The sequence below is a fragment of the Streptomyces tailanensis genome (genome assembly GCF_008386495.1).
In the GTDB taxonomy this organism is placed as follows: Bacteria; Actinomycetota; Actinomycetes; order Streptomycetales; family Streptomycetaceae; genus Streptomyces; species Streptomyces tailanensis.
Map to the genome: position 1 here is coordinate 1 of NZ_VTHJ01000018.1, position 55744 is coordinate 55744.

The 55744-nt window shown below is 70.1% G+C and carries 58 protein-coding genes and 2 pseudogenes (1 of these 60 cut by a window edge); 32 read left to right on the forward strand and 28 right to left on the reverse strand.

The genetic code is table 11. From position 1 onward, the window contains the following. Positions 1 to 44: 44 nt before the first annotated feature. On the reverse strand, positions 45 to 332 hold the full coding sequence (locus tag F3T56_RS16800; protein ID WP_425473583.1) for a hypothetical protein: 288 nt from the start codon (positions 330 to 332) through the stop codon (positions 45 to 47). Between the two features lie 122 nt (positions 333 to 454). Next, positions 455 to 1108, reverse strand: a complete 654-nt coding sequence (locus tag F3T56_RS16805) for a flavin reductase family protein (RefSeq protein ID WP_149825984.1) — start codon at positions 1106 to 1108, stop codon at positions 455 to 457. A 68-nt stretch (positions 1109 to 1176) separates the two neighbouring features. Between F3T56_RS16805 and F3T56_RS16810 the strand changes: the two genes are divergently transcribed. Then, entirely contained in the window at positions 1177 to 1899 is a 723-nt protein-coding gene (locus F3T56_RS16810; RefSeq protein ID WP_149825985.1) for a helix-turn-helix domain-containing protein, read from the forward strand. A 278-nt stretch (positions 1900 to 2177) separates the two neighbouring features. Here the strand turns inward: F3T56_RS16810 and F3T56_RS50070 are convergent, their stop codons facing one another. Next, entirely contained in the window at positions 2178 to 2309 is a 132-nt protein-coding gene (locus F3T56_RS50070) for a DUF397 domain-containing protein (RefSeq protein ID WP_425473581.1), read from the reverse strand. Continuing rightward, entirely contained in the window at positions 2251 to 3264 is a 1014-nt protein-coding gene (locus F3T56_RS16820) for a helix-turn-helix domain-containing protein (RefSeq protein WP_149826096.1), read from the reverse strand. Before F3T56_RS16820 ends, F3T56_RS50070 begins: the two co-directional genes overlap by 59 nt. 400 nt (positions 3265 to 3664) lie before the next feature. Between F3T56_RS16820 and F3T56_RS16830 the strand changes: the two genes are divergently transcribed. Then, positions 3665 to 4033: a DUF7848 domain-containing protein gene (locus F3T56_RS16830; protein WP_246203651.1), complete on the forward strand. Its 369-nt coding sequence runs from the start codon at positions 3665 to 3667 to the stop codon at positions 4031 to 4033. Here F3T56_RS16830 and F3T56_RS16835 read toward each other — a convergent pair. From F3T56_RS16835 to F3T56_RS16850, 4 genes are all read right to left on the reverse strand, one after another. Continuing rightward, positions 3994 to 4470 carry a GntR family transcriptional regulator gene (locus tag F3T56_RS16835; protein ID WP_149825989.1) on the reverse strand — a complete coding sequence of 159 codons (477 nt, stop codon included), beginning with the start codon at positions 4468 to 4470 and terminating at the stop codon, positions 3994 to 3996. The two genes, F3T56_RS16830 and F3T56_RS16835, sit on opposite strands and share 40 nt — an antisense overlap. Then, a complete protein-coding gene (locus tag F3T56_RS16840; RefSeq protein ID WP_172638988.1) occupies positions 4463 to 5257 on the reverse strand; it encodes a hypothetical protein in 795 nt (264 codons plus the stop codon). The genes F3T56_RS16835 and F3T56_RS16840 overlap by 8 nt, the downstream gene beginning before the upstream one ends. Before the next feature lie 126 nt (positions 5258 to 5383). After that, positions 5384 to 6358, reverse strand: coding sequence for an isopenicillin N synthase family dioxygenase (locus tag F3T56_RS16845; protein ID WP_149825991.1), 975 nt, complete (start codon positions 6356 to 6358; stop codon positions 5384 to 5386). After that, the gene (locus tag F3T56_RS16850; protein ID WP_149825992.1) at positions 6351 to 6818 is read right to left on the reverse strand and encodes a nucleoside deaminase; all 468 of its coding nucleotides are present in this window, start codon (positions 6816 to 6818) and stop codon (positions 6351 to 6353) included. The genes F3T56_RS16845 and F3T56_RS16850 overlap by 8 nt, the downstream gene beginning before the upstream one ends. A 126-nt stretch (positions 6819 to 6944) precedes the next feature. Between F3T56_RS16850 and F3T56_RS16855 the strand changes: the two genes are divergently transcribed. From F3T56_RS16855 to F3T56_RS16865, 3 genes are all read left to right on the forward strand, one after another. Beyond that, positions 6945 to 8858, forward strand: a complete 1914-nt coding sequence (locus F3T56_RS16855) for an ATP-binding protein (RefSeq protein WP_149825993.1) — start codon at positions 6945 to 6947, stop codon at positions 8856 to 8858. After that, a complete protein-coding gene (locus tag F3T56_RS16860) occupies positions 8830 to 9504 on the forward strand; it encodes a response regulator transcription factor (RefSeq protein WP_246203652.1) in 675 nt (224 codons plus the stop codon). Before F3T56_RS16855 ends, F3T56_RS16860 begins: the two co-directional genes overlap by 29 nt. A 242-nt stretch (positions 9505 to 9746) precedes the next feature. Continuing rightward, positions 9747 to 10919 (forward strand): PASTA domain-containing protein, encoded by a 1173-nt coding sequence (locus F3T56_RS16865; RefSeq protein WP_246203653.1) that lies wholly within the window; start codon positions 9747 to 9749, stop codon positions 10917 to 10919. An 85-nt stretch (positions 10920 to 11004) separates the two neighbouring features. Here F3T56_RS16865 and F3T56_RS16870 read toward each other — a convergent pair whose 3' ends face one another. From F3T56_RS16870 to F3T56_RS16920, 11 genes are all read right to left on the reverse strand, one after another. After that, on the reverse strand, positions 11005 to 11412 hold the full coding sequence (locus F3T56_RS16870) for a gas vesicle protein K (protein ID WP_149825995.1): 408 nt from the start codon (positions 11410 to 11412) through the stop codon (positions 11005 to 11007). Continuing rightward, on the reverse strand, positions 11393 to 11650 hold the full coding sequence (locus F3T56_RS16875) for a gas vesicle protein (RefSeq protein WP_149825996.1): 258 nt from the start codon (positions 11648 to 11650) through the stop codon (positions 11393 to 11395). Before F3T56_RS16875 ends, F3T56_RS16870 begins: the two co-directional genes overlap by 20 nt. A gap of 52 nt (positions 11651 to 11702) precedes the next feature. Next, entirely contained in the window at positions 11703 to 12218 is a 516-nt protein-coding gene (locus F3T56_RS16880; RefSeq protein ID WP_149825997.1) for a gas vesicle protein, read from the reverse strand. After that, a complete protein-coding gene (locus F3T56_RS16885) occupies positions 12215 to 13183 on the reverse strand; it encodes an SRPBCC family protein (RefSeq protein WP_149825998.1) in 969 nt (322 codons plus the stop codon). Before F3T56_RS16885 ends, F3T56_RS16880 begins: the two co-directional genes overlap by 4 nt. Beyond that, on the reverse strand, positions 13176 to 13649 hold the full coding sequence (locus F3T56_RS16890) for a hypothetical protein (protein ID WP_246203654.1): 474 nt from the start codon (positions 13647 to 13649) through the stop codon (positions 13176 to 13178). The genes F3T56_RS16885 and F3T56_RS16890 overlap by 8 nt, the downstream gene beginning before the upstream one ends. Positions 13650 to 13692: 43 nt before the next feature. Next, positions 13693 to 13956: a gas vesicle protein GvpG gene (locus F3T56_RS16895; protein ID WP_149825999.1), complete on the reverse strand. Its 264-nt coding sequence runs from the start codon at positions 13954 to 13956 to the stop codon at positions 13693 to 13695. A 117-nt stretch (positions 13957 to 14073) separates the two neighbouring features. After that, positions 14074 to 14799: a GvpL/GvpF family gas vesicle protein gene (locus tag F3T56_RS16900; RefSeq protein WP_149826000.1), complete on the reverse strand. Its 726-nt coding sequence runs from the start codon at positions 14797 to 14799 to the stop codon at positions 14074 to 14076. 3 nt (positions 14800 to 14802) lie between these two features. Then, positions 14803 to 15282: a gas vesicle structural protein GvpA gene (locus F3T56_RS16905; protein ID WP_149826098.1), complete on the reverse strand. Its 480-nt coding sequence runs from the start codon at positions 15280 to 15282 to the stop codon at positions 14803 to 14805. A 20-nt stretch (positions 15283 to 15302) separates the two neighbouring features. After that, positions 15303 to 15644: a gas vesicle protein GvpO gene (gene gvpO, locus F3T56_RS16910; protein ID WP_149826001.1), complete on the reverse strand. Its 342-nt coding sequence runs from the start codon at positions 15642 to 15644 to the stop codon at positions 15303 to 15305. Beyond that, the gene (locus F3T56_RS16915) at positions 15625 to 15900 is read right to left on the reverse strand and encodes a hypothetical protein (RefSeq protein WP_216372968.1); all 276 of its coding nucleotides are present in this window, start codon (positions 15898 to 15900) and stop codon (positions 15625 to 15627) included. The genes gvpO and F3T56_RS16915 overlap by 20 nt, the downstream gene beginning before the upstream one ends. Positions 15901 to 16072: 172 nt before the next feature. Continuing rightward, a complete protein-coding gene (locus F3T56_RS16920; RefSeq protein WP_149826003.1) occupies positions 16073 to 16813 on the reverse strand; it encodes a MerR family transcriptional regulator in 741 nt (246 codons plus the stop codon). Positions 16814 to 16916: 103 nt separating this feature from the next. Here F3T56_RS16920 and F3T56_RS16925 point away from each other — a divergent pair, with 103 nt between their 5' ends. Further along, positions 16917 to 17612: an RNA polymerase sigma factor gene (locus tag F3T56_RS16925; RefSeq protein WP_149826004.1), complete on the forward strand. Its 696-nt coding sequence runs from the start codon at positions 16917 to 16919 to the stop codon at positions 17610 to 17612. Further along, positions 17609 to 18745, forward strand: coding sequence for a CU044_5270 family protein (locus tag F3T56_RS16930; RefSeq protein ID WP_149826005.1), 1137 nt, complete (start codon positions 17609 to 17611; stop codon positions 18743 to 18745). The genes F3T56_RS16925 and F3T56_RS16930 overlap by 4 nt, the downstream gene beginning before the upstream one ends. A gap of 43 nt (positions 18746 to 18788) precedes the next feature. Here F3T56_RS16930 and F3T56_RS16935 read toward each other — a convergent pair whose 3' ends face one another. Then, complete coding sequence (locus tag F3T56_RS16935; protein ID WP_149826006.1) at positions 18789 to 19772, reverse strand: quinone oxidoreductase family protein; 984 nt, start codon at positions 19770 to 19772, stop codon at positions 18789 to 18791. A gap of 119 nt (positions 19773 to 19891) precedes the next feature. On the opposite strand from F3T56_RS16935, the gene F3T56_RS16940 reads away from it, so the two are divergent. Further along, on the forward strand, positions 19892 to 20233 hold the full coding sequence (locus F3T56_RS16940) for an ArsR/SmtB family transcription factor (protein ID WP_149826007.1): 342 nt from the start codon (positions 19892 to 19894) through the stop codon (positions 20231 to 20233). Between the two features lie 10 nt (positions 20234 to 20243). On the opposite strand, the gene F3T56_RS16945 is transcribed toward F3T56_RS16940, so the two are convergent. Further along, positions 20244 to 20654 carry a PLD nuclease N-terminal domain-containing protein gene (locus F3T56_RS16945; RefSeq protein ID WP_149826008.1) on the reverse strand — a complete coding sequence of 137 codons (411 nt, stop codon included), beginning with the start codon at positions 20652 to 20654 and terminating at the stop codon, positions 20244 to 20246. A gap of 137 nt (positions 20655 to 20791) precedes the next feature. Between F3T56_RS16945 and F3T56_RS16950 the strand changes: the two genes are divergently transcribed. From F3T56_RS16950 to F3T56_RS16960, 3 genes are read left to right on the forward strand one after another with little or no spacing between them, the layout of a single operon-like run. After that, positions 20792 to 22249, forward strand: a complete 1458-nt coding sequence (locus tag F3T56_RS16950; protein ID WP_149826009.1) for a menaquinone biosynthesis decarboxylase — start codon at positions 20792 to 20794, stop codon at positions 22247 to 22249. Then, positions 22246 to 23148 (forward strand): menaquinone biosynthesis prenyltransferase MqnP, encoded by a 903-nt coding sequence (gene mqnP / locus F3T56_RS16955; RefSeq protein WP_149826010.1) that lies wholly within the window; start codon positions 22246 to 22248, stop codon positions 23146 to 23148. Before F3T56_RS16950 ends, mqnP begins: the two co-directional genes overlap by 4 nt. 47 nt (positions 23149 to 23195) lie before the next feature. Then, a complete protein-coding gene (locus F3T56_RS16960; RefSeq protein ID WP_149826011.1) occupies positions 23196 to 23768 on the forward strand; it encodes a Uma2 family endonuclease in 573 nt (190 codons plus the stop codon). On the opposite strand, the gene F3T56_RS16965 is transcribed toward F3T56_RS16960, so the two are convergent. Beyond that, entirely contained in the window at positions 23758 to 24408 is a 651-nt protein-coding gene (locus tag F3T56_RS16965) for a rhomboid family intramembrane serine protease (RefSeq protein ID WP_149826012.1), read from the reverse strand. The genes F3T56_RS16960 and F3T56_RS16965 overlap by 11 nt on opposite strands. A 104-nt stretch (positions 24409 to 24512) precedes the next feature. Here F3T56_RS16965 and F3T56_RS16970 point away from each other — a divergent pair, with 104 nt between their 5' ends. The 6 genes from F3T56_RS16970 (at position 24513) to F3T56_RS16995 (ending at position 28717) form a co-directional block, all read left to right on the forward strand. Further along, positions 24513 to 25205, forward strand: coding sequence for a UbiX family flavin prenyltransferase (locus tag F3T56_RS16970; RefSeq protein ID WP_149826013.1), 693 nt, complete (start codon positions 24513 to 24515; stop codon positions 25203 to 25205). A gap of 87 nt (positions 25206 to 25292) precedes the next feature. Continuing rightward, the gene (locus F3T56_RS16975) at positions 25293 to 25748 is read left to right on the forward strand and encodes an Lrp/AsnC family transcriptional regulator (RefSeq protein WP_149826014.1); all 456 of its coding nucleotides are present in this window, start codon (positions 25293 to 25295) and stop codon (positions 25746 to 25748) included. A 70-nt stretch (positions 25749 to 25818) separates the two neighbouring features. Beyond that, positions 25819 to 26982, forward strand: a complete 1164-nt coding sequence (gene mqnE / locus F3T56_RS16980; protein ID WP_149826015.1) for an aminofutalosine synthase MqnE — start codon at positions 25819 to 25821, stop codon at positions 26980 to 26982. Positions 26983 to 27034: 52 nt separating this feature from the next. Further along, the gene (locus F3T56_RS16985) at positions 27035 to 27559 is read left to right on the forward strand and encodes a GNAT family N-acetyltransferase (RefSeq protein ID WP_149826016.1); all 525 of its coding nucleotides are present in this window, start codon (positions 27035 to 27037) and stop codon (positions 27557 to 27559) included. 117 nt (positions 27560 to 27676) lie between these two features. Next, entirely contained in the window at positions 27677 to 28009 is a 333-nt protein-coding gene (locus F3T56_RS16990; RefSeq protein WP_149826017.1) for a DUF4229 domain-containing protein, read from the forward strand. A 39-nt stretch (positions 28010 to 28048) separates the two neighbouring features. After that, positions 28049 to 28717, forward strand: a complete 669-nt coding sequence (locus F3T56_RS16995; protein WP_149826018.1) for a TetR/AcrR family transcriptional regulator — start codon at positions 28049 to 28051, stop codon at positions 28715 to 28717. 241 nt (positions 28718 to 28958) lie between these two features. Here the strand turns inward: F3T56_RS16995 and F3T56_RS17000 are convergent, their stop codons facing one another. Then, entirely contained in the window at positions 28959 to 29894 is a 936-nt protein-coding gene (locus F3T56_RS17000; RefSeq protein ID WP_149826019.1) for a MaoC family dehydratase, read from the reverse strand. Between the two features lie 268 nt (positions 29895 to 30162). On the opposite strand from F3T56_RS17000, the gene F3T56_RS17005 reads away from it, so the two are divergent. The 7 genes from F3T56_RS17005 to F3T56_RS17035 all read left to right on the forward strand — a co-directional run bounded on the left by F3T56_RS17005 (position 30163) and on the right by F3T56_RS17035 (position 41509). Then, a complete protein-coding gene (locus F3T56_RS17005; RefSeq protein ID WP_149826020.1) occupies positions 30163 to 32070 on the forward strand; it encodes an AMP-dependent synthetase/ligase in 1908 nt (635 codons plus the stop codon). Positions 32071 to 32149: 79 nt separating this feature from the next. Then, positions 32150 to 32548, forward strand: coding sequence for a VOC family protein (locus F3T56_RS17010; protein WP_149826021.1), 399 nt, complete (start codon positions 32150 to 32152; stop codon positions 32546 to 32548). A 75-nt stretch (positions 32549 to 32623) separates the two neighbouring features. Next, on the forward strand, positions 32624 to 36256 hold the full coding sequence (locus tag F3T56_RS17015; protein WP_149826022.1) for a HEAT repeat domain-containing protein: 3633 nt from the start codon (positions 32624 to 32626) through the stop codon (positions 36254 to 36256). Between the two features lie 293 nt (positions 36257 to 36549). Next, complete coding sequence (locus F3T56_RS17020; protein WP_149826023.1) at positions 36550 to 38595, forward strand: flavin monoamine oxidase family protein; 2046 nt, start codon at positions 36550 to 36552, stop codon at positions 38593 to 38595. Further along, a complete protein-coding gene (locus tag F3T56_RS17025; protein ID WP_149826024.1) occupies positions 38592 to 40460 on the forward strand; it encodes a thiamine pyrophosphate-binding protein in 1869 nt (622 codons plus the stop codon). Before F3T56_RS17020 ends, F3T56_RS17025 begins: the two co-directional genes overlap by 4 nt. Next, complete coding sequence (locus F3T56_RS17030; protein WP_149826025.1) at positions 40453 to 40839, forward strand: AidA/PixA family protein; 387 nt, start codon at positions 40453 to 40455, stop codon at positions 40837 to 40839. The genes F3T56_RS17025 and F3T56_RS17030 overlap by 8 nt, the downstream gene beginning before the upstream one ends. Before the next feature lie 106 nt (positions 40840 to 40945). Beyond that, complete coding sequence (locus tag F3T56_RS17035; RefSeq protein ID WP_149826026.1) at positions 40946 to 41509, forward strand: cysteine hydrolase family protein; 564 nt, start codon at positions 40946 to 40948, stop codon at positions 41507 to 41509. A gap of 93 nt (positions 41510 to 41602) precedes the next feature. Here F3T56_RS17035 and F3T56_RS49730 read toward each other — a convergent pair. Continuing rightward, positions 41603 to 41737 (reverse strand): annotated as a pseudogene (locus F3T56_RS49730) (DUF397 domain-containing protein); the annotation flags it as partial. After that, positions 41734 to 42282 (reverse strand): annotated as a pseudogene (locus F3T56_RS17045) (Scr1 family TA system antitoxin-like transcriptional regulator). The pseudogenes F3T56_RS17045 and F3T56_RS49730, both read right to left, overlap by 4 nt. A gap of 241 nt (positions 42283 to 42523) precedes the next feature. Here F3T56_RS17045 and F3T56_RS17050 point away from each other — a divergent pair. From F3T56_RS17050 to F3T56_RS17065, 4 genes are all read left to right on the forward strand, one after another. Then, on the forward strand, positions 42524 to 42841 hold the full coding sequence (locus F3T56_RS17050; protein ID WP_425473582.1) for an ATP-binding protein: 318 nt from the start codon (positions 42524 to 42526) through the stop codon (positions 42839 to 42841). A gap of 94 nt (positions 42842 to 42935) precedes the next feature. Further along, complete coding sequence (locus F3T56_RS17055; RefSeq protein ID WP_149826028.1) at positions 42936 to 45341, forward strand: glycosyltransferase; 2406 nt, start codon at positions 42936 to 42938, stop codon at positions 45339 to 45341. Positions 45342 to 45466: 125 nt separating this feature from the next. Then, entirely contained in the window at positions 45467 to 45880 is a 414-nt protein-coding gene (locus tag F3T56_RS17060) for a hypothetical protein (RefSeq protein WP_149826029.1), read from the forward strand. A gap of 133 nt (positions 45881 to 46013) precedes the next feature. Further along, on the forward strand, positions 46014 to 46985 hold the full coding sequence (locus F3T56_RS17065) for a glycosyltransferase family 2 protein (RefSeq protein WP_246203655.1): 972 nt from the start codon (positions 46014 to 46016) through the stop codon (positions 46983 to 46985). Positions 46986 to 47007: 22 nt separating this feature from the next. On the opposite strand, the gene F3T56_RS17070 is transcribed toward F3T56_RS17065, so the two are convergent. Then, positions 47008 to 47598 carry a hypothetical protein gene (locus F3T56_RS17070; protein ID WP_149826030.1) on the reverse strand — a complete coding sequence of 197 codons (591 nt, stop codon included), beginning with the start codon at positions 47596 to 47598 and terminating at the stop codon, positions 47008 to 47010. 72 nt (positions 47599 to 47670) lie between these two features. After that, entirely contained in the window at positions 47671 to 50505 is a 2835-nt protein-coding gene (locus tag F3T56_RS17075; protein WP_281291850.1) for a helix-turn-helix transcriptional regulator, read from the reverse strand. Positions 50506 to 50768: 263 nt separating this feature from the next. On the opposite strand from F3T56_RS17075, the gene F3T56_RS17080 reads away from it, so the two are divergent. Beyond that, positions 50769 to 51581: a hypothetical protein gene (locus F3T56_RS17080; protein WP_149826031.1), complete on the forward strand. Its 813-nt coding sequence runs from the start codon at positions 50769 to 50771 to the stop codon at positions 51579 to 51581. A 128-nt stretch (positions 51582 to 51709) separates the two neighbouring features. On the opposite strand, the gene F3T56_RS17085 is transcribed toward F3T56_RS17080, so the two are convergent. Further along, positions 51710 to 51913: a cold-shock protein gene (locus tag F3T56_RS17085; RefSeq protein WP_003992177.1), complete on the reverse strand. Its 204-nt coding sequence runs from the start codon at positions 51911 to 51913 to the stop codon at positions 51710 to 51712. A 320-nt stretch (positions 51914 to 52233) separates the two neighbouring features. Between F3T56_RS17085 and F3T56_RS17095 the strand changes: the two genes are divergently transcribed. The 3 genes from F3T56_RS17095 to F3T56_RS17105 all read left to right on the forward strand — a co-directional run. Continuing rightward, complete coding sequence (locus F3T56_RS17095; protein ID WP_149826033.1) at positions 52234 to 53079, forward strand: menaquinone biosynthetic enzyme MqnA/MqnD family protein; 846 nt, start codon at positions 52234 to 52236, stop codon at positions 53077 to 53079. Positions 53080 to 53241: 162 nt separating this feature from the next. Continuing rightward, the gene (locus tag F3T56_RS17100; RefSeq protein ID WP_149826034.1) at positions 53242 to 55020 is read left to right on the forward strand and encodes a serine/threonine-protein kinase; all 1779 of its coding nucleotides are present in this window, start codon (positions 53242 to 53244) and stop codon (positions 55018 to 55020) included. Between the two features lie 9 nt (positions 55021 to 55029). Continuing rightward, positions 55030 to 55744, forward strand: partial view of a prepilin peptidase gene (locus F3T56_RS17105; protein ID WP_149826035.1) — the 5' portion only. It continues 38 nt past the right edge of the window; only the first 715 of its 753 coding nucleotides appear in the window; the start codon lies at positions 55030 to 55032; its stop codon lies beyond the right edge, outside the window.

Below are 55744 nucleotides of genomic sequence, written 5' to 3' on the forward strand. Positions count from 1 at the left end.
GCAGCCAGCGCCCTCCTGAAGCGGGAATGACCGATCCCGTGATCTCAACTCAGAACAGGCCCTAGGAGCGTGTCCCAGTAACCGGCAACTGACCGGGTGATCGTGGTTGCCGAGGTGGCCAGGACCGGCGAGAGGTCGAGCGCCTGGTCGACCAGGTCGGCGATGAGCCGGGCCAGGTGGTCCTCGGGCAGCCAGTCGTCCAGCGACGGCGGCAGCGGCAGGACCTGATGCGGGTCGAACGCCCGGAACCGCCTGTCCACCGCCGCCGCACGCGCCTGCGGCCGTTTCGGCTCGACTGGCTCGGCCTCGAACAGACCCTCCCCATCACGCATACCGGGAGCATCCCGCACGAATGATCACGAGCCGCACGCGGGTTGCCGGTTGCGCCCTGGCCCCACTCCAGCCCCCTTGTCCCATATGTTTACGGGCTTCTGTTCACGGACTTCGAGGTCGGTCAGTGGCTTTGCCGGGGTGTCTGGGAGCGGAAGCTGTGGCCGAGTTCGGGGCCCAGTCCGTAGTAGTGGCGGAAGTTGTAGATCAGTGGGCTCCACGTGGCCGGGTCGATGTGCTGGGAGCCGGGGACGACGATACGCGGATCGGCGTGGACCTTGAGCACGTGCGCTTCGACGATGAGGAACGCTCCGGAGGCATCGGGTTGGACCCGGGAGGCGCGGGCCTCCAACTGGATGGGGCATTCGGCGGCCCTGGGCGGCCGGACCAGCTCGGAGGGTTCAGGTCGCAGGCCGGCAGCGGCGAACTTGTCCGGTTCGAAACGAAAGGTGCCGCGCTTGTCCACGGGTATCGGAGTGCGTCCGGTCAGCGGCGCCAGCCGCTCCACCGCCGGCCACTGGGCGGGCGCGGGGAGGTTGACCACGAGATCGGGTCGGCTGCGGAGGTTGTGCGTGGTCTGTCCCCCGGGTCCCAGACCGAGGACGATGACGTGGCCGAGTGCCCAGGCCGAGGACATCGGCGCCAGGTTGAAGGAGCCGTTCTCGTTCTCTGTTGAGATCAGTACGACCGGCGTTCCGAAGTACAGGATGCTCGGCTCGATGGTCACATGGGCGGCCGACGTGTTGTTGGGCGTGGTGCTGGGCGCTGCGGTATCCATGGGAGTCGACCGTAGGGTGAAGACCTTTCGGCCCCCGCCGAAGGATCGCTGGAGGATGATGGACGGCGATGAGAGACCCTGACACGCGCCTGGACGGCCCGGACCTCGCCGCTCTGGCCGGACTTCTGGCGGACGGCACCCGCGCAAGCTTCTGCCTGGCCCTCCTGGACGGTCGGGCATGGACCGCGACCGAGTTGGCGCGCCATGCCGGGGTGGCCGCCTCGACTGCGACCGAGCATCTGAACCTCCTGGTCGGCGGAGGATTGCTCGTCCAGGAGCGTCAGGGTCGTCATCGCTATGTGCGCCTCGCCGATCCCGAGACAGCCCAACTGATCGAGACCCTTGCCTCCATGGCTCCTCGACGCGTCACTCCGTCCTGCTCACTGCCTGCTGTCAACCGGAGCCGGGCGCTGGCCCGTGCCCGCACGTGCTATGACCACCTCGCGGGTGCCCTCGGGGTCGCGATCACCGAGGCGATGACCGACCGAGGGCTGCTGGACTGGGAGCAAGGACTGACGCTCACCGGCAACGGGACCGCCTGGCTGGCCGAACTCGGCATCGTGCTACCACCCGCCACACGGCGTCCGCCCGTCCGCTCGTGCCTGGACTGGACCGAACGCCGCCCTCACCTGGCCGGTACGGTCGGTGCCGCCATGTGCCGTCATGCCTTCGACTCTGGCTGGATCACTCGGATCGGCACCAGCCGCGCCGTCGCCCTCACCGAGATCGGTCGGCGCGCGCTTCGGGACCACCTCGGCCTGTCCGGCGAGACGCACACTCCTATCAGCTGAACATCGATCCACCCGATCAGACGTTGCCGCTACCCGCGCCTCACGGCACCGCACCCGTCTGCGTTACTGACACACGCTCCTGGCTCCTGTGGAAAATCACCGCGTGCGGAAGGGAAGAGGTGGGCCGGCAGAGGATGATTTCCGCGATGCGCGAAGCGTGGACGAACAACCGGTCCGTCCGCGGCGAATTGGGCGCTCAGTCTCACGGACAGCCAGGAAATGCCAGGTCATGAGGGGTGGGGCTGAGACTCGGTACCCAATTGGGGATGCCGACCGGCTCAATGCGAATGTGTCCGCAGGGCGCCGATGAAGCTGCGCCAGGCGGCACGGTTGATGACCAGGACCGGGCCGTCAGGGTTCTTGCTGTCGCGGATGGGGACGACGCCGGGGATAGCGGGGGCGATTTCGATGCAGTCGCCCGCGTTGTCGCCGCTGTAGCTGCTCTTGATCCAGATCGCCACTTCCAGGCAGTTGCCGCCGTCGTTGCCGCTGTAGCTGCTCTTGATCCAGATCGCCGCGCTCAGGTCGTACCTGTCCATGACGCTCGTACCCCTCCATCACGTCGCTGATCAGAGCGGCGGACTCGCGGGCTGACGGGATGTCCGCTCTGAGCACATCATAGGTCTGGCTGTCGCGGGCGTAGACCGCCGGATCGTTGGTGAAGTGGCCGCTGTGCTGCGACTCCGAGTAGACCCACCGCTCGCCGGGCAGGTCGATCAGCGACATGGAGACCTTGGGGCGGACGAGTCCGTAAAGGTCCGCGGGGGCCACCTGGATGCGGATGTTGGGCCGTTGGCCGACGCTGAGCAGATGCGCGCACTGGTCACGCATGACCTCCGGGCTCCCCACCGCGTTGCGCAGGCAGCTCTCGTCCAGGACCGCGACATACAGCGGACCGCCGTCGGACAGGAAACGTGGCTGGCGGCTCATCCTGGCCCGGACGCGTTCGTCCACCTCGTCACCGGCCAAGACCTGGGAGAACAGCGCGTGTGCGTAGGCCGGTGTCTGCAACAGGCCCGGGATGACCTGCTCTTGGTACTCCCGCAGCCCAACGGCCACCGCGTCCATCTCGACCCTGCGCTCGAACCAGTCCGGATGCTGGACCTCCGGATACCAGTCGATCTTCCTCCACATCCGGGTCAACACCCCACCCGTACCCAGCACTTCGTCGCACCGTTTCGCGAACTGTTCGCTCGGGACCCGCGTCCCCGCCTCGATCTTCGCCTCCTGCGACCGGTCGCACGGGATCTGCCTCGCCAGCGCCTCCTGCGTCAGCAGCGCCGCCTCGCGGTAGTGCCGTAGCACCTCCCCGAACAGCGCCGCGTTAGTGGCCCCGCCAACCCCCTCCGCATTCCGCCTCATCACAACGTCCCCCTCGTTCCGCTCCGTGCCAAACACCCAATGCCACACGTTCCGCATTGATTGCGACCGTTCCCCTCGGCAACCCTTGATACACCCAGAGTTACGAGCATGGCTGTGGAGTGCACGTGGAACCAGATGGACAGCTTGTCTATGACCCGCGGACGCGGCGGGTCGGCGAGTACCGGGCCAAGGTCGGGCCGTATGCGATGTTGCGCCCGGTGGGTGGTGGCCGGGAGTGGGAGGCGGATCCGGAGGTGCTGAGACCGGCGACGCAGGCGGAGCGGATCGGGGCGCAGGTGAAGGCGGCAAATCGGCGTGCGAAGAGGAGGGTGTGACATTGCGTCAACATGAGCCCCTGGGGAGGCCACCCGTTCAGGTACCGGGTTGTGAGGGCTGCGCCGAGTTGGCCGTACGACGGGACGAGGCCCGCGCCCGGTACGACCGCAGCGCGGAGACCGACGCGAACGTCCTGCTCCGGCAGCATCAGCGGCGCGACCACGCGACCGGGGCACCCGGACCCGCCCGGACCCGCCGCGTCTTCCGCTACGTGCCGTACGTCATCGCGCAGGACCAGTCGGCCGAGCCGGAGTACGAGGCGCGGTGCGTGTCCGGTGACGAGACGGAGTGCGGCGCGGAGTCGGGTGTACGGCACGACCCCGCGGCCGTGGAGGAGTGGCAGCGCTGGCACACCCAGGAGACTCGGCACTTCCGGTACCGCCGCAGCTTCGGCGACTACTCGGTGCTGGAGCCGCTGGAGGAAGTCCCGGGCTGAAACAGTGGTTCATCAGGGGCGGGGCGTGTCACAGGGTCGGGCTCCGGGCCCAGCGCCTCCCGTACGGCGTCCAGGATGGCCTCCGGGGCGGCGCCCAGGGCCCGGGCGGCCGAGGTGAAGTCACGGGCGAGGGTGGTGAGTTGGGTCGGGTCGAGGTTGCCGGGGCGGAACGGGGGCGTCGCGACCCGGGTGCCCGCGCCGCGGCGGGTGCGGATCAGCTCGGCGGCCTCCAGTTCGCGGTAGGCGCGGGCGACGGTGCCCGGCGCCAGGACGAGGTCGGCGGCGAGCTGGCGTACGGTCGGCAGCCGGTCGCCCTCGACCAGCCGGCCGGAGACGATCAGCGCGGCGAGCTGCGCGCGGATCTGCTCGTACGGCGGTACCTGGCTGGTGGTGTCGACGCGTACGGCGGGGTCGGTGGGGTCTGCGGGGTCACTCATCGTCGAAGGCCTCGTCCTCGGCTGCTTCGTCGTCGACCGCCCGGGGTGCCACCACGGTGACCAGGGACCAGACGACGGTGAACACGTTCAGCAGGGCCAGGGGATAGAACACCCAGAAGGTGAGGGCGCCCAGCACGCCGGCGCAGCCCGTCTCCGTCAGTGCGACGGAGACCATCAGTACGGCGTACAGCTGCTGGCTCGACACCAGCAGGCCCCAGGCCCCGGTGACCGCCCACGCGCGGTCGCGGCGTTGCTGCTCCTCGCCCGGGCCGTGGGCGATGCGGCGCAGGGCCCAGGCACAGGTGGGGGTGGCTATGGCGAGCGCGCCGAACGTCGGGAGGCTGTAGTACAGGCCGGGCCAGGGGCCGAGGGTCTCGCGCATCCCGTTGCAGGTGGTGGCGACGACCTTCCCCGTGACGAATACGCGGTCGGGGTCGACGGAGGCCGTGGCGGCCGTGATCACCAGCAGGATGACGAGAGAGACCCCCTGAAGGGCGATCAGGGGACCCATGCGCGGTGGCACATGGTCTCTGACCAGGCGTGGGGCGAGACTCGCGGTGCGTACCGCCTCCTGGGGACGCAGGGTCAGGGCGTCGGCGAGCAGGACACCGGCCACCGCGCACAGGCCGAAGGCCGTGATGGCGAACACGACGCGCTGCTCGAACTCGACGTCCCCCAGCGTGGACAGCGCCTGTGCGGCCACGATGCCGATGGCCAGACCGGACCAGCGGGCGTAGTGGTCGGCGTGGTCGAGGAGCCGGTACTGGGGTGGGGCGGTGTCGAGCATGAGGAGGTCCCCCGGATCATCTTGTATCAAGCGGTGAGTACAAGATGCCGGGGCGTGGGATCTTGTGTCAAACACTCGATACAAGGCGACACGGGGGTGAGGGATTCCGGCGTGAGGGGGTTCCGGCTAGTCGACGGTGATCGAGTCCAGCTGAGCCCGCAGGTACACATGCGAGTCCACCGGCGGGTACGCGACCCTGCCGACCGGTGCCGGTACGGACTCCACGATCGTCCCTGGGGTGCACTCGCCGAAGTAGACCAGCGACATCAGCTCCTCGGACGGCTCGTCGGCCGGGGGCGGGAGCACCCGGTGGCGGCCCGAGCGCCAGCGGTCGCCGGTCCAACGGGCCATCAGGTCACCGATATTGACGGTGAAGGCCTCGGGGTCGTAGGGGGCGTTCTCCCAGCCGCCCTCGTCCGTGTACACCTGGAGTCCGCCCTTGCCGGCCTGGCGATCGAGGATCGTGACCGTGCCGAAGTCGGTGTGCGGGCCGATACGGAACTGGCCCGGCACCGGGTCGCCGATGACGTCCGTACCCGGATACCAGTTGATGTTGAAGCCGTAGGTGGGATGGCTCATGTGGCGGGAGAAGAAGTCCGGTTCCAGGCCGAGGGCTTCGCCGAGGAGGGAGAGGAGCCGGTTCTCCAACTCGCCCATCCGCGCCAGGTACTCCTCGCACAGCGGCCGGAGCTCCGGGATCTCGGTTGGCCAAACGTTTGGTTGGTACCACTCCGCGTTCACGGCAGGGTCGTCGAACGGCTCGTGCGTCGCGAAGGTCAGCGACTCCTTGAGGTCGGGCGGAGTCTCCGTACCCTCCGAGTAGCCGTTCGCCTCGGCACCCGGGCCGAGCCAGCCGCGTCCGCCGACCTTCACCTCGTACGCCTGCTTGGCCGGCACGGGGAGCGTGAAGAAGGCGCGAGCGGCCTCGCGGATACGGGTGCGGAGGGCCGGGTCGACGCCGTGACCGGTGACCAGGAGGAACCCGGCGGTCTGGAGGGCCTCGTCGACGGTACGAGCGATGGCCCGCCTGGCCTTGGGGGCGCCGGAGAGCCAGGGGCGCAGGTCGATGGTGGGGATGCGGGGCTGACGGGGCTCACTCACCGATGTCCTCATTCCACAGTGCCGGGTTGTTGTCGATGAAGTCACGCATCAGAGCCACGCACTCCGCGTCGTCCAGCAGCACGATCTCCACGCCGTGCTCCGCGAGCCAGTCGTGGCCGCCGTGGAAGGTCCTCGCCTCGCCGATCACCACCCGCGAGATGCCGAACTGCCGTACCAGGCCGGAGCAGTACCAGCACGGCGAGAGAGTCGTCACCATCGTCGTACCGCGATACGTCCGCTGCCGCCCCGCCGCGCGAAAGGCCGCCGTCTCGGCGTGCGTGGAGGGATCGCCGTCCTGGACCCTGCGGTTGTGCCCACGTCCGAGCACGGTGCCGTCCGGCCCGTACAGCGCGGCCCCGATGGGAATGCCACCCTCGGCGAGCCCGGCCCGCGCCTCCTCGACGGCGCTGGCGAGCCAAGTTCGTGCCTGTGCGTGGGCCTGTGCTCGTGCCTGATCCATGACCTCACTCTGCCGTGGCTTCGGGCGGGCCGCGGGCAGTGGCTCGACTTCGAGGCGGGTATGAGGCGTAACGGGGCGTCGCGTACGGCGTTGTGTGTGCGGCGACGTCATGGGGGAGGGGCCACGGTGGGGGGTGCGAGACCTCGTCGCAGCGCTGTCGTCCTGGCGGTGGCGGGCGCGGCCTTCGGCGTGTTCGTGCTGGTCCTCGTCGCGCCCGACCGGCATCCGGACTCGACGTCGACCCTGTTCTCCGGTGCGGTCGGAGGGCTGTATCTCGGGGCCGGGCTGCTGGCGCGGTGGCGGCGGCCGGACAACGCGGTCGGGCTGCTGATGCTGCTCGTGGGCATCGGATGGTTCGCCGAGGACCTGCAGATCTCCACCGACCCGGCCGTGCACACCGTCGGACTGTTCCTGCGCTCCGCCTCCAGCGGCTTCCTCATCCCGTTGTTGCTGGTCTTCCCCGACGGACGGCTGCGGCGTACGCGACCACAGGAAGGCGCGGGGGCGGCGGCCGTGATGGACCGGCGTACGCGTCCGGTGGCGGCGGCCCTGGTCGACCGGACGCTCGTGGTCGCGGGGTGTGTGGTGGCCTTCCTCCTCGTACCGGTCAGCGTGTTCTTCCACGCGTCCGTGACTCCCAACCTGCTGCTCCTGCACCCCGTTCCGGATCTGCACGAGGCGGTCGAGGCCGTGCAGTTCGTGATGAGCGGGGCGGTGGTGGCCGTCCTCGGCTGGCGCTGGGCGACCGCCACGCCACCGGCCCGCCGGGTGCTCGCACCCCTCCTCGTCGTCGGGGTGGTGGGCGCCCTGGCCTCCGGGCTCGACGGGGCGCTCGGCTCGGCGAGGGAGTGGTCCCACACGCCGCTCCTCACGGTCGCCCATCTGACGGTCCTGCTGCTGCCGCCGGCCTTCCTGGCGGGAGTGTGGCGAGTACGGCTGGGCCGTACGGCCGTGGCGGAACTGCTGCGTGGGATGCCGCTCGCCTCCCGGGCGGAGCTGCGCGAGGCGTTGGCCGTGGCGCTCGGCGACCGTTCGCTCCAGGTGGGCTTCCCCGCGCCCGACGGTGACGGTTACGTCGACACCGGGGGCCGGACGCTGTCCGTACCGCCGGGGCGGCAGGCCACCGACCTGGTGCGCGACGGCCGGCGGGTGGGCGTCCTCGTCCACGACCCGGCGCTGCGCGAGGACCGGTACGTCCTGGAGGCGGTCGTCTCCGCGGCGGCGCTGGAGCTCGACAACCAGGCCCTCGTCGCCGAGCTGCGCGCGTCCCGCCGGCGGGTCATCGAGGCCGGCGACGAGCAACGGCGGGAGGTGGAGCGGGCACTGCACGACGGCGCCCAGCAGAAGTTCATCAACCTGGGCTTCCAGCTGCGGCTCGCGCGGCGACGCCTCGACGGCCACGCGGTGGGCGGTGTGGGGGGTGGTGCGGTGGGTGGAACGGCGGACGGTGCGGTGGGTGGTGCCGAGCTGGCCGGGATGCTGGACGACGCGCTCGCCACGCTGGAGCAGGGCCACGCCGAACTGCGGGTCGCGGCCCGGGGCATCCACCCCGTGGTGCTGAGCGAGGCCGGACTCGTACCCGCGCTGCGCTCGCTCGCCTCCGACCTGCCCCTGCCCGTCGACCTCCACGCCACCGGGCTCCCGCCGCTGCCCGAACCGATCGAACTCACCGCGTACTACGTGGTGAAGGAGGCGATCAGCAACGTGCTCAAGCACGCCGACGCCGAGACGGTCCGCGTCGACCTGCGCCATGACGAGGGCCTGCTCCGGATCGACGTCACCGACGACGGCGTCGGCGGAGCCGACCCGGCGGGCGGCGGCACGGGGCTCCTCGGACTGCGGCACCGGGTGAGCGCGTACGACGGCCGACTCGTCGTGCGCAGCGAACCCGGCGCCGGGTCGGTCGTGTCGGTGACGCTGCCCACGGGCACAGTGATCGGCGGAGAAGCCGAAGCAGGCGAAGCCGTCAGAGAAGGCGGAGAAGGCCGAGAAGAGGAAGGGGTGGGCCGGGGTGGCGCTGCGTATCGTGCTGGCCGATGACGACCCGGTGTACCTGCTGGGGCTGATGGCCATCCTGGAGGGCGAGGGCCACGAGATCGCCGCGCGGGCCCGGGACGCGCGGGAACTGCGGGCCGCGGTCCCGGACACCCTCCCCGACCTCGCAGTGATCGACATCCGCATGCCGCCCACCCACCGGCTGGACGGTCTCGACGCGGCGCTGGACATCCGCCGCTCCCATCCGGCCGTGGGCATCCTGCTGTTGTCCAAATACGTCGAGCCGACCCATCTGCGGCGGTTGCTGGAGGCCGGCGCCGACCCCGGTACGGGCGGCGTCGGCTACCAGCTCAAGGGGCGTGTCACCGGGGCCGACTTCGTCACCGACGTCGTCCATCGGGTCGCCGCGGGCCGGTACGCGATCGACGAGGACATCCAGCGGGCCCTCTACAGCAGCCCCCGCAAACGCGCACGCCTCGACGGCCTGACCGACCAGCACCGCAAGGTGCTCCACCTCATGGCGGAAGGCCTGTCCAACTCGGCCATCGCCGCGAAACTCTCGGTCAACACGAAGACCGTGGAGGGCTACGTCAACATCATCTTCGCCCAGCTGGGGCTGCCGTCGGACGCGGGCAAGGAGTACGACCGCCGGGTGCGCGCGGTGCTGATGTATCTGGACTCCGACGGCTGAGCCGGTCCGCGCTGGTGTGTGCGCCCGTGTGGGCACGGGGATTTCCGGGCGTGCGGGACCCGTGTCGGCACCGTGGGCACGCCCCCGGCGCGCGCCCAGACTGGCGTGACCGCGCTCGTCGGCCGACGAGCGCGGTCAGGTCCGGAAGGAGCCCAAGGACGATCATGAAACGGGTACGGGGGATACGGGGACCGCGGGGAAATCGGGGACCGCGGGGGATTCGGGGGACAGGGCTCGCGCTCGTGGTCGTCCTGGCCGTCGTCAGCGTGATGACGACGGGGTGCGCCATGTTCGGCAAGGTCGCGGTACGGGCCGTTGCCCGCGGCGTGCCGTCCGCGGCGCCCTTCTTCAAGCAGGCGCTCGCACTCGGCGCGGACGTCGCCGTCGGCAGCGCGCTCTCCCGCAGGGGAGGGGAGAAGCGGGGCGGCGACGCCGGGCTGTACGGGGGGACGCGGAACCCCCTGCAATGCGACAGGGACAAGCTCGTCGAGTTCCTGCGGAAGCCGGAGAACCGCAAGAAGGCCGAGCAGTGGGCCGAGATCAAGGGCCTCGGCGGCGTCGACGAGATCGCCGGCTACGTGGAGAAGTTGACGCCCGTGCTGCTGCGCGGCGACACCCTGGTCAAGAACCACGACTACAAGAAGGGCAAGGCGATCCCGTTCGACGCCCTGCTCGAAGCCGGCATCGCAGTCCTGGTCGACCAGTTCGGGGAACCGGCCGTGCAGTGCAGCTGCGGCAACCCGCTGAGCGCCTTCGGCCACGACATCGCCGACGCCGACGTCGAGTTCGACGGCGACAACAAGAAGTGGGAGTCGTACGACGCGAAGAAGGTGGCCAAGGTCAAGCCGGCGCCGAAGACCGCCGAGGTCGAGAAGTACGAGCTCGTCAACGTCGAGAAACCGTCCACCGGGCTGGCCCGGGAGGCGGGTTCGGACGGCAGTGAGGACGAGGTGCTGCCGGAGGCGCCGGTCGAGGAGCCGGGTGAGGAGACGGTCGCGGACCCCTCCGATCTGACCTCCGCTCCGTCGACGGGAGAACCGACGCCGGACGACGTCACCGCCGCCGAGGTCCCGGAGGTCACGGGCCAACTCGCCGAGGACGCACGGCAGTTCCTGGAGGACCAGGGCTTCCAGGTCGTGATCCTCGCCGAGTCCACCGGCACGGCCCCACCCGGCACGATCATCCGCCAGACCCCGGAGCCCCACGCACCGCCTCCGGCCGACGGCATGATCACGCTGATCATGGAGGAGGTCCCGACCGAGCCGACCGAGCCGCCCACCGGCCCGATCGACCCGCCCACCGCCCCGCCTGTGACCGGGGGTTCCACGGGAGAGACCGACGGCACCGGCGAGGAGGGGGGCACGGGGCAGGACGGCGGCACCGACACCGGTACGTTCGGCTTCGGCGGTACGTGACCGGGGGGGCGGACGTGACGAGCGGTGCTGTGCCCGGACCGGCAAGGGGGCGGCCCGGGCACGGCACCGCACGGGCCGGTGGATGTCAGGGCGGCAGCAGCGTGCCCAGTGGGCCGAGGTCGAGGTTGAGGTCCTCCAGGGTCAGGCCGTAGCGGTCGCACAGTTCGGTCATCCGGTCGTGGAGGACCATCAGGGTCATGCCGAGCCGTTCTTCCTGCTCCTCGGTCAGATCACCCTGGTCCACCCGGTGCAGGGCCTGCCGCTCCATCAGCTGGCGCAACAACTCCACGATGGTGAGGACCAACCGGACGAGATCCCGCTCGACCGTGTCGGGATCGGTGCGCAGACGACGCGCGACGGCCTCGCCGCGGCCGGTGGGCGGCGGGGTGACGTCCTCCGGCCGCGCGGGCAGCAACGAGAACGCCCGGCTCGCGGCCTCGGCCACCTCGCGGAGCCGGTCGACGTGCGGGCCGTCAGACGGGGGCGTCGCCATGGCCGCCCTCACCTGAGTGCGCCCGCTCGGCCAGGACAGGGGCCCACTGCTCCTCCATCTGCTCGCGGACGGAGACGATCACCGCGCGCAGTGAGATCCGCACCAGATCGATGTCCGCGATGCTCAGCACGAGATCCCCGGTGAGCACGACCCCACCGCTCAGCAGCCGGTCGAGCAGATCGATCAGCGCCACCTGCCGCCCGCTGATCGGGCGGTCGTAGTCGTCGTAAGGGCTCATCGGCTCCCGCCCTCGTACATCCTCGTACGTCCTCGTACGTCGTCGTGCGGGCTCATCGGCTCCCGTCCTCGGCGTCCGCGACCTTGCGCCGCTTGCGTCGCGGCTCCGCCGGCCGGGACTCCGTACGGCGCTCCTCGCGCGGCGCCGCACGGGGCTTGCGGTCGGGGTCACGGGAGCGGCGGGGCTCGGCCGATTCCGGTGCGGACAGCTCCGCCGGGGAGTCCGCGACGCGGCTGCGGAGTTCCCTCACCTCGGCTCGGAGGCGCTCGTTCTGCTCTTCGAGGGAGCGGCGGCCGTCGGCGCGGGACGCGCGGGACGAGAGGGCGGGATCGTGCTCCCACCAGTCGATGCCGATCTCCTTGGCCTTGTCGACGGAAGCCACCAGGAGGCGCAGTTTGATCGTGAGGAGTTCGATGTCGAGCAGGTTGACCTTGATGTCGCCGACGATGACGATGCCCTTGTCGAGCACCCGTTCAAGGATGTCGGCGAGGTTCGCGCTCGACCCCTGACCGCCGTACGGAGTGAAGGCCCGCGACGGCGTCGGAACGGGGGCGTCGGGCCGGCTCACGGCGAACTCGACCTCGTCTCCCCGCGCCCCTCGCGTTCCTCGCCTTCCTCGTCCTCCTCCCAGTCGCCCTCCTCGGCGTCGTATGCCTCCTCGTCCTGCTCGTCTTCCTCTCCCCCGTCTCCCTCGTCCTCCTCGTCGTACTGGTCCTTCTCGTCCTCGTCCTCGTACGCGTCCTCGGGCTCCTCCTCGTCGGCCTCGGGCTCCTCCTCGGACGCCTCCGGCTCGCTGACCTCTCCCTCGTGGATCTCCCCGCGCCAGCCGCCCGTGGCCTCTCCGCGCATCATGACGAACGTGCGGTAGAGCTTCAGGTCGAGGCGGGCGCGGCGGCCCTGGGCGCGCACCAGGCTCCCCGCCTTCTCGACCACTCCCTTGGGGAAGTACTCAAGGACGAGCAGCACCTTGGTGAGGTTCTCGCCGAGCGGGTGGAAGGTGACGACGCCCTTGGTGGTGGCCTTGTCGCCCTCGGACGTCCAGGCGATGCGCTCGTCGGGCACCTGTTCGGTGATGTTCCCGCGCCAGTGCCGGCTCGCTTTGCCGATCTTGACGTGCCACTGGGTGGTGGTGTCGTCCTCCTGCTCGACGCTCTCCACGCCCTTGGCGAACCGCTCGAAGTCCTGGAACTGCGTCCACTGGTCATACGCCACGCGCACCGGGACACCCACGTCGATGTCCTCGATGATGGTGTGCTCCCGGCCGGTGCCGCCCTCGGGTTCCTTGCCGTGCCTCTTGCCGGCGACGTCCATGGCCTTGCCCGTGACGCCCTTCGCCTTGTCCACCAGCGCGTCCTTGGCGTGGGACGCGGTCGACGTCAGTCCCGCCGCGCGGGCCTCGCTCAGCTTGCGCGCTCCCTCGCCCAGGCCGTGGCCCACACCCTGCAGCATCAGCGCCACCCGGGCCTCGATGTACTCCTCCAGCTCCTCCCTCAGCCGGACCGTGGCGGGGTTCGCCGTCTTGCCCTCAGCCATCGTCCTGCTCCTGCCTCCTCGACCGTGTGGAGCTGCCGCTCTTCGAGCGGCTCGCGGCGGCGGTCTTCTTCCTCGGGCGGGATTCACTCTTCCGCTCGGACCCGCTCCGGTCCTTCTCGCCCTCGTCCTCGACCTTGCCTTCGCCCTTGTCCTCGGCCTTGCCCTCCCCCTCCCCTTGCGCCCGCTCCCGCAGTTCCGCGGTGCGGCCGTGCAGGGTCCCGGCCAGGCTGTCGGCCTTGGCCGTCAGTACGGAGGTCGCCGCCGCCTTGCTCGCGTCCGTCAGCTCGGTGCGCACCTGGTGGGTGACGTCGCTGAGGAACTGTGAGTCGAGCGCCTTGCCGAGCTGTCCGGGCCTGACCTTGGATCCGGCCAGCATCGCGCCCACGCCGAGGGCGAGCTTGGCCTTCTTCGTCCGCCCCAGCAGATAACCGCCCAGGACGGCCGCGCCGATCGTGGCGTTGTTCATGATCCTGTCTTCTTTCCGTGCCCACGTTGCGTGCCCACGCGCGTCACGAACCGGGCGGTGTGTCCTGCTGGAGCCGGTAAGCGCTGATCTCCTCCAGCCGGTGCAGCAACTCCTCCTCGCGCCGCGCGAACTGCTCCTCGTCGATGCGTCCCTCGGTCCGCGCCCGCTCCAGGTTCACCAGCTCCTCCTGAACGGGGGCGGGGTCGTAGTACTCCTCCTCGGCCGCCTGCCGCACCTTGTCGACCACCCACCCGACGCCCCGCACGGGGGCGAACGGAAACGTCAGAATGTTCCCGACCAGTCCCACACCGCCTCCTCACTGAAGCTGTCTTCCGGCCGTCGTACGAACCGGGCCGTGATACGAACCGGGCCGTGATACGAACCGGGCCGTGATACGAACCGGGCCGTGATACGAACCGGACCGTCATACGAAGCTGTACGGCGGCAGCGGGCCGCGCAGCCGGAGCTCGGCGTCCTCTCCCAGGCGCGCGTCCAGTTCCCCGCCGGCGCGGGTGAACTCCTCGAACCGTTCGTCCTCCACCAGGAAGGAGACGCTCACGAAGTACTGCTGGGACGGCGGGGACACCTTCTCGGCCAGCGCGAACGGCCGCAGCGCGGTGAGGACCTCCTCGGCCAGCGCGGACTGCCGGGTCTGCACCTCGCCGGCCACGAGCTCGCCGAGGGCGAGGCGGTCCTCGTACGAGCCGCCGCCCTCGCGGATCGACTCGTTCAGCTCCCGGGCCTGCTCGGAGTCCGCCAGGATGGCACGCAACAGGGTGTCCTCGTCCTGTACGCCCTTGACGTTGAACTCCGCGCACCCCGTGAGCTCGTCGAGGCGCTGGGAGAACGCCTCGGCCCGCTCCTCCAGCAGGGCGCGCACGGCGTCCTCGTCCGGGGCGACGAACCCGAAGCTCAACGGCAGGATGGCGCCGTCGGCCCACAGCTGTTCCTGGACCTCGTGGTGCGCCTCCAGATCACGGCGGGCGACCGAGAGGTCCTCGGGGGTCTCGCTGACTACGGCGCTCAGGCCGCCGTCGCTGACCGTGTGCAGTTCGGCGGGCTCCTCCCCGACCCCCGTGACGTCGTCGAGGTCCAGCGGATGCTCCGCCTTGGTGATCGCGTAGACGTACACCGACATCGGCTCGCTCACCCCTCACTCCTCGCGGTCCTCGCGGTCCTTCGAGGAACGGTCCTTCGAGGAACGGCGGCTCGTGCCGCGCTCGGCGCGCACATGCTGCTTCTCGCGCCCGGACTCGCGGTCCTCGTCCTCCCCGCGTCCCTTCTGGAGCGACTCGGTGACGGCCTGGACCGCGCCCGTGAGCGCTCCCTTGCTCTTGCCCCGGGAGCCCGCCTCGGTGGCGTCCCCGACGATGTCCGTCAGCTGGGAGGGGGCCTTGCGTCCCGATTCCAGGTCCAGCCGGTTGCACGCCTCCGCGAAGCGCAGATACGTGTCGACACTGGCCACGACCACACGGGCGTCGACCTTCAGTATCTCGATGCCGACCAGGGAAACCCGTGCGAACGCGTCGATGACCAGGCCCCGGTCGAGGACGAGTTCCAGTACGTCGTACAGATTCCCCGAGCCACCACCGGGACGGGCGGCGACGGCGCCGCCCTCGCCCTGCGGCACCACAGTCACGATCTCTTCCCTTCTCAGCGGCTGGTGCTGTTGCCCCTGTCGATCTGCGCGCGCGTGTACCGGCGTCCACGCTCATACGCCAGCAGCTTGCCCGCGGGGTCCAGAACGACCTGGTAGCTGGCCATCACGCTGCTTGTCTGCGGGATGCGCTCCAGTTCCTCGACCTCGACCTCGGCCTCCCAGCCCTCTTCGGTCGGTTTCAGCGCGGAAACAGACTCGGGAGCGCGTCCCAGCAGCTCGGCGAGCTGCTCGACCGCGCTCCGCATGGCCTCGGGCGCGGAGACCCGGTCCCCGGCGGCCGCCTTCTGCCGCGACGAGGAACGGCGCTTCTCCGACTCACGGCCGTTCGTGGTCATCACCTTCCAGCTCTCTGTCCATCTTCGACCTCCCCGACCGCACCTGCCACTTCTGGCCGCGCCCGCGCTGCTCAGCCGCCGCCGCGCTGCTCAGCAGACGGCATTCCGGCACGAACAGCCAGAACTCGCAGCCCACGCTGAGGCGCACATCGGCGCCCCGCCGCCGCAGCTCCTCCGCGAACCGGCCGTCTCCGCCAGGTGAACGTTCGATGCTCCACCCGGTGGCGGGGGTCTCGCCCTCGCCGACCTCGTACACGACACTCCGGTACGACAGCCCGTCCCTCTTGGGAGCCCCCTTGGGCGTCCCGCCGGCCGTCCCGCTCCCCCCGCTCGCCATGCCCTGGGCCCAGTGTGGGGAGGGGGAGGGCGGGGCCGCTGTCGGGCGATGGTCCAGGGGTGGGCGACGAAGGTATGAGGTGTGGGCGCCATCAGATGGAGGCCAGGTACGTGTGCAGGTGGCCCGCCCCTTCGAGCATCGCCCTCGTGCGCGCGGTGAGGGCCGTGGTGCGGGCGGTGATCGCGGAGCGCAGCGCGGCCGTGCTGCCCTCGCGGCGCAGGCCGTCCAGGACGGGGCGGATCTGGTCGAGGAGGTAGTGGTTGCGGCGCAGGGCGAGGATGAAGCGGGCGTCGCGCACCTCGTCGGGTGCGTAGTGGCGGTACCCGGTGCCGGGCTCGCGGCGCGGGGAGAGCAGCCCGGCCGCCTCCCATACGCGCAGGGTGGAGGTACGGACGCCGAGCAGCGCGGCGACCTCCCCGATCAGCAGATCGGTGCCGGGCACGTCCTCCTCCGGCGGCTCCCCGGCCAGCGCTTCCAGGGCCTCGCCCGCCTCCCGCAGCGACACCCGCTCCGCGTGCAGCGCCGCGTGCGCCGCGTCCACCAGGGCCAGCGCCTCCGGTACGTCGCCCGCGTGCACCGTCCGCATGATCACCGCCGCGGCCACGGCCCCGTACCCCTTCACCATGGCCCGGTACGTCAGCAGCGCCCGCCGGTGCGTCTCCCCGAACACGCGGTACCCGGAGTCCGTACGCGGCACCGGAGGCAGCACACCGGCCTCCTCGTAGTTGCGGATCTGCTGCGTGGAGACACCGGTGAGGCGGGCGAGGTCGACGGGGCGGAGGCGGGTGGGGGAGGGTTCGGGACGGCGGGGTATCGGCGGTATCGAGGGCATCGGCGGCGTTGGGGGCATCGAGGGCATCGGGGTGAAGACTAGGCCGCCCCGCGATGTGACCCATACCACAGAGACGAGAGGCGTCGAGCGGACAGGGGAGGGCGTGGAACTTTCTTTACGCGCCCGGGTGCGGGCCGGCGATCCGCAGGCGTTCGCCCAGCTCTTCCGTGCGCACGCGAGGGCGGTGTACAGCCATGCCGCACGGCTGACGGCGGACCCGAGCGCGGCGGAGGACGTGGTGTCGCTGACCTTCCTGGAGGCGTGGCGGCTGCGCGAGAGGCTGCTGTCGGACGCCGAGCTGACCGGCATCGACGACGGCGACGGCAGTCTGCGCCCCTGGCTGTTCGGCATCGCCACCAACGTGCTCCGCAACACCCGGCGCACCGCCCGGCGGCACAGCGCCGCCCTCGCCCGGCTGCCGGAGCGCCGGGCGGACCGCGAGACCGAGCCGGACTTCGCCGACGAACTCGTCGGCCGCATGGAGGACTCCGAACGGCTCGCCGCCGCCCGCGTCGCCCTCACCAAACTCCGAAGACGGGAGCGCGAGGTCTTCGCGCTGTGCGTCTGGTCGGGGCTGAGCTACGCGGCCGCCGCCGAAGCCCTGGAGGTGCCCGTCAGCACCGTACGGTCGCGTCTCGCCCGCGCCCGGCAGCGGCTGCGCGGCCTCGCGGAGGCGGAACTCGTACGGCAGTCGGCGGCGCGGCGAACCAGAACGAGACCCCTCCCGGGCAGCGGACAGGAACCAGGTGGCCGCACGGAAGCGGCCCGGTCGGCACAGGCACAGGAGAGACACCGATGAACCCCGAGGAACGCGCGGAACTGGCCCGGCTGCTGCCGAGCCCGGGTGATCCGGTCCTGCCGAGCGACCGCCTGCTCCAGCTGGAGGACCACCTGATGCGAGAGATCACCGGCGAGGAAGCCCTGCGGACGGACTTAGTGGTGGAGACCCCGCAGCCCGACGCGACCGGGGACGCCACCGAGGACGTCCCGTCGTACGACGCGGCGGTGGAGATACGGCGGCCGTCGTCATCCGCGTACGTCCGCCGCCCGCGACGCCGTGGCTTCGGCCGGCCCGGAGGCCCGCGGCGTCGTCGGACGGCGCTGATCGCGGTGCCGTTCGGCGCGGCTGTCGCGGTGGCCTCCGTGCTGGTGATGGTGGCCGTGAGCGACCCGGACCGCCCGGCCACCGACGCGGACGCCCTGCGCCTGCTGGACCGCATCGCCGGTGCCGCGACGGCGACGACGGCCACCATGCCGCCCCTGCGCGACGACCAGTACATCTACACCGAGGTCCGGGGCACGATGAAAGCCCCGATGGAGGCCTGGATGGAGACCCCGGAGGCCGACGAGAAGGAGACCAAGGAGGCCGCCAAGAAGGAGTACCCGTACCACCGCATCGACTGGGTCGCCGTCGACGGCAAGCGAAACGGCCTCGCCAGGACCACCTGGCCGGAGGGGCAGTACATCCCCGAGGGGATGCCGGATGGGGACATCAAGGAGGCCCTTGAGAAAACCACCGAGGACATGACGCTCTCCGCCGACCCGAACGGCTTCAACTACCGCGAGCTGCAGAAGATGCCCACCGACCCCGACAAGCTGTACGAGAAGGTGTGGGCCGAAACGAGCGGGCAGGGGCCGACGCACGAGGAGGCCGCGCTGGAGTACATCGACACGATGCTCGACATCGCGCAACTGCTGCCCGAACTCGACAGCGCCCTCGTCCGTGCCGCCGCCAAGGTCCCCGGCGTGACCGTCGTCCAGAACGCGAAGGACGCCGTCGGCCGAGAAGGCATCGGCCTGTCCTTCGGCCAGGGCGAGGATCGCGTCGTCCGGGTCTTCGACAAGCAGAGCCTGAAGTACCTCGGCTCGGACAGGGAGGCCCTGCTGGAGGTGGGGGTCGTCGACAAGAAGGGGGAGGCGCTGGGCGACTGAGGACTCCGGTACGGCGTGGGCGGACGAAGCGTACGGCGGCCCCTTACCCCTCGTCGCCGCCCACCCGCAGCAGCAGCTTCCCCACGCTCTTGCGCGCCCCCATCAACCGGTGCGCCCCCGCCGCCTCCGCCAGCGCGAACTCCGCCGTCACCGGAAGTGATACGACCCCGTCGACGACCGCGGCGAACGCCCGCTCGGCGAGGGCGCGCAGCTCGGCGGGGGCCGTCTTGGCCAGCGCCAGGACGGAGAACCCGGAGACGGTCAGCCCGCGGGGGTAGAGCTCGGGCTGGCCGACGGTCCACGGCTCGGCCCCGCTCGCGTTGCCGAAGGAGACGAGGCGGCCGAAGGGGGCGAGGGAGGCGAGGCCGGTGCGGAGGGTGTCGCCGCCGACCGGGTCGAGGACGAGGTCGACGCCACGGCCGCCGGTGGCTTCCCGCACCTCCTCCGTGAACCCGCCGACGAAGACCTCGTCGTACCCGTGGTCGAGCGCGTGCTTCGCCTTGGCCGCGTCCGACACGACCCCGTACACGGCCCCGGCCCCCGCCGCCTTCGCCAACTGCCCCGCCACGGTGCCGATCCCCCCGGCCGCGCCCTGCACGAGGACGCTGTCGCCGGGCCGGATCCCGCCGACCGAGTGCACGAGCGCGTACGCCGTCGGCAGCACGGTGGGGAGCGTGGCGCCGGTACGGAGGCCGACGCCTTCGGGCAGCGGGAACACGGTCACCGCGTCGGCCACCACGACCTCCGCGTACGCCCCGGCATCCGTCAGCGCGGTCACCTCCTGCCCGACCGCGAACCCGTCCACCCCCGGGCCGAGCGCGCGCACCCGCCCGGAGACCTCAAGGCCGGGCCGGTACGGCAGCGCGGCCACCCGGTAGCCGTCGGAACGGGCCTTGAGATCGGCGAAGTTCACGCCCGCGTACGCCACATCGACGCTCACCTGCCCCGGCCCGGGCTCGGGAACCTCGGCCTCGACCACCTCCAGAACCTCGGGACCGCCGTACTCCCGGAACTCGATCGCGCGCATGCCAAACTCCCCGCTCGACTGCCGAGTCCGACTGGACCCGACTGTTCAATGAAAAGCGAACACTCGCGACTGTATGGTTTTCATCGAACACTCGGCAAGCCCTACCGGAGGAGCCGGTCATGACCCAGCGCGGCACGAGTCGCGGCAGCAGCCATCGGGTCGCCCCCGAACACACCCACCCCGACGACGTCCCCGTCCTGACCGCCCTCGCCGCCCTCGCCGACCCCGTACGCATCGCCCTCGTACGGGAGTTGGCGGGTTCCCCGGTCTGGACCCGCAGCTGCGGCAGCTTCGACGTCCCCGTCGGCAAGGCAGCCCTCAGTCACCACTTCTCCGTACTGCGCGCCGCCGGCCTCGTGGAGCAGCGCGACGAGGGCCCAAAGCGCGTCAACCGCCTCAGACGCGAGGAATTCGACACCCGCTTCCCGGGGTTGCTCGCACTCGTCCTGCGCGAGGACTGAACTCCCGGCCCTACTCCTCGCCGTCCTTCTTCCCCTCGCTCTTGTCCCGCTTCTCGTCCTCCTGCCGCTTCAACTCTTCCTCGCGGCGGCGGAGATCGGCCTCCCAGCTCTTGAGGAGCGACTCGTCCTTCTTGTTGTCCTCGGCGAGGGACTTCAGGAACTCGGGGTTGTCGTCCGGGGCCACGTACTCGATGCGGTGGTTGCGGTGCCACTCCGAGGGGGTGCGGCCGTTCGCGGGGACGTGGCGCATCTTGCCCGCCGCCAGCCAGACGATCGGGCCGACGATCCAGAAGAGCAGGATGATGAAGACCCAGGCGATCTTGGGCAGATGCTTCGCCTCGTCCTCGGGGGTGTTGAGGCAGTCGATGAAGGCGTAGATCGTCAGCGCCAGCGGCACGAGGTACATCAACACCCTGAGCATGGAACAGGCCCCCTGGAAGCAGTGACGGCGGTGCGGGAGCCGTACGTGTACGTACCGGCCCTCCGCCCATGATGGTCGGGACCGCGAGCGGGGCCCCATGACGGGGTCAGGGTAGCCCCTCGGGGATACTTGACCCCATGGCTTACGACGATCTTCGCTCCCTGCTCCGCGCACTGGAGCGCGAGGGCGATCTCAAGCGCATCAAGGCCGAGGTCGACCCGTGTCTGGAAGTCGGGGAGATCGTCGACCGGGTGAACAAGTCCGGCGGCCCGGCGCTGCTCTTCGAGAACGTGAAGGGCTCCTCGATGCCCCTCGCGATGAACGTCTTCGGCACCGACCGCCGCCTGCTGAAGGCGCTCGGCCTGAAGTCGTACGACGAGATCAGCGGCAAGATCGGCGGCCTGCTCAAGCCCGAGCTGCCGCACGGGTTCGTGGGGGTGCGCGAGGCCTTCGGGAAGCTCGGAGCGATGGCCCATGTCCCGCCGAAGAAGGTGAAGTCCGACAGCGCGCCGGTCCAGGAGGTCGTCCTGCTCGGCGACGACGTCGACTTGGAGCAGCTCCCGGCGCTGTTCACCTGGCCCAAGGACGGCGGCTCCTTCTTCAATCTGGGCCTCACCCACACCAAGCACCCCGAGACCGGCGTACGCAACCTCGGCCTCTACCGCCTCCAGCGCCACGACAAGCGCACCATCGGCATGCACTGGCAGATCCACAAGGACAGCCGCAACCACTACCAGGTGGCCGCGAAGCGCGGCGAGCGACTGCCGGTCGCCATCGCCTTCGGCTGCCCGCCGGCCGTGACGTACGCCTCGACCGCGCCGTTGCCGGGCGACATCGACGAGTACCTGTTCGCCGGGTTCGTCGCGGGCAGGCGGATCGAGATGGTCGACTGCAAGACGGTGCCGTTGCAGGTGCCGGCGAACGCGGAGGTCGTCATCGAGGGCTGGCTGGAGCCCGGCGAGATGCTCCCCGAGGGCCCGTTCGGCGACCACACCGGCTTCTACACACCGCAGGAACCGTTCCCCGCGCTGAAGATCGACTGCGTGACGATGCGGAAGCGGCCGCTGCTGCAGTCGATCGTGGTCGGCCGCCCGCCGACGGAGGACGGGCCGTTGGGCAGGGCGACGGAGCGTTTCTTCCTCCCCCTGTTGAAGATCATCGTGCCGGACATCGTGGACTACCACCTCCCCGAGGCGGGCGGCTTCCACAACTGCGCGATCGTCTCGATCGAGAAGAAGTACCCGAAGCACGCGCAGAAGGTCATGCACGCCATCTGGGGCGCCCACATGATGTCCCTGACCAAGCTGATCGTCGTCGTCGACGCCGACTGCGACGTCCACGACCTCCACGAGGTCGCCTGGCGCGCCCTCGGCAACACGGACTACGCCCGCGACCTCACGGTCGTCGAAGGCCCGGTGGACCATCTGGACCACGCCTCCTACCAGCAGTTCTGGGGCGGCAAGGCGGGGATCGACGCGACGAAGAAGTGGATCGAGGAGGGGTACACGAGGGACGGGGGCTGGCCGGACATGGTGGAGTCCGACCCGGCCACGGCGGCCCTGGTGGACCGCCGCTGGAAGGAGTACGGACTGTGAGCAGCGCCTCCGCGGCCATCCCCCAGCCCGGCCGGACGAAAGCGTTCCTCCGCCTGGTGATGATCGAGCACTCGATCTTCGCGCTGCCCTTCGCGTACATCGCCTCGTTGACCGCGATGTTCCAGCTGGACGGGAACATCCACTGGGGCCGTCTGCTCCTGGTCACCATCTGCATGGTGGGCCTGCGCACCTTCGCGATGGCGGTCAACCGGATCATCGACCGCGAGATCGACGCCCGTAACCCGCGTACGGCGCACCGCGAGTTGGTGACGGGCGCGATGTCCGTCCGCCACGCCTGGACGGGCGCCCTGATCGCGGTCGTCGTCTTCCTCGGCTCGGCGGCCCTGCTGAACCCCCTGTGCCTGGCCCTGGCCCCCATCGCCGTGATCCCGATGGCGGTCTACCCCTACGGCAAACGCTTCACGAACTACCCCCAGGCGATCCTCGGCCTCGCCCAGGCCATGGGCCCGGTGGGCGGCTGGCTGGCGATCACGGGTGCCTGGTCCTGGGACGCGGTCATCCTCGGCCTGGCGGTGGGCGTCTGGATCGGCGGCTTCGACCTGATCTACGCCTGCCAGGACGTCGACTCCGACCGCGAGACGGGTGTCCTCTCGGTCCCGGCCCGCTTCGGTATCCCGGGGGCGGTGTGGGCGGCGCGGGTGTGCCACGCCCTGACGACGGGCCTGTTCATCTGGTACGCCGTGGTGACCGACGCGGGCACCTTCCTCTGGCTGGGTCTGGCGATCGTGGCGGGCGCGTTCGTGTACGAGCACACGATCGTCCGGCCGCACGACTTGTCTCGCCTGAACCGTGCGTTCTTCAGCGTCAACGGGTTCATCGGAATTGCCCTGTTCGTGTGTGCGCTGCTTGATCTTCTGGTTCGGGGTCTGACCGTGTAGCTACGGTGCGGCCTACCATCGAGAGCAGGAACCCCAGGGAGGCCAGCGTGACCGTCTCGGGCATCGACCGCCTGCACTCGCAGCTCAGCAGGCTGGAGGACATGTTCCCCGGCTATCTGACGGAGATTGTCGAGGGCAGCATCGTGATGAACCCGGTCAGGCCATTCCATGGGAAGACGATCCTGAGGGTGTCGGCGAACCTGGAGGAGCAGCTTCCGCCGGACTGGGCCCTGGTGAGCGATGTGGCGTTCCCCTTTGACGATGCCAACGAGTTCTGCCCGGACATCGCGGTCATCCCCGCCGAGGCGGAGGCGGAGAACCGTAGCTCGTATCCCGCCGATCTGATCGAGTTCGTGGCCGAAGTGGTGTCGCCGGAGAGCATCCGCCGCGACTACGAGATCAAGCCTCGCTGGTACGCCTCGCGAGGCATCACCAACTACGTGATCCTGGATCCTCTCAAGGGCCACGCCGTCATGATGTGGAATCCCGGCTCCGACGGCTACCAGGGCCGCGACACCATCCCCTACGGCCCTGACCTGACCGTCGACTCTCCCCTCGGCAAGCTCATGATCGCCACCAGCAGTCTCCCTGTGGACCCGAAGGCGCGCCCTACGCTGTGAGCGCCCTGCGGGGCTCACGGCGGCGGAACAAGAACGCCGCCACGACGCCCGTGACCAGCCCGATCAGGTGCCCCTGCCAGCTGATGCCGGTCTGGGTGGGGGCGATGCCCGCGAGGATGGAGCCGCCCCAGATACCGGCGATGACGACACCCACGGCCACCCCCAGCAGACGGCGCTCGACGAAGCCGCTGACGAGGAGGAAGCCGAAGAGACCGAAGACGACGCCCGAGGCGCCGGCGGTGTTGCTGTTGTCAGGGGATATGAGCCAGACCCCCAGCCCATCGGCGACGATGATCAGTGCACAGACGGCGGCAAAGCGCCGCAGCCCGCCAAGGGCGGAGAGAAAGCCCAGCACCAGCAACGGCACACTGTTCGCCGCGACATGACCGAAGCCGAAGTGGATGAAGGCGGAAGGGACCACGTCCACCAGCTCGCGCACCGCACGCGGCATGACCCCGAAGTCGTCCAGCGCATGCCCGCTCGCCACATCGATCAACTCGAGCAGCCACAGCAGCGCCACCCAGCCCACCATCACCTTGGCGGCGGCCTTCGCCCGCTCCCCGCGCGACCATGCCCGCTCCGTGCTCAGCACACCACGCACGCCACGTACTCTGCGAACCCCGCCCGATCCATCCGCCATGACAACCCCCGACTCGACTCGGAACTCGACCCGCGTCCCTTCAGGAAAACGACCGTGCCCCCTTGACCGGTTCCCGCCCCACGCCGCCGGATAGGCTCGGTCTCGTGAACCCAGTCAAGCCAGGAGAGACGCCGCGTACGCCTTGGATCGTAGGGGTGTCCGGCGCATCCGGCACCCCATACGCCGCGGCAGTGCTCCGCGCGCTCCTCGCCGCCGGCGAGAGCGTCGACCTCGTGGTGTCCCGGGCCTCACGGCTGACCCTGCTGGACGAGACGGGCATCTCGTTCCGGGACGCGCACTGGCAGGACGACCTGCGGGAATGGCTGTGCCGGGGGGCCGACGGGAAGCCGGACACGTTCGCCGTGGACATCGAGGGCGACCGCGTACGGCACTGGAGCGCCGGCGACCTGGCCGCCGGACCGTCCTCGGGCTCGTACCCCGTCAAGGGGATGCTGATCGTCCCCGCCTCGACGGCGTGCGTCGCGGGCGTCGCGCTGGGCCTCAGCAAGGACCTGCTCCAGCGGGCGGCGAGCGTGACCCTCAAGGAGCGGCGGCGCCTGGTCGTCGCCGTACGCGAGACCCCGTTGAACGGGCAGACGCTGCGGCACCTGGTGACCCTGGACGACGCTGGCGCGACCGTACTGCCCGCCTCCCCGGCCTTCTACGCGGGGGCCACGCACATCCAGGACCTGGTGGACTTCGTCGCCGGACGGGTGCTGGACGCGGCGGGCGTCGAGCACACCCTGTACCGGCGCTGGGAGGGCGACGTCGGCGGGGCGCGCTCGCCCCGTACCTGACTCTCACCGGCACCGCTCACCCGTCGCACCACTCTCATCTCACGCACCACCCACAACGACACTCTTCAGCGGAAGGCAACCGATCGCATGGACGCGGTGGACAGGCAGCTCATCCAGGCCCTGAGGGAGAACGGCCGGGCCTCCTACGCGGAGCTGGGACGCCTCGTCGGTCTGTCGGGACCCAGCGTCACCGACCGCATCAACCGGCTGGAGGCGGCCGGGGTCATCACCGGCTATCGCGCCACCGTCGACGCGGCCTCCCTCGGCCTCGGCGTGACCGCGCTCGTCGGTGTCTCGCTCTCCGACGCCGTCGACCACGAGGACGTGGCGAACCGGCTGCGGGACCTGGGCGAGATCGAGGACTGCTGGTTCATCGCGGGCGACGACTCGTACATGCTCAAGGTGCGCGCCCCCGACGTGGACGGCCTGGAGAAGACCATCCGCCGGCTCTCGGGAACGAAGGGCGTCTCCCGGACCCGTACGACCATCGTGCTCTCCACGAAGTGGGAGAACCGGGTGGGTGAGCTGCCGGAGGAGCACTAGGGGGTTGGCGTACGGTGGGGAAGGTTTTCTGAGGCGGTTGATCGGTGGTTGATCAGTGAAAGGTGTCGGCATGGACGTCGGGCTCAAGCGCGAGCTGGAGGAGAAGGTCCGCTCCGGTGAGCGGCTGACCCGCGAGGACGGCATCGCGCTGTACGAGTCGGACGACCTGGCCTGGCTGGGCGGGCTCGCGCACGAGGTGCGGACGCGGAAGAACGGCGATGTCGTCCACTTCAACGTCAACCGTCACCTCAACATGACCAACGTGTGCACGGCCTCCTGCGCGTACTGCTCCTTCCAGCGCAAGCCGGGGGAGAAGGACGCGTACACGATGCGGATCGAGGAGGCCGTCAAGCTCGCCAAGGCGATGGAGTCGGAGAACCTCACCGAGCTGCACATCGTCAACGGCCTGCACCCCAACCTGCCTTGGCGCTACTATCCGCGCTCGCTGAGGGAGCTGAAGGCGGCCCTTCCGAATGTGTCGCTGAAGGCGTTCACGGCGACGGAGATCCACCACTTCGAGACGATCAGCGGTCTGTCGGCGTCCGAGATCCTGGACGAACTGATCGACGCCGGCCTGGAGTCGCTGACGGGTGGCGGGGCGGAGATCTTCGACTGGGAGGTCCGGCAGCACATCGTCGACCACCGCACCCACTGGGAGGACTGGTCGCGGATCCACCGCCTGGCGCACGAGAAGGGTCTGAAGACCCCGTGCACCATGCTGTACGGCCATATCGAGGAGCCCCGCCACCGCGTCGACCACGTCCTGCGCCTGCGTGAACTCCAGGACGAGACCGGCGGTTTCCAGGTCTTCATTCCCCTGCGCTACCAGCACGACTTCGTCGACATGAAGGACGGCAAGGTACGCAACCGTCTTCAGGCCCGCACGCAGATGGCGACGGGCGCGGAGGCGTTGAAGACCTTCGCGGTCTCTCGGCTGTTGTTCGACAACGTCCCGCACGTCAAGGTCTTCTGGGTCATGCACGGTGTCCAGACCGCGCAGCTGGCCCTTCAGCATGGTGCGGACGACATGGACGGCTCGGTGGTCGAGTACAAGATCACCCACGACGCCGACAACTACGGCACGCCGAACAAGTTGACCCGCGAGGACCTCCTGGACCTCATCCGAGACGCGGGCTTCCGCCCGGTCGAACGGAACACCCGCTACGAGATCATCCGCGAGTACGAGGGGCCCGACCCGGAGCGTCGCGAGTCCCCTCAGCCGATGCGAGTCTGACCCGGCGAGAATCTGGTTGAACGGACTCAGGCGTAATAGCTAACCTCCCGACATGCCCCTTACCTTCCAGCTTGACCCACCCCTCACTCCCGCCCTCCGCGACGGCATCCTCACCCTCTGGACAGACGTCTCGAACGCCGGCGGAGCCGTCGGCTTCGTACCCCCGGTGACGCCGGAGGCGATACGCCCGGCCCTGATCCAGCACATGGCCGGCATGGCGGAAGGCAGGCAGCGCCTGCTCGCCGGCTTCGACGAAACCGGCACTCCCGCAGCCACCGCGTTCTTCACCTTCAACACCCACCACCTGATGACGCACTGGGTATGGCTGTACACGGTCATGGTCCACCCCGCCCACCAGGGCAAGGGCTTCGGCCGCGACCTCATGACGGCCGCGGAGGAAGCCGCCCGCCACTTCGACGGCATCGACGCCATCCGCCTCACCTGCCGCGGCGGCCTCGGCCTGGAACACTTCTACTCCTCCTGCGGCTACAAGGAGGTCGGCCGCGTCCCCGGCGCGATACGCGTCGCCCCGGACGACCACCGCGACGACATCACCATGCTGCTGCCCCTGACCTGAGACCTCTCCCGGCGCCCGCACCCCCGCACCCCCGCACCCCCGTGCAAGATCGCACGCCGACCGTGTTTCACTGGATGACGCAGGGATGCCCAAACGGAGACGGAAGAGTGGATTGAGATGCTCCGCTACACACTGATGCGCCTCGGAATCTTCGTGGGCTGCTTCGTGGTCGTCTGGGCCCTCGTCTACTCCGGTGTCGCCCCGCGCGGCCTCGGCTCCTCCAACGGCATGTGGGTGATCTTCCTCGCCCTGGTCGTCTCCGCGCCGATCAGCTTCGTCGTCCTCCGCAAGGAGCGTGACCGGGCCTCCGCCCAGATCGCCCCCCACCTCGACCAGCGCATCAACCGCGTCAAGTCCAACCTCGCCGCCAACAGCAGCGTGGAGGACGAGGCCGACGACGAGGCGAGGAAGCAGAGCGAGACGGCATCGGGCCAGGCACAGGCCTCGTAACGGGATCTTTCCCGGCAGGGGAACCGTACGCTTGCCCGCATGGGTGCTGTGAAGAGCAAACGGATGCCCCGTGCGGTGCGGGAACAGCAGATGCTGGACGCGGCCGTGCGGACCTTCGGGCAGCGCGGGTACCGGGCCGCGTCGATGGACGAGATCGCCGAACTGGCGGGCGTGTCCAAGCCGTTGGTGTATCTGTACCTGAACTCCAAGGAAGACCTCTTCACGGCCTGCATCCGCCGTGAGGCCAAGGCGCTCACCACCGCCGTACGCGCGGGCGTGGACCCCGAGCTGCCCGCCGACCGCCAACTCTGGGAGGGGCTGCGGGCGTTCTTCACGCACACCGCGCAGAACCCGGACGCCTGGGCCGTACTGCACCTCCAGGCCCGTACGCACGGCGAACCGTTCGCCGCCGAGGTGGCGGCGATGCGCGAGGAGATGGTCGCGTTCGTGACCGGGCTCATCCTGGTCGCCGCGCGCGACGCCCGCCGCGACCCGTCCCTCCCGGAGCGCGAGGTGGCCGGTCTCGCCGAGGCCCTGGTCGGCGCCGCCGAAGCGCTCGCCGCCTGGGCCAACGCCACCCCCGGCATCACCGCCAGACAGGCCGCCGCCACGCTGATGAACTTCGCCTGGTCCGGCCTGGGCGACCTGATGGAGGGCCGGCCCTGGGCTCCGCCGACCGAGGCCCAAGTGGCGGACGGGGCTGGATAGTTCGACGCGAGAGAGCTCGGGTGGGTGGGGTTGTGGGGCGGGTGCGGGTGAGTAGGGGTCGTTCGCGCAGATCCCCGCGCCCCTGAAAGACACGGCCCCGCGGGCCGAAAAGCACGGGGCGCAGCCCCTGCTTTCCAGGGGCGCGGGACTGTGTCGATTTGCGGCTCCGCCGCGTGGGCGCGACCAGCCCCCACCACCCGCACTCGCCCCACTACCGACCGGATCGAGCTCGTACGCGCACTCAGGCAATGAGCGGGTACACACTGCCCCTCACATGCACCCGTTCCCCACTGCCGCGGAGTTCGAAGTCGCCGCCCGCCCGGCCGTCCGCCGCGTACGTCACCGTGCTCGGGAGCGTCACCGGCGCCCTGAACTCGGCGCGGACGAGGGCCGCCGGAGGCGTACCGTGCTCGGCGAGGCAGCGCGCCACCGTCCACATGCCGTGCGCGATGGCCCGGGGGAAGCCGAAGAGGCGGGCGCCGAGCGGATGCAGATGGATCGGGTTACGGTCCCCCGACACCGCGCCGTACCGCCGCCCGACATCCCCACCCAACCGCCACTCGGCAACAGCCGGAAATGACGCGCCCTCGACCCCGCGAGGACGCCCACCCCCACCAACGCGCTCCTCCCGCGGTCCCCCGCCCGTCCGCCCCTCATGCCGCGCGAGATACGTACTCCGCGACTCCCACACGACCTCGCCCCCGTCGCCCCCATCACCCCCGTCCCGGACCTCGGTCACCACCGTGGCCTCCGTGCCACGGCGATGGGGGGCCAACTCATCGACGTACACGGTGAGTTCGTACTCCCCGGTGGCGGGCAGCTCTCGGCGCCGGGTGATCTCGATCGAGGTGTGGACGAGTCCGAGCAGGGGGAGCGGGAAGTCGCGGTCGGCCATCAGACGCATGGCGAGCGGGAAGCCGAGAACGTGGGGGTAGGTGAGCGGGACGGCGTCGTCGCCGGTGGGGAAGCCGCAGACGCGCTCGTACGCGGCGAGCCGGGCGAGGTCGATCCGCACGCCGGGGAGGACGAGCCGGGTGCTCGTGCCGGGCGTGCGCAGGGGGCCGGTGATGCGGGGGAGCTTGCGGCTCTTGCGCGGGGAGAGGAGGGCGCCCTTGGCGAGGAGAGGGCTGAGAGCGGGCGACCCGGTGAGAGTGAGGGTGGGGGTAAGGCTGTTCATCGGACGGTTTCCCCCTCCTCGTGCCCGGCTCCGCCTGCTTGCTCCAGCTACTTACTCCACGGTCAGGTTACCCGAGGTAAGTGATAGTGGCAGGAAGGGGAGTTGAGCGACCCTCAGGTAACTTGACACCCCCTTGACCTGCACGGACGTGGTCACCGACACTGCACATCCCCGGCCCGTTACCACCTCCGGACCATCCCCGCACTCACACAAACCTCACACAACCACCCCGTACGATCCGGGCACACCGAACGCCCAGGAGCCGCCCGTGTCCAGCCTCGACCGCACCCAACCCGCCCTGGTGGAACCCGAGTTGAAGCTACTGGACGGCGCCGTACGAGAGGCGTACGTGCCCCCGCTGGCCGCGCCCGTCGCGTACGGCTCACTCGCGGACATCCCGTTCGACAACGCGGACCGCGCCCCCGAGTCGGTGGTCCTCAGCCGCAAGGACCGCCCCGGTGAGGAGGACATCCGGTGGAGGGACGTGACGGCGGCCGAGTTCGCGGCCGAGGTGCTCGCGGTGGCCAAGGGCCTGATCGCAGAGGGCCTGATGCCGGGCGACCGTATCGCCATCATGGCCCGGACGACGTACGAGTGGACGCTGCTGGACTTCGCGGCCTGGGCGGCCGGCCTGGTGACCGTCCCCGTCTACCCGACCTCCTCCGTCTTCCAGACCCGCTGGATCCTCCAGGACTCGGGCGCCGTGGCCCTCGCCGTGGAGTCGACCTCCCAGGCAGCCGCCCTCGGCCCCGAACGCGACCGCATCCCCGACCTCCGTCACATGTGGGTCTTCGAGAAGGGCCACACGGAACGCCTCGCCGAGCTGGGCCGCCATGTGTCGGACCAGGAAGTTTCCGTGCGGCGTGGGGTGTTGGGGCCCGACACCCTGGCGACCCTGATCTACACCTCGGGCACGACCGGCCGCCCCAAGGGCTGCGCCCTCACCCACGGCAACTTCTTCGCCGAGATCGACAACGCGATCGACCTCCTGTACCCGATCTTCCGCGCGAAGACGGACGAGGAGGCATCCACGCTCCTCTTCCTTCCCCTCGCCCACGTCTTCGGCCGCATGGTGGCGATCGCGTGCATGCGGGCGCGGATACGCGTGGGCCACTCACCGAGCTTCCGCACGGAGGACCTTCTCGCCGACCTGAAGTCCTTCCGTCCGACGTTCCTACTCCTCATCCCGTACGTCCTGGAGAAGGTCTTCAACAGTGCCCGCGCCTCCGCCGAACGCATGGGCCGCGCCTCGTCCTTCGACCGCGCCGCCGCCGTCGCCCGCCGCTACGGCGAGGCCCTGGAGTCGCAACAACACGGCACGGGCCCGGGCCCGACCACCTTCCTCAAGGCCGCCCGCGGCTTCTACGACCCCCTGGTCTACCGCCGCATCCGCAACGCCCTCGGCGGCCGGGTCCGCTACGTCATCTGCGGCGGCTCCCCCCTCGGCCGCCGCCTCGCCGCCTTCTACGCGGGCGCCGGCATCGAGGTCTTCGAGGGCTACGGCCTCACGGAGACGACAGCGGCCGTGACGGTCACCCCACCGACCCGCCCCCGCCTGGGCACGGTGGGCCGGCCGCTCCCCGGCACCCGGGTCCGCATCGCGGCGGACGGCGAAGTCCTCCTTCACGGCGGCCAGATCTTCCGCGGCTACTGGGACCCCCAGGCCGGCGGCGTCGTCCCGGCGGGCCCCGACGGCTGGTTCGCCACCGGCGACATAGGCGAACTCGACGACGAGGGCTACCTCACGATCACCGGCCGCAAGAAGGAGATCCTCGTCACCGACAGCGGCAAGAACGTGGCCCCGGCCCCCCTGGAGAACTGGCTCCGCTCCCACCCCCTCATAGCCCAGGCCATGGTCATCGGCGACCGCCGCCCCTACGTGACGGCCCTGCTGACCCTGGACCCCGAGGGCATCACCCACTGGCGCCAGATGAACGCCAAACACGCCGTCCCCCCGGAACTCCTCGCCGACGACGCCGAGTTGCACGCCGTCCTCCAACGCGCGGTGGACGAGGCCAACCGCCTGGTCTCCCGCCCGGAATCCATCCGCAAGTTCACGATCATCCCCGGCGGCTTCACGGAGGAGGAGGGCCACCTGACCCCGTCGATGAAGCTACGGCGGGAGGTGGTGGAGGAGGCGTTCGCGGCGGAGATCGAGGAGCTATACAAGAAATAGAGGCCGCTGAGCGCCTGAGCCTGAACCTCAGGGGACGGCGGCGCAGGTCGCCCGAACCGGCACCGGATACCGTCCCCTCGTGCACAGAAGCCGCGTCTACGCCGTCCTGTTCGACACCCCCGAGGCCGAGGCCGACCAGGCGGCGGCCTTCTGGGCGGCGGTGCTCGGCGCCCCCGCCCGGCCGGTGCCCTCCGAGCCGCAGTTCACGGTGCTTCACGAGGCGCTGCCGGGGCTGACCACGGTCGTCCAGGCGGTCGATGACACGCCCCGCGTCCACCTGGACATCGAGACCGACGACGTGGAGGCCGAGACCGCCCGCCTCGTCGCCCTCGGGGCCGTGCAGGTGGCGCAGTGGCTCGAGTGCCGCGTACTCCGTGCCCCCGGCGGGCACCTGGTGTGCGTCGTGCCGGTGCACAGCGCCCCGGACGTGTTCGAGGCGCATGCCAGGAGGTGGCCTGCGCCGGGGGAGGCGGAGTAGCGACGGACGTTCCGCTCGGCTGGGTGTGCCGTACGCACAGGGCCCGGGGGACGCCGTTGGGTTACCGTCCTGGACATGGGGCGGGACGGGAATCGTGTGGATGCCGGCGGCGAGGGTGCGATCGGGGCGGGGCGGGATGTGCACGCCGCCACGACCGGGGACAACAGCCCGGTCACGTACGTCGGCACGCAGTACGTGCAACAGACGGCCACCGCCCCGGAATCCGCCCCGCCGAGGGCCGAGCAGGTCGACGCGGCGCTGCGCCGGTACGCGGTACGTGTGCGGGAGTGCTACGGACGGCTCGACCTGGACGTGTTGATCCCTACGGAGGAGGGGGAGCATCCGCCGGTCGGGCTGAACGAGGTGTTCGTGCCGCCGGCGGTACGGGCGGACCCGCCGCCGGTGGAACTCCCGCAGGACCTGCGTAGACGGCTCGTCGACTCCGGGGACTGGCCGGCCGGCCTGCCTTCCGGTCTGGGCCGGGAGACGAAGGAAGCGCTGGACCGCGCCCGGCAGGCCTACGCGGAGCGCCCCGCGCTGGACGTCCTCGACGTCCTGGCGGATCCGGAGGCGACCCGCGTCGTCCTGCTCGGCGACCCCGGCGCGGGCAAGTCGACTCTCGCCCGCCATCTGGCGCTCGCGCTCACCGAGGACAGGGGCGAGACCGACGACTCTCTGCGGCTCCTCGCGGGTCGTGTGCCCCTCGTCCTCGAACTGCGTGAGTACGCCGCCGGACCCTGGTGGGACCTGACCTTCGAGGACTTCCTCAAGTACCTCCACACCACCAAGGGCCTGGCACCCCCGCCGCCCGTCACGGAGAAGCTTCTGTCGGAGGGGCGCATGATCGTCGTCTTCGACGGCCTCGACGAGCTGTTCGACCCCGCCGCCCGCGAGCAGGTCGCCCATCGCATCGCGGACTTCGCCGGCCGTCACCGGGACGCCGGCGTACGGGTCGTGGTCACCTCGCGGGTCATCGGCTACCAGCGAGGCGTCCTGCAACGCGCGGGCTTCCGGCACTTCATGATCCAGGACCTGGACGAGGACCGGATCGACGAGTTCGCCTGGCAGTGGTACGCCACCTCGTGCCCGCACGACGAGGACCGGGCGGAACGCCTGTACGACCGCCTGATGGCCGCGGTCGCCCGTTCCCGCCCGGTGCGTGATCTCGCCGGGAATCCGTTGCTGCTGACGATCCTCGCCATCATCGGCCGCCGCCGCGAACTCCCCCGCGACCGCCAGGGCGTCTACCGCCACGCCGTCGCCGTCCTGATCGCCCACTGGGACGAACACGCCAAGAACCTGCGCGCCCCCAACGACGTCGAGGCCCTGTCGTACCTGGGTGACGAGGACCGCCACGAGCTGCTACGACTCGTCGCCCGCCGGATGCAGGACGGCGAGGGCGGTATCGCCGGCAACCACATCCACCAGGACGTACTCCTCGCCACCTTCAAGGACTACCTGCGCGAGCAGTACGAACTCCCGGTGGCCCAGGCCGTGTCGGCCGCCCGAGCCATGGTCCGCCAGTTCCGCGACCGGAACTTCATCCTCAGCCACTACGGCGGCGGGGTCTACGGCTTCGTCCACCGCGCCTTCCTGGAGTACCTGGCGGCGGAGGACATCGACCGCCGCTACACCCGTTACCGGGAGTGGACCCCGGAGGAGTTCATCGAGCAGGTCGTCGTCCGGCATGCGGAGGATCCCGCCTGGCACGAGGTGCTGTTGCTGCTGGTCGGGCAGGTGGGCGAACCGGAGGCCGCCGCCGTGATCGACCGGCTCCTCCTCATGCACCGGCGCCGGAGGATCGAGACGGAGGCCCGGCTGCTGGTGCTGGCGACTCGGGCGCTGGCGGAGGTGCGCGGGATCGGGGCGGTCGGCGCGCAGACCCGGCATGTGGTGGACTCGGTGATCAGGTGTCTCGAAGGCACGGACGCCGGCTGGCTTGAACTGCTCCACGACCGGGAAGACCTCACGGACGTACTGAGCAACGCGTTTCCCGAACACTGGAGCGGGCGTTCCCGGCTTCTGCGGTGGTTCCATCTGCGGGGCCAGTTCGGCGAAGTCCCGGATGTGGGCGGGAGCCTCGCCTGCACGCTCTACGACAGCCGGGCATGCCTCGCGATGGCGACACACGCTCGCTTCGGCCAGACCCGGCGGTGGATGCTCCTGCTGCTGGTCGACGGCTGGCACTCCGGTGACGCCGAACACGTCACGGACACCGGAGCCGACATTCCCGCCCTGCTCCGGGAACGGGCGTCGGCGGACCCCGACAAGGAGTTGCGCAGAGACCTGTTGAACGTGCTCGTCGACATCGACAACGGTGGAGACGGACGTGATGACGGACGTGATGATGAAGGCGCCGTCGCGACCCTGCTCGGCGAGCGTGCGGTCACCGACCCGGATGTGAAGGTCCGAGGCCTGGCCCTCCTCCTCCGCCGTCTGTACGGGGACGTGGACGGAGACGCATGGGCACCCCTCGTCACCATGGCCGAATCGGCATCCGCTGAGCGCGATCGTGTTGCGGCTCTGGATGCGCTGGCCAAGTACCGGAAGGACGACGGAGACACGTTCGCGCTGCTGAGCCGTCTCGCCGTCGAGGATTCGTCCGACGAGGTCCGGAGCCGTGCGGCCAATCAGCTCGGATATGTGCAGGGCGACGATGCTGTGGTGAGGGAACTGTGGCGCAAGCTCGCCGTCGAGGACCCGAGCGCGAGGGTTCGCCGGACGGTGGTGTACCTCATGCACATCCGCCAGGAGCGATGGCCACCTGTCCGCGCCCTCGCCGTCGAGGACACGGATCCGTCGGTACGGCAATCCGCTGTGGAGGCCCTGCGCCAACTGTGGCCGAACGATCCCGACACCTGGGAACTGCTGCGCCGCATCGCCGTCACCGACCCGCACCCGGATGTGCGCGGAGAAGCCTGCAGCCAACTGGCGAGGGCGAGGGGTGATGCGGGGCCCGAGGCTGACGTATGGGAGTTCCTCCGCCGCCGGGTCGTCGAGGATCCGGACGACCGCGCCCGGGGGAGCGCGCTCCGCGCTCTGGCCTGGCGGAGATTCCATGAAGCCGACGCCTGGGACTCCCGGGATTTCTGGGATTTCATCCGCGACCGTGCCGTCGCGGACCCCCACGAGGAGCTACGCGCGACCGCGCTCGGCGAACTGTGCGAGGGCCGGAGCGACGAGCCCGGGACATGGGACCTGGCGCTCGACCGTCTGACCTCGGACCCGCACGAGAAGGTACGCGCGACGGTCCTGGACCACCTGCGCCACTACATCGGCGACGAGTCCGACCTCCGGCCCCGCCTCCACGAACGCGCCACCGCGGACCCCGCCGCCTCCGTCCGCTCGGCCGCCCTACGCCTCCTCGCCGCGACCAACGGCGACGCCCCGACCACCCGCGAACTGATCCTCGACCGTACGACCGCCGACCCCGACCTTGGCATCCGCGCCGACGCCCTCCGCTGGCGGGCCGTCCACGAGCCGGGCGAAGCCACCGCCGAACTCCTCCGCACCCGCGCCACCACCGACCCGGCCCCCGCCGCCCGCACCGCCGCCCTCCAGTCCCTCGCCTACGGCTGGCCGGCGCACTCCGCGACCATCCCGCTCCTGCGCGAACGCATCGAGACGGACGACGCCGTACGCGACGAGGCCACGCGGGCCCTGGCCGCCGCCGAGGCGCTGGCCCCGATCGCCGACCAACTGCCCTGAGGGGTGCCGATGTTTTTGGCGTGACGCCGCTGTCCGGTCGGCGCTGACAAGGCCATTGTGGAAAGGGGCCGACGCGACCGACGCCGGTGGAGTCCCCAGGATTTCCACATTCCGGGAGCGAATTCTTTGCCTCGGCTTCGTCCCCTTTCTCTTCCGTCCCCGGCGGAACTTCGGTCCTCGTAAGGAAATTCGAGCAAGTCGAAATTACGCCAAGAGAAGCGGTCGGTGTTTTCAGGACTTTGCCTGCCGGAGGGATCCAGGAAATCGTTTCTGCCTCTCTACGATTTCTCACCATGACCGAAACTCCACGGGACAACTCCGCCACCCGTGCACGCTGGCAGACGTGTCTCAAGCTGGCCCGCGAACTCCTCCTCGTCGGGCCGGACGACAAGGACCTCAAACTCAGCTATCTCCACACCCTGATCGACACGGGCCGCCTCGGCCCCACCCACCACCCGCGCAAGAAGATCCTCGTCATCGGCGCCGGCATCACCGGCCTCGTCGCCGGCCGCCTGCTCAAGGACGCCGGCCACGACGTCACCCTCATCGAGGCCAATGAAAGCCGCGTCGGCGGACGCATCAAGACCTTCCGCGCCACCAGGCACCAGCAGCCCTTCGAGGACCCCGCCCAGTACGCGGAGGCCGGCGCCATGCGGCTGCCCGACTTCCACCCGCTCGTCCTCGCCCTCGTCGACAAGCTCGGGCTCGGCCGCCGCCAGTTCTACAACGTGGACGTGGACCCCTCCACCGGCAGCGGCCCCGACGTCCCCGTCCCCCCGGTGACGTACACCTCCTTCACCGGCCGGACCTGGACCTACGGCGACGACAGCCCCGACTTCCGCGAGCCCGACAAGCGCGGCAACTCCTGGATCCGCGCCAATCGCACCCAGGTGCGGCGTGCCGACTACGCCACCACTCCCGAGCGGATCAACGAGGGCTTCCACCTCACCGGCGACGAGGTCCGCGCCCCCGTCGTGAAGATGGTCGACGACGCGCTGGAGAGCGTGCGCGACTACTACTCCGACGTCGTCGACGGCAAGCGCGTCAACAAGCCGTTCGACGAGTGGGTCGAGGGCTGGGCCCGGGTGATCCGCGACTTCGACGGCTACTCGATGGGCGCCTTCCTGCGCGACCACGCCGGGCTCAGCGACGAGGCGATCGAGGCTGTCGGGACCTTGGAGAACATGTCCTCACGGCTGCACCTCTCCTTCTTCCACAGCTTCCTGAGCCGCAGCGACATCAACCCCACCGTCCGCTACTGGGAGATACCCGGCGGCAGTTGGCGCCTGCCGCACGCCCTCCACGAGGGCCTGCGCGACGAGGTGAAGCTCGGCCACCGCATGATCCGCCTCGAATACCACGACCCCAGCCGCGACACCGACCCCGAGGGCACCGGCGCCGTCGGCCCCGACGGATGGGGCGTGGCCGTGCAGACCGTCGCCGAGGGCGATCCACAGGCCCCGCCGCGCCTGTGGACGGCGGACCTGGCGATCGTCACCATCCCGTTCTCCGCCCTGCGCTTCGTGGAGATCGTTCCCTCGATGTCGTACAAGAAGCGTCGCGCCATCATCGAGACCCACTACGACTCGGCCACCAAGGTGCTGCTGGAGTTCAGCCACCGGTGGTGGGAGTTCACCGAGGACGACTGGCGCGACGAGCTGGAGAGCATCGCACCGGGCCTCTACGAGTACTACCGGCTGGGCCTGGAGGTGGGCACCGAGCCCGCCCACACCCCCACGCTCGCCGATGCGAACGCCGGCCTGCTCGGCGCCGCCGTCAAGGAAAGCGGCGTCACCGAGGAGATGCGGCAGCTCAACAGCACCATGCCGCTGCGCGGCCCCGCCGTCCGCCCCGCCACCCACGCCTTCGGCGGGGGCTCCGCCACCGACAACCCCAACCGGTTCATGTACTACCCCTCGCACCGGGTCGAGGGCAGCACTGGCGGCGTCGTACTCGCCTCGTATTCCTGGTCCGACGACGCCGCGCGCTGGGACTCGATGCGGAACGCGGAGCGCTACGTCTACGCCCTGCGCAACCTCCAGGCCCTGCACGGCCGCCGCATCGAGGTGTTCTTCACCGGGCGCGGCGCCACCAAGAGCTGGGCCCGCGACCCGTACGCCTTCGGCGAGGCCGCGATCTACACCGCGCACCAGATGACCAGCTTCCACCTGGACGTCTCCCGGCCCGAAGGCCCCGTGTACTTCGCCGGGGAACACACCTCCCTCAAGCACGCCTGGATCGAGGGCGCCCTGGAGAGCGCCGTCCGCGCCGCCATCGCCGTCCACCAGGCCCCGCCGGTCACCACCCCGGGCACGAACCAGGAGGAGGACCGCTCATGACCGCGATCACCCACGGGTGCACGGTCGCCCGCTACCTCGCCCTGCGGCTGGCCGAGTTGGGCATCACCCACCTCTTCGGCGTCCCCGGCAACCACCTCGGCCCGTTCCTGACCACCCTGCGGGCCGAGGGCGCCATCGAGTGGGTCGGCACCCCCACCGAGGGCGGCGCGGGCCAGGCCGCCGACGCCTACGCCCGCGTCCACGGCGTCGGCGCGGCGGCGGTCACCTACAGCGTCGGCGCGTTCAACCTGCTCAACGCCTGCGGCGGCGCCTACGTCGAGCAGGTCCCGCTGGTCGCCATCAACGCCTCCCCGCCGTACGAGCAGTGGCAGAACTACCGCGCCCTCGGTCTGCTCACCTCCCATATGAGCCCCCGCCCGGAGAGCAACCTGGACGTCTACCGGCAGGTCACCGTGGACGCGCAGGTCATCTCCAACCCGGGCCTCGCCCCCGCCCAGATCGACGCCGCGCTCACCGCGTGCCTCTCCGAGCGCAGGCCGGTCTACCTGGAGGTCATGGAGGACCTGTGGGACGAGCCCTGCGCCGAGCCCGGGGAGCCGATCCTCCGCCGTGAGCGGCCGTTCAGCGCGCGCAACCAGCTGCTGCTGGACCACGCCGTGAACGCGATCCTCACCCTGGTCGAGGAGCACGCCGGCCCGGACGGAACGCCCCGCCCCATCGTGTGGGCCGGCGAGGAGATCGACCGGTTCCGCCTGGGCGGGCAGCTCACCGACCTGGTGGAGGGAACCGGGGTGCCGTTCTGCACCACCGTCGGCGCCAAGGCCGTCGTCGACGAGGACCTGCCGCAGTTCCACGGCGTCTACAACGGCCACGCCAGTCACCCGGACGTGCACGGCGTCTTCAAGGACTGGGCCACCTGCCGGATCGGGCTCGGCGCCTGGTCCACGTCGAAGAACCTCGGCGGCGAGCAGTGCGTCGGCGACGACTGGGTGATGGCCGCGAACGGCGGCGTCAGCGTCGGCACTTCCTACTTCCCCGACGTCCAGCTCGAACAACTCCTGCCCGCCCTCCAGGACGCGCTGGCGAAGCGCTACGGCTCCGGGGGTCTGGCCGCCGACTACTACGCCGAGGCCCATGCCCATCTCGGGGAGTCCGTCGACCGCCCCGCCGGCCTGGAGCAGTACCGCGCCTCGCTCCGCACCAGCGGCTCACGGTCCCGGCACGCCGAACGCCACACCGAACGACTCACCTACGACGGCGTGTTCGACCGGATCAACCACTTCCTGGGACACGAGACCCGGCAGGACTGGACGGTCGTCTCCGACGCCGCGTTCTCCCTCATCGGTTCGATGAACCTGTCCCTGTCCGCGGGCGGGTTCCTCTCGCAGGTCAGCTGGCTGTCCATCGGCTGGTCGGTCGGCGCGGCCACCGGCGCCGCGCTCGCTCCCGAGCGCGGGCACGCCCGCCCGATGGTGTTCGTCGGCGACGGCGCCTTCCAGGAGACCTGCCAGGAGATCTCCACCCACACCAGGCTCGGCCTGCGGTCGGTGGTGTTCGTCATGGACAACGGACACTTCTACGGCATCGAACAGATGCTGGTGCACCCCGCCTACTACGCCGACGACCAAGGGGCCTCCCACGACCCCGACTTCTACAACGTCCTCCACCCCTGGCACTACGACCGCCTCGCGGCCGTCTTCGCCGGCAAGGAGACCCCGGCGAACGGGATCACCATCGCCCACACCTCCGAACTGGACGACCTGCTGACCCGCCTCACCGACCCGGCCGACCCGGTCAACGCCGGACCCCTCCTGGTCCGCGTCCGCCTGCACCGGCACGACTACCCGCGGGCGATGGCGTACAAGGTGAAAGTCAACCATCCGAAGGGAACAGGAAATGGCTGATCTCAACGTACTGATCGCCTTCGACGCGGCCACGATCGTCGAGCAGAATCCCAACGCGTCGAGGAACCCGGACGCGCCGACGTACGCCGACCACAGCCTCATCTACATGACAACGCGCCACGATCACATCGTCGGCACGTCGGGGGCCGAATTGAACCTCCGCGCCGAACCCGGGGACAGCATCAGGTGGCGCGAGACGACGCTCTCGCTCGGCAGCGACTACAAGGCATTACTGTACAAATACGTGAGCAGCGACACCGGCCACCAGCTCGTCAGGACTCCGGAGACGTACCACTTCTATTTCCAGATCCTGGACCGCCACCGGCAATTGAAGGGGTACTTCCAATGGGACCCCTTCATCACCATCGAGAATCCCTGACGGTCCTCAAGTGAGTGCCAGGGCCATGAGGTCTCCGAAACCTCCACCGCAGCTCGGTTGATCGACCAGACTTGTCCTTGTTTCCGATGGAGAAGGGACGGCAAGCATGGCGAACAGCGCGCTTCTGGTGATGGACGTCCAACGGGACATCGTGGCCATCGCCGACGACGGCTCCGGATATCTGCCGCGCCTGCGCAGGGCGATCGACGGTGCCCGGGCTGCCGGCATCCCCGTGATCTACGTGGTGATCGCGTTACGGCCGGGTGATCCGGTAGTCAGCCCTCGCAACAAGGTGCTCACAAACATTGTGCGGGCCGGCCTGTTCACCGAGGGTGCCCCTGGCACCGAGATCCATGACGACGTCGCGCCCCAGCAGGGCGACGTGGTGGTGACCAAGAGGCGAGGGAGCGCGTTCTCGGGCAGCGACCTCGACTTGGTACTCAGGGCTCGCGACATCAACAGCCTTGTTCTCACCGGCATCGCCACCAGCGCTGTAGTGCTGTCCACCCTGTGGCACGCCATCGACCTGGACTTCGGCCTCACCGTCCTGGCGGATGCCTGCCTCGACACCGACCCCGAGGTGCATCGGGTCCTTACCGAGAAGCTGTTCCCACAGTGGGCAGAAGTCTTCGCCGTCGAGGACTGGCTCAAAGCCATCGCACGGCAATAGCGAGGAACGCGGTCCAGGCGGTGGGGGGAGAGGGTGAGGTGGGGGGGCTGTGGGGTTCTTGGAGTCGCGGATGTGGATGGTGTGGGGGCAGGGGGATATCTCGATGCATTCGCCGCCCGCGCCGCTGCTGTGCGATGACTTGCGCCAGGTGTAGGCGGCTTCGATGCATTCGCCGCCTTCACCGTCGCTGTAGCTGGACTTGAACCGGTTGAGAATCTCGGTGCTCACAGTTCCCCCGGCTTCTTCTCAATCAGGGCCCGAGACTCCGTGGGCAGGAGCGCCATCGCTGGCATGATTCCATAGCGATCGGCGATCTTCCGGACCTCCTCCAAGTCGGTGATCAGCCTGGGGAAGCCCTGTACCTCCGTGTACGCAACCTGCGGGTGCTTCTGCGGGGTCAACAGGTTGAATGCACCGCCCATGTTGGGATGGTCCTCGATCTCGACGTTCCGCATGCTGCCCCTGATTGGCATAGAAGTGCAGCTCAACCGCCTCTGCCTCCAACCCGGCGTAACTCCTATACCACTCCGGATGCCGAGTCCGCGCCTTCTTCATCCCCTCCTTGATCTCAGGGATCATCGCCTTCAACAGCCCCCCCCGGCATCAAGAAGTTCATCCGCCTTCTCCAACACCTCCGGCCGAGCCACCCGCACCCCCCGCTCCATCGCACCGATCGCGTCCGGCCCGTACCCCACCGCCTCCCCCAACTCCTTCTGCGTCAGCCCGGCCCGCTCCCGCAGCAGCTTCAACAGCTTGCCGACCGCCGTGAACAACCCGGTCGTACCGTCGGCCTCCGCCGGAGTCTCCGGCGTCGTTCATCCGCCATCGATCCCGCCCTCACCTCGTCGTGGTCACGGCCGACGAGCCGACGCCTCGCGCACCGCACCCATACGGCTACTTAGCGTCCCGCCGCCATATCTGGTCAGACTGGAACCGGACGACCGCGCTGAGTGACATGAATGCGGAAATCCCCACGACTCCCACCGTCCTCGGCGGCGGCTGCGCGCCTGGGGCATCCCCGAGGGGAGCGAGGTGTACGACAACGCGGTGCTGGTCGCCGCCGAGCTGGTGACGAACGCGGCCATGCACGGGGACGTCACCGGGCACAGCTTTCTGCTGAAGGTGGTGTGGACGACCGGCACCGTGCGTATCGAGGTGGCCGACGCGTGCGAGACGCGGCGGCAGAAAACGCGGCGGGCGGAGCCCGAGGCCGAGTCCGGGCGGGGGCTGCTGATCGTGGAGGCCCTCGCCGACAAGTGGGGCATCGAGGACCGGGACCTGGGGAAGACCGTGTGGGCCGAGCTGAGCACCAGTGTCAGTACCAGCCCGTAAGGGCGTGAGGACGTCGAGGGCCGCCCGAGTGAATGTTCTGCCGATCGGTCCTACTGAAAATCCTCTCGGCGAAGTGGATCTACATACTGAGTGAATGCGGACGCAGAAGAAGATTCCCACCCTGATTCACCAAACCTGGAAAGACGCCGACGTGCCGGCCCAATGGAAGAAATGGGCCGACTCCTGGCGCCGGCATCACCCCGGCTGGGGATACCGCCTGTGGACCGACTCTGACAATCGCACATTCCTCCAGGAGTACTATCCCTGGTTCCTGCCCATCTACGACGGCTACGCGGAACCGATCATGCGGGCCGACGCAATTCGCTACTTTCTGCTCGACCATTTCGGCGGGCTCTACGTGGATCTGGACTTCGAGTGCCTGAGCCCGGTCGACGGAATCCTTGACGGGCGCGAACTCGTCCTCGGCTGCGAGCCCGAGGCGCACACACGGCTGCTGCTGGCCCGCCGGCGCGGATTCAGCCGCATCGTCGGCAACGCGTTCATCGCGTCACGGCCGGGCCACCCCTTCTGGGCCCATGTGCACCGCCAGTTGGTCGGCGCCCACAGAATGCCTGGTGCGCTGGACGTCACGGGCCCCTTCTTCCTCACCAGGGCGATCGACAGCGCCCCGGAGCCTGCCTCGATCGCCTCGATCACGATCCTCGGACCGGAGGTCCTGTACCCCGAGGTGAGCCCGTACGCGACAGAGCTGTTCGGCCCTCAGGAAGCCGACTACGAGCGGGCGTACGCCGTGCACCACTGGTCCGGCAGCTGGGTGCGTGACTCGCCTGCGACTCCCCGGACATCGGCCGGCAAACGGTTCCCGTTCTGGGCGAGCCAGGAGCTGCAACCGCTCGCCGACGGCCTGCTCAACCTGGACGCGCAACGCCGCCGCTGGACCTCGGGCGCGCCCGCGCCGACGGTGTCGTGCCTGATGGTGACGAAGGACCGCTCGTCGACGGCCCGCCGCGCGATCGCGTGCTTCCGTACGCAGACCTACCCCAGTCTGGAACTGGTCGTCGTGGAGGACGGCACGGACGACGCCCTTGAGCGGCACATTCGCGAGCTGGACGACCCGAGGATCCGCCATCACCGGCTCCCCCCGGAGGGGCGGACGCTGGGTGAACTGCGCAACGAGGCGGTGGACCGGGCCACCGGGCCGTACGTATGTCAGTGGGACGACGACGACCTGTACGACCCGGAGCGGATCGAGACGCAGATGGCGGCGATCCTCTCGCTCGGCGCCGAGGCCTGTTTCCTCGCACGTGAACGGCTGTGGTGGCCCGCTCGCCACAAGCTCGCGATCTCCTGCGCGCGCGTATGGGAGGGGTCGATGGTGTGCGCCAAGGACCGCCTCCCGCGCTACCCGGCACTACGCCGGGGCGAGGACACCCCGGTGGCGGAAGAGGTGGTCCGCACCTGCCGGGTGGTATCGGTCGACGCACCCGAGTTGTACACGTACGTGTGTCACGGCGGCAACACGTTCAACGAAGCCCATTTCGCGGAGCACTTCGACGTGGCGACGGAGACATGGTCCGAACCCGGCGCATACGCGGAGCGGTTGCTCGCGATGGCGACCCGGCTGCCGATCGGGCCGGAGGACATCGCCCACGCCGAGAACGGCCCCACCCCCCGACCCTCCGGGCGAAGAGCACAGACGGCCACGGCCCCCGGCCCGGCGAGAGAACGACCCCCGGTACTGGTGCTCACCCCCCTCAAGGACGCGGCCGCGTTCCTGCCGGGCTATCTCGAGAACCTTCGCACCCTGGACTATCCCCGCGAGGCGATCTCCCTGGGCCTGCTGGAGGGCGACAGCAAGGACACGACGCGGGATCAGCTCGAACAGGTCCTGCCCGGCCTTGAGGCGGAGTTCCGGCGGGTCACCCTCGTACACCGTGACTTCGGCCTCCAACTGGAAGGCCCCCGCTGGGAGCCCGGCGTCCAGCGTCGACGCCGCTCGGTGCTGGCCAAGGTGCGCAACCATCTGCTCTCCCGAACCCTCGCCGACGAGGAGTGGGTGCTGTGGCTCGACGCGGATGTCACCGGCTACCCGGCCGATCTCGTCCAACGCCTCCTCGGAGCGCGCAAGGACATCGTCGTCCCGCACTGTGCCACGACGACCGGTGGACCGACGTACGACCTCAACACCTTCGTCCTGCACCCCAGGGCCGGCACGCTCAACTGGTCCCAGTGGCTGCGTGACGGCATCCTGCAGCCGCCCAGGGGGTTCGGCCGGACGTACCTCGACGAGTTGCGCGGGCAGGGGCTCATCCGCGTCGACTCGGTCGGCGGCACCACCCTGCTGGTACGCGCCGACCTGCACCGGGACGGTCTGATCTTCCCCTCCTTCCCGTACCAGCACCTCATCGAGACCGAGGGCCTGGCCGCGATGGCCCGGGACATGGGCACTGCCTGCTGGGCGCTGCCCGACCTGGAAGTGCTGCACCCGCACCACGCCACCAGTGCCGAGCCGCCGCCGCTGGTACACCACATGGCGTAACCGTTTTGGCGCGATAAGTAATGAAATCCTACGGTGGGGCTACTGCCCCTGGGTCCCAGGACCTCTGCATGGAGTTCACACGCCGCAGCGGGCAGCTCCCAGACCCCCGAAAGAAAGGTCCCACCGTGAAAGCCCGCCTCATGTCCTCCCTGGCCCTCCCCGCCGCACTGGCAACCGCCGGACTGCTCAACACGGCGGAGGCGGCCTACGCGACCGCCCTCGGTTCGGACGCGCGGACAGCATCGGCACCCTACGCGTACCAAGGCCAGCCGATAAGCGGCGACGTCACCCTCACCTCCGCGGACGGGCACCCCTGCACGCCCCTCGGAAACGTCACCATCACCGACTACGGGCACTGCTGCACGCCCATCGGGAACGTCACCCTCACCGACTACAACGTCTGCTGTACGCCGGTGGCCAACATGACCATCTGTGACTACGAGCACCACCAGGAGCACGACCACGGCCACCACGAGAACGGCCTTCACGACCACCACGACCATGACCACGACCATGGGCGTCAACTGCGCTTCAGCTAGCGCCTGATCCGGCAGGTCTGCCGCGACGTGGTCCTCGAACAGGACTGGGGGGGGCGTCGGCATTCCGTTCATCCCGGTTCCGTTCCGTTCCGCTCCTTACCGTTCCGTACCGTACCGAAGCGAAAGACGGCGCATGCCCCACAGCCCCGACCCTGTGGTCTCGGTGGTCATCCCCTGCCACAACTACGCCCGTTATCTGCCCGAGGCAGTGTCCAGCGTCGTCGCCCAGACGTTCCGCGCCTGGGAACTCGTCATCGTCGACGACGGCAGTACCGACAACGCCTTCGAGGTGGCCCAGGACTTGGTGGCCCGTCACCCGGACCGGTCCATCAGGGTGCTCCAACAGGCCAATGCCGGGGTCTCCGCCGCGCGCAACACCGGAATCGAGGCCGCTGCCGGCCGTTACATCCTTCCGCTGGACGCCGACGACGTGATCGCGCCCACGATGCTGGAGAAGACCGTCGCGGTGCTGGACGGTGACCCCGACATCGCCATCGCCTCAACGGACGTGTTCACCTTCACCGACGACGATCTGCCCCCGCAGGCGATGCCCCTCCCCGCCTACAGCAGAGAACTCCTGCTCCAGCGACTGATCATGTTCTACTGCTCGCTGTACCGCCGTGAAGCGTGGCAGACCGTGGGCGGGTACGACGAGAGCATGCGGGCGGGAGAGGACTGGGACTTCTGGATCGGCTGCGTCGAGCACGGCTTCGACGCCCACCACATCCATGAGCCGTTGTTCGGGGCGCGCAACAAGGACACCGGACTGCATCTGGAAGCCGCAGAGAACGACCTGGCCATCCGGGCCCGCATCGTGGCCAACCATCCGGACCTGTTCAAGCCGATCACCCGCGGCTGGGCACACGCCGTGCTCACCCAGGACGCGGAAGCGTGCCTGCGGGACGAGCACGTGCCCGACGACATCCTCACCCGGGCCGCCGAGATGGACCAGTTCCTCTCCGCGGTCATGGCCCTGCAGCGCACAACGCGGGTGCAGTACTACCACATCCGGCGCCTGGAGAAGGCGCTGGCCGCCGCCCAGAGCGGCGACGCCGTCCCGTCCGTCCCGGAGAGAGAGCCCGCCCCGACGGCTTCCTCGGTTTGACGCAGTGGTCCCGGCGACAGGGTCAGAACGTCGGCGGGTCCAGCACCAGGTTCCGCCGCACGTCGGTCACGCTCACGCCCTCCGGGACCCCGAACGCTTCGACGGTCACAAACGTGTTGTAGCCGTTGACCTCCACCGCCAGGTGGTCGCCGCCCGCCACGCGCAGGTCGATCCTCGTCCGGGGCACACCCGCGTGCTCCGGCATCCAGTGGATCCGCGCTGCCGGGTAGTCGAGGGCCGTCAGCTTCTCGTGCAGCACCTCGTAGTCGTTCGCCCCCGTGCTGCTGAACGCCTCATGGATGCGCTCCGCGTGCAGCTCGCCGCGGCACTTCTCGATGGCGGTCAGCGGCACCTCCTCGACGGAGACGGGCTGGGTGGAGTCGAGGTCCGTGGGCTCGGACAGGTCACCGTCGATGACGCCGCCTCCGCCGGGTAGGACCGGAGTGCAGTAGTCCGTGATGCTGTTCGCGAAGTTCAGGAACCGTGTCTCCGCATCGCTGTCGGTGGCGGCCGCCGCGTTCGTCGCGCCGTAGCAGGACAGGACGACGCAGCTGAGCGTGGCCGCCAGCACAGACTTCACCAGGAAGGACTTCGGAAGGATTTTTGTCCGCATGGACGTACGATGCGGGCCGCCGGCCACCGCCCACATGAGTACCCGTACTCAACCCACCCTCAGAAACCGCCCTCAGTCCACCAGATCCGCCGCCGTCAGCAGCCGCGTCAAATCCGTCCGCGACCGTACCTTCAACTTCCGGTAGATACGCGTGAGATGGGCCTCCACCGTCTTCCGCGACACGAACAACGACGCCGCAGCCTCCGTGTTGTTGAGCCCCCGCGCGATGGCCCGCGACACCTGGAACTCCTGCGGTGTCAGCTGGTCAAGGGCCCCTCCCATACCGCCGCCGGTGGACTGCCCGGTGTTCAACATCCCCCCGGCGGCGGCCAGTTCGCTCGCCGCCCGCCGAGCCCACGGCACCGCGCCCAGCCGTTCGAAGCAGGCCAGCGCGGAGGCCAGCGGCGCTCGCGCGGCGCCCGGGCGCCGGTACCTCCGCAACACCTCCGCCTCGCACAGCAACGTCCGGGCCCAGTCGAACGGCCCCGTCGTCCGCTGGTGGGCCTTCAACGCCGCCCCGAAGCACGCCTCCGCCTCCTCCGGCGTCCCCGCCAGCAACCCCCGTACCCGCGCGGCCCCGGCCTCCGCCGACGCGAGGCCCGTCTCCCGCGCCCGCTCCTCCAGCCACGTCACCACTTCACCCGCCCGCACCGCGTTCCCGGCCCGTACGTGCGCCTCGGCCAGGTCCGCGGCGAACGGGACCACCTCCGGGTTCCCGATGCCCTGCTCCTCCGCCAGTGACAACGTTTGCTCCAGCTGGTCGGCCGCCGCGTCATGGTCCCCGTACGCCAGGGCCGACAGACCGAGTACCGCCGTCATGTGGAACTCCTGGCAGCCGATCCCGTACGCCCCGCACTCCCTCCGCGCCCGCGCCACATGCTCCTCGCACTCCACGCGATCGCCGCGCAGGGCTTCCAGCCGGGCGAGGCAGTACAGGGCGTAGCTCACGCACGTGAGCTGGCCAAGCTCCTCCGCCCAGCGCAGCGCCTCCGTCAGGTCGCCGCGCGCGGACGCCCATTGGCCGATACGGGTCTCCAGCTCACCCCGTACCGCCAGCGTGAAGCCCAGCACGCCCACCGCGCTGTGCTGCCGCGCCGACTCCACCGCGGTGTTCAGCAGCCGGCGGCCCCGTACGAACTCCTCCGCGCGGCTCCAGGCCTGCCCGGCGATCGCGTACACCTGCTGGTCGCGGACGGGGTCGCCGCCGGTGCCGTGGCGGTCGGCGGCCTCCAGCATCTCGCGGCCCTCGGCGGTGCGGCCGTTCATGACGAGGGCGGCGCCGAGGAGGGTGAGGCTGTACCAGCGTTCGGGGCCGGAGGACGAGGCGAGGGCCAGGGATTCCTCGGCCACCCGTACGGCCGCGGGGACATGGCCGTCCAGGCGGGCCGCAGCCGTCGCCTCCGCCAGCAGCAGACAGGCGCGGGCGGGGTCGGTGTCGCGTACGGCGTCGGCGGCGTTCATGAGGAGGCCGTACGCCTGGGCGGTCTCGCCCTTCCAGGTGTACATACGGCCCAGCAGGCCCTGGATGGCGGCGCGCATCGCCGGGTCGGGAGTGATGCGCAGGGCCTCCTCGCACCACTGCGGGCCCGCCGGGGAGCCGCTGAGCAGGGCGTCGGAGGCGGCGTGGTGGAGGCGGTCTGCGCGGGGAGCGGGGTCGGGGGTGAGTTCGGCGGCCCGTCGCCAGGCGAGTGCCGACTCGCCGAAGGCGCTGCGCCTACGGGCCTCCAGCGCGGCTTCGGCCAACGCTGCCGCGGTCTCCTCGTCGGGGCCGGGGGTCGCGGACGCCCGGTACCAGGCGTGCAACGGGCCCGTACTCACCTCGGCCAGCGCGTGGAACGCGGCGAAACGGTGGGCGAGCGGGGCCCGGCCCAGCACCAGCGCGCGCAGCACCGGGTGGTGGAAGTCAAGGCCGTCGGCGGTGGCCGTGATCAGCCCGTCCTCCTCGGCGGGGGAGAGCGCGTCGAGCGAGAGCCCGGCCGCCTCCAGCGCCTTCCGCAACGGCCCCGCCGCCGTCGACCGACTGGCGGCCAGCACGACGAGGGCCCGGCGGGCGGGGTCGGGCAGTCCGTCGATACGGGTCGCCCAGGCACGCTCCAGATGGCTGCCGAGGGAGGGCGGATCGAGCAACGGCCGCTCGCCCCGCGCCTGTTCGTCCGACAGCCCGCTCGCGATCTCCCGCAGGGCGAGGGGGTTCCCGCCGCTGATGCGTACGAGGTCGGAGAGGACGCCGGGGGCCACACGGCCGGCGAGCAGGGTGGCGCACTCCTCCGGCGCCAACCCGCCCACCTGCACCGTCGGAATGCCGCGCCGCGGCCCCGACTCGCCGTGGTCCTGCCGGGACCCGAGGGCGAGGGCGACGTGTTCGCTGGACAGCCGGCGGGCGACGAAGAGCAGGACGCGCTGGGAGGACGGGTCCACCCAGTGCAGATCGTCGACGAGGACGACGACCGGGCGCTCCTCGCCGAGGGTGGCCAGCACGTTCAGGGCGCCCATGCAGGCGGCGTACGGGTTGCCGGGCGGGTCCGCCGAGTCGCCGCTCAAGGCCAGGCAGGACTCCAGGGCGGCGCGCTGGGCTCCGGGGAGTTCCCTGAAAAGGGATGAATAGGGCATGAGGAGGTCGCCCAGGGTGGCGAACGGGAGCACGGTCTCGGTCTCGATGCCCCGGGCCCGCAGCACCGTGGCCGGTGTCGCGCCCGACGTCCCGGCCGCCGCCCGCTCCGCCGCGTAGTCGAGCAGGGCGGTCTTGCCGATGCCGGGCTCACCCCACAGAAGCAGTGCCGCCCCACCCGCACCGCCCGCCACGAGCAGGTCGTCCATCAGCCGGCGTTCCCTCTCCCGGCCGACGAGTTCCCGTAACAATGCGCCACCCCCTGGTGTCCGCGCGTACCCGCCCCGCCCGTTCATCATGCCCCCATCAGGGCGGGCCAAGAAGGTCGCACGCCGAGGGAGTTGGGGGGAGATGTAGGGACTTCCCGGAAGCGCGGCGGCTCCGCCCGGGCCTTCAATGGGTCTCGCGGAACAGAAAAACAAGGGGAACAGGGGAACAGGGGGACAGGGGAACACGGGGAACCCGGAATCACGGGGGAACAGGGAATCACAGGGGACCCGGGATCACGGGGGACAGGGAAACACGGGGAATGAACCAGGTCGCGGAACTAGGGGGACGGCCCATGCCGGCATCCGTGGAACGCGGGGATCTCACCTCGGGGTCCGACCGGCTCGACTCGGTCGACATCAAGGTGACGTTCTCGGGTGCGGGCGCGGCCGCCGCGACCCGGGCGCTGGCGCCGGACACCGGGGGAGCCCGGCGCCGCGTCTACTTCTGTGAGGCCCTCGCCCGCTCCACGGCGCCAGGACAACTGCCGCTTCTGGATGCGGGGTTGATCCTGCGCCTACGGGCGGGGAGCGGGCGAGGTGGGGCCGCGACGGCGGAACTGCGGCCCTGTCGCCGGTCCCGGCTCTCGGAACGATGGCTGCGCTTCCGGGAGCAGGGACCGGACTCCTTCCACCTCGCGGACGCCTGGTCCGGCGACCGCCGGGTCCTGTCCGCCGCCCTCGTCTCCGACTGCGGCCGCACGGCGGTGGAGGCCGCCGCCACCGGCGCCAAGCCGCTGGAACTCGTCTTCTCCGACCGCCAGCGCGCCTTCCTCGCCGACTGCGCCGACATCACCGTCGGCTTCGGCTCCCTGAACATCCTCGGCCCCGTCCACACGGTCCGCTGGCGCGGCGTACGCCTCGACCACCACGAAGTCACGCTGGAGTACTGGACTTTGGCCGGTGCCGCCGCCGATTCCACGGCCGGCGCCGATTCCGCGCTGGAGTGGCTGGAGGTCTCCAAGCGCGTAGCCCCCGAGGGGGCCGAGGTCGTCCAGGCCTCCCTCACCGCCCTCCTCAAGGGCAAGGGCCTCGACCCCGACCTCGACCTCGGCTCGGGCTTCCGGGTGCGGCGGGTGCTGGAGGCTCTGGCGGCCAAGGGCGCGTAGACGCTCCGCTGGAGGGGCTGTGCCGCCCCCAGTTGAATGGTTGGACAAAAGGCAGGAGCCCCTGCGCCGTGAGGCGAGGGGCTCCTTGGGTACTGCTCTCAGACGTCGTCAGAGGGGCATCCCTCAGATCAGACGGGGGTGACGTTCTCCGCCTGCGGGCCCTTCGGGCCCTGGGTCACGTCGAAGGAGACCTGCTGGTTCTCCTCCAGCGAACGGAAGCCGCTCGCGTTGATGGCGGAGTAGTGAACGAAGACGTCGGGGCCGCCGCCTTCCTGGGCGATGAAGCCAAAGCCCTTTTCGGCGTTGAACCACTTCACGGTTCCGGTAGCCATAAGCCCTCCTTGGGCCCAAAGGGTTGCCCTGCTCCAGAACCCTGCAAGTGTGAAAACAAGATGCCGCACAACTGCATACGTCTGAAAACGACGAGAGCCCGCGGTCACATGCTCCGCAGGCTCTGTACTGCAAGGGAAACCAAACTGCAACTTGCGGCGAGCCTAGCACGCGGGCAGGGGAAAGCAATAGAGGGCAAGATCACGTCACCCGGATGTTTGAGTGATCGTGGCGCCGGGTTGACACCGGTACGCCGTGGCCTCCAGCCCTCGCCCGGGACCCCGGGCCCCGCACCGTACTCCAAGAGGTTTAGTCTCGCGATGTGGACAATTCTCGCACCCGGCCGCGCGTGGGCCACATCCAGTTCCTGAACTGCCTGCCCCTCTACTGGGGGCTCGCGAGAACGGGCACGCTCCTCGACTTCGAGCTGACCAAGGACACCCCGGAGAAGCTCAGCGAGAAGCTGGTGAAGGGGGACCTCGACATCGGGCCCATCACCCTCGTCGAGTTCCTTCGGCACGCCGATGAGCTGGTCGCCTTCCCCGACATCGCGGTCGGCTGCGACGGGCCGGTGATGTCCTGCGTCATCGTGTCCCAGGGGCCACTCGAACGCCTGGACGACGCAGGCGTCGCCCTCGGCTCCACCTCGCGCACGTCCGTACGCCTCGCACAGCTGCTGCTGGCCGAGAGCGTCGGCGTACGGCCGTCGTACTACACCTGCCCGCCCGACCTCTCGCTGATGATGCAGGAGGCGGAGGCGGCCGTCCTGATCGGCGACGCGGCGCTGCGGGCCAACCTTCACGACGGGCCGAAGTTCGGGCTCCAAGTGCACGACCTGGGCGCCATGTGGAAGGCGTGGACGGGGCTGCCGTTCGTCTTCGCGGTGTGGGCGGTACGGCGGGACTACCTGGAGCGGGAGCCCGAGGTCACCCGCCAGGTCCACGAGGCGTTCCTGGCCTCCCGCGACCTGTCCCTCACCGAGGTGGACAAGGTCGCCGAGCAGGCGGCCCGCTGGGAGGCCTTCGACGAGCGGGTCCTGGAGCGGTACTTCACCACCCTCGACTTCCGCTTCGGCGCGCCCCAGCTCGCCGCGGTCGCCGAGTTCGCGCGACGCGTCGGCCCGACGACGGGATTTCCGGCGGACGTGAAGGTCGATCTCCTTTCCTGAACATTTCTCCCGGAGGCTTTCCGCATGTCCCCGGAAATTCGTTTGACGAATTCCGGATTCCGTGGAAGGCGTGGTGGTCGTTCGCATTCCCAATCGGGCGTACGGCACTACGCTGCTGGGGAGTCGTGGAGAAGCCGGTAGTACGGGGGAGGGGTGGGGGGTATGCAACCGCTCGACGTCGGCGAGCCCACCGTCGTGGGGCCCTACCGGCTGCTCGGCCGGCTCGGCTCCGGCGGGATGGGCCGGGTGTATCTGGGCCGCAGCGCGGGCGGCCGTACCGTCGCGGTCAAGATCGTCCACCCGCACTTCGCGCTCGACGAGGAGTTCCGCGCCCGCTTCCGGCGCGAGGTGGAGGCGGCCCGGCGGGTGGGCGGCGCCTGGACGGCCCCCGTCCTCGACGCGGACCCGGAGGCATCCGTCCCCTGGGTGGCGACCGGCTACGCGGCTGGCCCCTCCCTCGCGGCGGCCGTCGCGGACGGCGGCCCGCTACCCCCGCACTCCGTACGGGTGCTGGGCGCCGGCCTAGCGGAGGCGCTCTCCGCGGTGCACGCCCTGGGCCTGGTCCACCGCGACGTCAAACCCTCGAACGTCCTCCTCACGGTCGACGGCCCCCTCCTCATCGACTTCGGCATCGCCCGCGCGACGGACGGCACGGCGTCCCTGACCTCCACAGGCGTCTCCATCGGCTCCCCCGGCTACATGTCCCCCGAGCAGATCCTCGGCAAGGGCATCACCGGCGCGGCGGACATCTTCTCCCTGGGCGCGGTCCTCGCGTACGCCGCGACCGGCCGGTCCCCCTTCCCCGGCGACTCCTCCGCCGCTCTCCTCTACAAGGTCGTCCACGAAGAGCCCCAACTGGAGGGCGTGGAGGGCGAGCTGAGGGAGTTGGCCGAGCGGTGCCTGGCCAAGGAGCCCGCCGCCCGACCGTCCCCGGACGAGGTCGCCCGGACTCTGGCACCCGAGGGCGCCGCGCGACTGGTGGCGGCCGGATGGCTGCCGGGCCCGCTGGTGGAGCAGGTCGGCCGCAGAGCGGTCCAACTGCTCAACCTGGAGGCGGTGGACGGGGCGCCGGTCTCGGGGCCGGTGGGGTTCAGCAGCCCGTCGGTGGGGGAGTCGGGGACGACGGATGCCCCATCGGCGGGTTCTCCGAACGCGGCGGATGCCCCGTCGGCGAGCCCTTCGCACGCGGCGAAGGGCGAAGTCCCCGCTGTCAGCGGGACGTTCGGGCCACCGCCGGTCATGTCGCAGGCGCCCGCCACGCGCGTTCCCGGACAACGCGCCGATGCCGCCGCCGTGCAGGACACCGCGCCACCCTCACCGCCGGGCAGGCTCTCTCTGAGCGTGGCAGCGGCGTCCACGACCGAGCCGAACGGGCGTGGCCGCAAGGTGAGTTGTTCGATCGCCCTGGCGATCGCGGGGGCGTTCGCGGCGGTGAGCGTGGGGTCGGTGTTCGTGTTCGGGATGATCGAGGGCCAGGACGACACCGCTGGCAACGGCGGTGACTCGTACGATTCCGGGCCGATGACGAGCGCCAGCCCGACCAGCTCGTCGCAGCCGGGATCGGGCGGTCCGGTGCCTCAGAAGCTCCTCGGCACCTGGGAGGGCGACGCCTATGCCCTGGACGGCAACCTCCCGGCCGGTACCTTCACGGTCACCCTTGAACAGGCCGAGATCGGCGGCGACTTGGGCACCTTCCGCTCGGTCGACCTCATCGGCGGCACCTGTGACGACAAGCTCGTCCTCAAGGAGGTCGCCGGGAACCAGATCATCGCGACGAGCATCGCCGACACGGAGAACAACCCCAAGACCTGCACCAAGAACACGCACGAGATCACGCTCACCCCGGTCGGCGACGAACTCCAGTACACGTCCGACAACGCGGACGCGGGTGACCCGAAGGCCCGGCTGGCGAAGGTGAAGCAGGGGAGCCCGGGCTCATAAGGTGGCCGCGTGGATCTCGACCTCTGGTTGATCGGGCTGACGGTGGCCGCCGCGTTGTGGGGCGCGGGAGTGGGCACGCTGCTGCCACGGCCCGCGTACCGTTTCGCGGTCGACGAGGAGGAGCCCTGGCAGGACGAGTGCCCCGCCGGGCACCGGATCACCGGTGTCGCACGCGGCTGGCTCGGCCCTGCCCGGTGCGCGAAGGGCCCCGGATGCGTCTACGGCCCCAGCACCCGCACGGTCGCCCTGGTGACCGCCCTGGTCTGTGTCACCCTCGCCTTCGCCACCGGCACCCGCCCCGAACTCGCGGTCTGGCTGCTCCTCGCCCCGCTCGCCGTGCTGCTCACCTTGGTGGACGTCAGGGCGCAGCGGCTCCCGGACCCGCTGACCCTGCCGTTCGCGGGCCTGGCACTCGTCCTGCTGGGGGCGGTGGCGTTCGTACCCGAGCACGCGGGCCAGTGGCGTACGGCGGCGTACGGCGCGCTCGCCCTCGGCGGCCTGTACTTCGTCTTCTTCCTCATCCGCCCCCTGGCCCTCGGCTTCGGCGACGTGAAACTCGCCCTCGGGCTCGGCGCGGCCCTCGGTTGGTACGGCTGGGGCGCGCTGTACGTCGGCACGTTCGCCGGGGCGCTCATCGGCAGCGGATGCACGCTGGTGGCCGCGTTCCGGGGGCGGGCCAAGCGCCGACAACTGGTCGCACTGGGCCCGTTCATGATCGCGGGGG

Bases quoted from the DNA above. Each gene is read 5' to 3' on its own strand.
- F3T56_RS17035 (WP_149826026.1), top strand. From the start codon at position 40,946: ATGGCGAACAGCGCGCTTCTGGTGATGGACGTCCAACGGGACATCGTG.
- F3T56_RS16975 (WP_149826014.1), top strand. From the start codon at position 25,293: ATGGACGCGGTGGACAGGCAGCTCATCCAGGCCCTGAGGGAGAACGGC.
- F3T56_RS16950 (WP_149826009.1), top strand. From the start codon at position 20,792: ATGGCTTACGACGATCTTCGCTCCCTGCTCCGCGCACTGGAGCGCGAG.
- F3T56_RS17020 (WP_149826023.1), top strand. From the start codon at position 36,550: ATGACCGAAACTCCACGGGACAACTCCGCCACCCGTGCACGCTGGCAG.
- F3T56_RS16990 (WP_149826017.1), top strand. From the start codon at position 27,677: ATGCTCCGCTACACACTGATGCGCCTCGGAATCTTCGTGGGCTGCTTC.
- F3T56_RS17015 (WP_149826022.1), top strand. From the start codon at position 32,624: ATGGGGCGGGACGGGAATCGTGTGGATGCCGGCGGCGAGGGTGCGATC.
- F3T56_RS16805 (WP_149825984.1), bottom strand. From the start codon at position 1,108: ATGGATACCGCAGCGCCCAGCACCACGCCCAACAACACGTCGGCCGCC.
- F3T56_RS17100 (WP_149826034.1), top strand. From the start codon at position 53,242: ATGCAACCGCTCGACGTCGGCGAGCCCACCGTCGTGGGGCCCTACCGG.
- F3T56_RS17065 (WP_246203655.1), top strand. From the start codon at position 46,014: ATGCCCCACAGCCCCGACCCTGTGGTCTCGGTGGTCATCCCCTGCCAC.
- F3T56_RS16850 (WP_149825992.1), bottom strand. From the start codon at position 6,818: ATGGATCAGGCACGAGCACAGGCCCACGCACAGGCACGAACTTGGCTC.
- F3T56_RS16800 (WP_425473583.1), bottom strand. From the start codon at position 332: ATGCGTGATGGGGAGGGTCTGTTCGAGGCCGAGCCAGTCGAGCCGAAA.
- gvpO (WP_149826001.1), bottom strand. From the start codon at position 15,644: ATGACCACGAACGGCCGTGAGTCGGAGAAGCGCCGTTCCTCGTCGCGG.
- F3T56_RS16930 (WP_149826005.1), top strand. From the start codon at position 17,609: ATGAACCCCGAGGAACGCGCGGAACTGGCCCGGCTGCTGCCGAGCCCG.
- F3T56_RS17075 (WP_281291850.1), bottom strand. From the start codon at position 50,505: ATGATGAACGGGCGGGGCGGGTACGCGCGGACACCAGGGGGTGGCGCA.
- F3T56_RS16810 (WP_149825985.1), top strand. From the start codon at position 1,177: ATGAGAGACCCTGACACGCGCCTGGACGGCCCGGACCTCGCCGCTCTG.
- F3T56_RS16920 (WP_149826003.1), bottom strand. From the start codon at position 16,813: ATGCCCTCGATACCGCCGATACCCCGCCGTCCCGAACCCTCCCCCACC.
- F3T56_RS17025 (WP_149826024.1), top strand. From the start codon at position 38,592: ATGACCGCGATCACCCACGGGTGCACGGTCGCCCGCTACCTCGCCCTG.
- F3T56_RS16890 (WP_246203654.1), bottom strand. From the start codon at position 13,649: ATGAACAACGCCACGATCGGCGCGGCCGTCCTGGGCGGTTATCTGCTG.
- F3T56_RS17085 (WP_003992177.1), bottom strand. From the start codon at position 51,913: ATGGCTACCGGAACCGTGAAGTGGTTCAACGCCGAAAAGGGCTTTGGC.
- F3T56_RS16835 (WP_149825989.1), bottom strand. From the start codon at position 4,470: ATGAGTGACCCCGCAGACCCCACCGACCCCGCCGTACGCGTCGACACC.
- F3T56_RS17030 (WP_149826025.1), top strand. From the start codon at position 40,453: ATGGCTGATCTCAACGTACTGATCGCCTTCGACGCGGCCACGATCGTC.
- F3T56_RS16840 (WP_172638988.1), bottom strand. From the start codon at position 5,257: ATGCTCGACACCGCCCCACCCCAGTACCGGCTCCTCGACCACGCCGAC.
- F3T56_RS16875 (WP_149825996.1), bottom strand. From the start codon at position 11,650: ATGAGCCCTTACGACGACTACGACCGCCCGATCAGCGGGCGGCAGGTG.
- F3T56_RS17000 (WP_149826019.1), bottom strand. From the start codon at position 29,894: ATGAACAGCCTTACCCCCACCCTCACTCTCACCGGGTCGCCCGCTCTC.
- F3T56_RS16965 (WP_149826012.1), bottom strand. From the start codon at position 24,408: ATGGCGGATGGATCGGGCGGGGTTCGCAGAGTACGTGGCGTGCGTGGT.
- F3T56_RS16985 (WP_149826016.1), top strand. From the start codon at position 27,035: ATGCCCCTTACCTTCCAGCTTGACCCACCCCTCACTCCCGCCCTCCGC.
- F3T56_RS17070 (WP_149826030.1), bottom strand. From the start codon at position 47,598: ATGCGGACAAAAATCCTTCCGAAGTCCTTCCTGGTGAAGTCTGTGCTG.
- F3T56_RS16870 (WP_149825995.1), bottom strand. From the start codon at position 11,412: ATGGCGACGCCCCCGTCTGACGGCCCGCACGTCGACCGGCTCCGCGAG.
- F3T56_RS16885 (WP_149825998.1), bottom strand. From the start codon at position 13,183: ATGGCTGAGGGCAAGACGGCGAACCCCGCCACGGTCCGGCTGAGGGAG.
- F3T56_RS16945 (WP_149826008.1), bottom strand. From the start codon at position 20,654: ATGCTCAGGGTGTTGATGTACCTCGTGCCGCTGGCGCTGACGATCTAC.
- F3T56_RS17055 (WP_149826028.1), top strand. From the start codon at position 42,936: ATGCGGACGCAGAAGAAGATTCCCACCCTGATTCACCAAACCTGGAAA.
- F3T56_RS16995 (WP_149826018.1), top strand. From the start codon at position 28,049: ATGGGTGCTGTGAAGAGCAAACGGATGCCCCGTGCGGTGCGGGAACAG.
- mqnE (WP_149826015.1), top strand. From the start codon at position 25,819: ATGGACGTCGGGCTCAAGCGCGAGCTGGAGGAGAAGGTCCGCTCCGGT.
- F3T56_RS16935 (WP_149826006.1), bottom strand. From the start codon at position 19,772: ATGCGCGCGATCGAGTTCCGGGAGTACGGCGGTCCCGAGGTTCTGGAG.
- F3T56_RS17080 (WP_149826031.1), top strand. From the start codon at position 50,769: ATGCCGGCATCCGTGGAACGCGGGGATCTCACCTCGGGGTCCGACCGG.
- F3T56_RS16940 (WP_149826007.1), top strand. From the start codon at position 19,892: ATGACCCAGCGCGGCACGAGTCGCGGCAGCAGCCATCGGGTCGCCCCC.